The organism is Escherichia sp. WS1265 (genome assembly GCF_046487585.1).
In the GTDB taxonomy this organism is placed as follows: domain Bacteria; phylum Pseudomonadota; class Gammaproteobacteria; order Enterobacterales; family Enterobacteriaceae; genus Escherichia; species Escherichia coli.
Genome location: NZ_JBJQJE010000007.1, coordinates 57,672 through 115,342, shown reverse-complemented (window position 1 = coordinate 115,342; position 57,671 = coordinate 57,672). Strand labels below are relative to the sequence as shown.

Genomic DNA, 57,671 nt, shown 5'->3' with positions numbered 1-57,671 from the left:
CCGTGGCGCTCGGTTTGCTGCAACAGAAGATTCACGCTGTGGATTATCGCGATCCCACCGGGGTGACCATGCAACCGCTATGGCCGCAGATCCCGCCATCACAGCGTATCGCCATTGAGCGAGAAGCGAGGCGGCTGGCGGGCTATCGTCAGGGGCGAGAAATTTGCGATCGGCTCCTGCGCCATTTAAGCGACGATCCTACAGGAAATCGGGTTAACACCTGGTTGCGCGAAGCCGACGATCCGCGTCTCAATAGTATCGTTCAGCAACTCTTTCGCGTTCTCCGGGGGTTACATGGCTGAGGAGTGCGGGGAAATTGTTTTCTGGACGCTGCGAAAAAAATTTGTCGCCAGTAGCGACGAGATGCCGGAACACAGCTCCCAGGTAATGTATTACTCGTTGGCTATCGGTCATCACGTTGGCGTGATTGATTGTCTGAATGTCGCCTTCCGCTGCCCACAGACGGAATACGAAGATTGGCTTGCACAGGTCGAAGAGGAGCAAGCCCGACGTAAGATGCTGGGGGTGATGACCTTTGGTGAGATTGTTATTGACGCCAGCCACACCGCCCTGTTGACCCGGGCATTCGCGCCACTGGCAGATGACGCGACGTCGGCGTGGCAGGCGCGTAGCATTCAATTCATTCATCTGTTGGATGAAATTGTGCAGGAACCGGCCATCTATCTGATGGCCAGAAAAATTGCGTGAGAAGGATTTCTCATTAATAAGGACTGTTGATGGCTATGTCAGACGAGGCGATGTTTGCCCCGCCACAAGGAATAACAATTGAAGCGGTAAACGGAATGCTCGCGGAGCGGTTAGCACAGAAACACGGCAAGGCGTCTTTATTACGCGCCTTCATCCCGCTGCCGCCGCCGTTCAGCCCGGTACAACTTATTGAACTGCATGTTCTCAAAAGCAACTTCTATTACCGCTACCATGATGATGGCAGCGATGTGACGGCAACAACAGAGTATCAGGGCGAGATGGTCGATTATTCGCGTCACGCCGTCCTTCTCGGCAGTAGTGGAATGGCGGAGCTACGCTTTATTCGTACCCACGGCAGGCGTTTTACTCCCCAGGATTGCACACTGTTTAACTGGCTGGCACGCATTATCACCCCGGTTCTGCAATCATGGCTCAATGATGAAGAACAACAGGTGGCGCTGCGTTTGCTGGAGAAAGATCGCGATCATCATCGGGTACTGGTGGATATCACTAATGCAGTGCTGTCACATCTTGATCTCGACGATCTGATCGCTGACGTCGCTCGTGAGATCCATCATTTTTTCGGTCTGGCTTCAGTCAGTATGGTACTGGGCGATCATCGAAAGAACGAGAAGTTCAGCCTGTGGTGCAGCGATCTTTCTGCCTCACATTGTGCGTGTCTGCCACGCTGTATGCCTGGCGAAAGTGTATTGCTGACACAAACGCTACAAACCCGACAACCGACCTTGACGCACCGTGCAGACGATCTGTTTCTCTGGCAACGCGACCCGTTATTACACTTACTTGCATCTAACGGCTGCGAATCTGCGCTCCTTATACCGCTCACCTTTGGCAACCATACACCGGGCGCATTGTTGCTGGCGCATACCTCTTCCACTCTCTTTAGTGAGGAAAACTGCCAGCTACTACAACATATTGCCGATCGCATCGCTATTGCCGTTGGCAATGCCGATGCCTGGCGCAGCATGACCGATTTGCAGGAAAGCTTGCAGCAAGAAAACCACCAGCTTAGCGAGCAGCTCCTTTCGAATCTGGGCGTCGGTGACATTATCTATCAAAGCCAGGCAATGGAAGATTTGCTCCAGCAGGTAGATATTGTGGCGAAGAGCGACAGTACGGTGTTGATTTGTGGTGAAACCGGAACCGGCAAAGAGGTGATCGCCAGAGCGATCCATCAACTTAGCCCACGACGCGACAAGCCACTGGTCAAAATCAACTGCGCTGCCATCCCCGCCAGTCTTCTGGAAAGTGAGTTATTCGGTCATGACAAAGGGGCATTTACTGGTGCGATTAATACCCATCGTGGTCGTTTTGAAATTGCCGATGGCGGCACGTTGTTTCTCGATGAAATTGGCGATCTGCCGTTAGAACTTCAGCCTAAACTGCTGCGCGTATTGCAGGAACGGGAGATTGAGCGTCTCGGCGGGAGTAGAACGATCCCGGTAAATGTCAGAGTCATTGCCGCCACCAACCGTGATTTGTGGCAAATGGTTGAAGATCGCCAGTTTCGCAGCGATCTCTTTTATCGCCTGAATGTCTTCCCACTGGAACTGCCGCCACTGCGCGACCGTCCGGAAGATATCCCTCTTTTAGCAAAGCATTTCACGCAAAAAATGGCGCGCCATATGAATCGCGCAATTGACGCCATCCCGACCGAGGCGCTACGCCAGTTGATGTCGTGGGACTGGCCGGGCAACGTGCGCGAGCTGGAAAACGTGATTGAGCGAGCGGTACTACTGACTCGCGGTAACAGTCTGAATTTACATCTTAATGTCCGACAAAGCCGTTTACTGCCGACGCTAAATGAAGATTCAGCGCTTCGCAGTTCAATGGCGCAGTTGCTGCACCCGACGACGCCAGAGAATGACGAAGAAGAACGTCAGCGCATTGTTCAGGTATTGCGAGAAACCAATGGCATTGTTGCCGGGCCCCGTGGCGCGGCGACGCGATTAGGGATGAAGCGCACCACGCTGCTGTCACGAATGCAGCGGCTGGGGATCTCGGTTCGCGAGGTGTTGTAATCTGTTTTTGCAGGAGTATGCATGAGAAACAAACTCTCTTTCGACTTGCAGTTGAGCGCCAGAAAAGCGGCAATCGCTGAACGGATTGCCGCCCATAAAATTGCCCGCAGTAAAGTGTCGGTCTTTTTAATGGCGATGTCCGCTGGCGTGTTTATGGCGATCGGATTTACTTTTTACCTTACCGTTATCGCCGATGCCCCGTCTTCACAGGCATTAACCCATCTGGTGGGCGGCCTTTGCTTTACACTTGGCTTTATTTTGCTGGCGGTTTGCGGCACCAGCCTGTTCACCTCGTCGGTAATGACGGTAATGGCAAAAAGTCGGGGCGTTATTAGTTGGCGAACATGGCTGATTAATGCACTTCTGGTGGCCTGCGGTAATCTGGCAGGTATTGCCTGTTTCAGTTTGTTAATCTGGTTTTCCGGGCTGGTGATGAGTGAAAACGCGATGTGGGGAGTCGCGGTTTTACACTGCGCCGAGGGCAAAATGCATCATACATTTACTGAATCAGTCAGCCTCGGCATTATGTGCAATCTGATGGTTTGCCTGGCGCTGTGGATGAGTTATTGCGGACGTTCGTTATGCGACAAAATCGTCGCCATGATTTTGCCCATCATCCTGTTTGTCGCCAGTGGCTTTGAGCACTGTATCGCCAATTTGTTTGTGATTCCGTTTGCCATTGCCATTCGCCATTTCGCCCCTACCTCCTTCTGGCAACTGGCGCACAGTAGCGCAGACAATTTTCCGGCACTGACGGTCAGCCATTTTATTACCGCCAATCTGCTCCCGGTGATGCTGGGTAATATTATCGGCGGTGCAGTGCTGGTGAGTATTTGTTATCGGGCTATTTATTTACGTCAGGAACCCTAAAAATCAGCCCGGCGAAACAGTTCGTCGGGCTGAAGATTATTCTTGCGCGATTTGCCCATCGGGCCAGGCGTGAATCACGGCTTTGATCAGCGTCGCCAATGGAATGGCGAAGAATACGCCCCAGAATCCCCACAAACCACCGAAGATCACCACCGATAAAATAATGACCAGCGGATGCAGGTTAACTGCTTCGGAGAACAACACAGGTACTAACAGGTTGCCGTCCAGCGCCTGAATGATCAGATACACCGCGAAGCAGCTCCAGAATTCCGTGCCAGCACCAAACTGGAATAGCGCCACGCCAACCACCGGAATGGTCACCACAAATGCACCAATGTACGGAATAAGTACCGAGAAGCCGACCAGCACCGCCAGCAGCAGCGAATAGTTCAGCCCGAAGAGTAAGAATCCCAGCCAGGTGGCAATCCCCACCACGATCATCTCCAGCACTTTGCCGCGGATATAGTTGGTGATTTGTTGATTCATCTCCTTCCACACCTGTCCTGCCAGTCCACGGTTACGTGGCAGCACCCGGCGAACGGCGTTCAGCATCTGCTCTTTGTCTTTCAGCAGGAAGAAGACCATCAATGGCACCAGCACCAGATAGACAGCTATGGTCAGCAAACCGACCAGCGAGGCGAGGGAAATTTTCACCACCGAATCGCCCATGGTCAGCATCCGACTACGCATATTTTCTGCCATTGCATCAATAATGCCCGCATCCATTAACGCCGGATAGCGGCGCGGCAACGTGGCGGCAAAGTCAGAAAGCTTATTGAGCATCCCCGGCATATCGCGGATTAAGTAGATGCCCTGCTGCCAGGCGATAGGCAGTACCACAAACGCCATCAGTAGCAATATACCGACGAAAACCACCAATACAATCGACGTCGCCCAGCGGCGGGAGCAGCCAATAGATTGCAGGCGCACGGTTGGCCATTCCAGCAAATAGGCCAGCACAATAGCCACCAGCAACGGAGCAAGCAGGCCACTAAAGAAAAAGATAATGCCAAATCCGGCAACTAAAATAACCAGCAAGGCAATCGCTTCCGGGTCGCTAAAACGGCGGCGATACCATTGCATCAACATTTCGAGCATAAAGACCTTCCCTGAACCTCAAGAGCGGGATTGCGATCCGCAATTGTATCGAAATGTCACAAAAAAGACTTCGCTTTTTATGACGGATTCAGGAAACTGAAAAGTCATTTGAGTGGGCTAATCTTCGCCGTTACACTCAAAGGCGGCGCGGTGGGAACGATATTTCACAGTATCGGTCAAATGACTATCTCCAGAAATACAGGATAGAGGTTATGTTCAGGCAGTTGAAAAAAAACCTGGTTGCAACCCTCATTGCTGCTATGACCATTGGTCAGGTAGCCCCGGCGTTTGCCGACAGCGCAGACACCTTACCGGATATGGGAACCTCCGCAGGAAGCACGCTTTCCATTGGTCAGGAAATGCAGATGGGCGACTATTATGTCCGCCAGCTACGCGGCAGCGCGCCGTTAATTAATGACCCGCTGTTAACGCAATATATTAATTCGCTGGGGATGCGTCTGGTTTCGCATGCCAATTCGGTTAAGACACCGTTTCATTTCTTTCTGATCAACAACGACGAAATTAACGCCTTTGCTTTCTTTGGCGGCAACGTGGTGCTGCACTCTGCCCTGTTCCGTTATTCCGATAACGAAAGCCAACTGGCTTCAGTTATGGCGCACGAAATCTCCCACGTCACCCAACGTCACCTGGCGCGAGCGATGGAAGATCAACAGCGCAGCGCGCCGCTGACCTGGGTCGGCGCGTTAGGTTCTATTTTACTGGCGATGGCCAGTCCGCAGGCGGGGATGGCGGCGCTGACCGGTACACTGGCGGGAACGCGCCAGGGGATGATCAGTTTCACCCAGCAAAATGAACAGGAAGCGGATCGCATTGGTATTCAGGTGCTGCAACGCTCAGGATTCGATCCGCAGGCGATGCCGACCTTCCTCGAAAAATTGCTCGATCAGGCGCGTTACTCCTCGCGTCCGCCGGAAATTTTATTGACTCACCCATTGCCGGAAAGTCGTCTGGCAGATGCCCGCAACCGTGCTAATCAGATGCGCCCGATGGTGGTGCAGTCGTCGGAAGATTTCTATCTGGCGAAAGCGCGCACACTGGGGATGTATAATTCCGGACGTAACCAGCTCACCAGTGATTTGCTGGATGAATGGGCGAAAGGAAACGTTCGTCAGCAACGAGCGGCGCAATATGGTCGTGCTTTACAGGCGATGGAAGCCAATAAATACGACGAAGCGCGTAAAACGCTGCAACCGTTACTGGCGGCAGAACCTGGCAACGCATGGTATCTCGATCTGGCTACCGATATCGATCTTGGGCAAAACAAAGCCAATGACGCTATCAATCGCCTGAAAAATGCCCGCGATTTGCGCACCAATCCAGTGTTGCAGCTCAACCTGGCGAACGCTTATCTGCAAGGCGGTCAACCACAAGAAGCGGCCAATATTCTGAATCGCTACACTTTTAACAATAAAGATGACAGCAACGGCTGGGATTTACTGGCACAGGCGGAAGCCGCGCTAAATAACCGCGATCAGGAACTGGCTGCGCGAGCAGAAGGTTATGCGCTCGCCGGGCGACTCGATCAGGCCATTTCCTTGTTGAGTAGCGCCAGTTCTCAGGTGAAATTAGGCAGCCTGCAACAAGCGCGTTACGATGCGCGCATCGACCAGTTGCGCCAGCTGCAGGAACGCTTTAAGCCTTATACCAAGATGTAATTCGCATTAAAGGAAGAACAATGACCAAACAGGTAAAAATCTACCATAACCCACGCTGTTCAAAGAGCCGGGAAACGCTAAACCTGCTGAAAGAAAACGGCGTGGAGCCAGAAGTGGTGCTCTACCTTGAGACACCCGCCGATGCGGCAACGCTGCGTGATTTGCTGAAAATGCTGGGGATGAATAGCGCTCGTGAATTGATGCGCCAGAAAGAGGATCTTTATAAAGAACTGAACCTGGCTGACAGTTCGCTTAGCGAAGAGGCGCTGATTCAGGCAATGGTGGATAATCCGAAGCTAATGGAGCGCCCGATTGTGGTCGCGAATGGCAAAGCGCGAATTGGTCGTCCACCGGAGCAGGTGCTGGAAATCGTGGGTTAAGAAGTGCTCCATCGCTAGTTGAAGCACATTGCCGGATGCGACGCTTGCCGCGTCTTATCCGGCCGACGAATACTATGGGTGCGCATCCGACAATAAACGTCTTGTCTACAGTTTCAGAATCTCTTTCACAAACGGAATGGTCAGCTTACGTTGCGCGGTAATCGACGCACGATCCAACTGATCCAGCGTCATAAATAACGTGCGCATTTCTCTGTCGAGCCGCTTCAGCAAGAAACGCCCCACATCTTCCGGCAGTTCAAAACCACGCAAACGCGCGCGTAACTGTAGCGCCTGCAACTTATCTTCATCAGAAAGTGGCTGCAATTTGTAGATCTGCCCCCAGTCGAGACGCGACGCGAGATCCGGTAATCCAAGATTCAACTGCCGCGGTGGACGATCGCCGGTGATTAACAACCGTGTTTTGCCCGATTCCAGAATTCGATTGTAGAGATCGAAAATCGCCATCTCCCACAACTCATCGCCTGCAATACACTCAATGTTGTCGATACAGACCAGCGACAAATGCTCCATACCGTCGAGCACTTCCGGAACAAACCAGGTGCGTTTATCCAGCGGGACATAGCCCACCGCATCGCCACGCTGCGACAATTCCGCGCAAGCCGCGTGCAGCAGATGGCTGCGCCCCGCGCCTTCGCGTGCCCAGAGATAGATGTAACCGCTATGTTCCTGACGCAGCACGTTTTGCAGCGCGGCCAGTAAAGAGGAGTTATCCCCCGGCCAGAAACTTGCAAAGGTTTCGTCGTCAGGAAGATAAAGTGGCAAAGAGAGCTGTGCCGGTGTGTTCAGAGATACCTCAACCAGGATTTCACAAAATCGCGAGAAGTTTACCACAGAATCCCATGATGTTTGAACCGGGCAGCAACACTGCCCGGTCGGTACATTATTTGTCTGTTATATCCGCGTCTTCTGCGTCCAGCACCACTTCTTCAGGGCGCAGCACACTAATCAGTTTGAAGATCAAACTTAAGCCGATACCGACGATGGTCGCCAGCGCCATACCTTTCAGCTCCGCCGCGCCGATGTTTACCTTCGCGCCACTGACACCGATGATCAAAATCACGGAAGTCAGGATCAGGTTCTGTGCTTTGTTGTAATCCACTTTCGATTCGATCAAAACACGAATACCGGAAGCCCCGATGACACCATAAAGCAGCAGCGAAACGCCGCCCATCACCGGCAATGGGATCATCTGGATAGCAGCAGCCAGTTTACCGACGCAGGAAAGCAGGATAGCGAAAATCGCTGCCCCGCCGATAACCCAGGTACTGTAAACACGGGTGATCGCCATCACGCCAATGTTTTCCCCGTAGGTGGTATTTGGCGTGGAACCAAAGAAGCCGGAGATCACGGTCGACAAGCCGTTAGCAAACATCGAACGGTGCAGACCTGGATCGCGCAGCAGATCTTTTTTGACGATATTAGCCGTTACCACCAGGTGCCCTACGTGTTCGGCAATAACCACTAACGCCGCTGGCAGAATAGTCAGAATGGCAAACCACTCGAAGCGCGGCGTATAGAGAGTTGGCAGCGCAAACCAGTGAGCATTAATAATCGGCGTGGTATCGACAATTCCCATTGCGAAAGAGAGCGCGTAGCCCACCAGCACGCCAATTAAAATCGGGATAATTGCCAGGAAACCACGAAACAGCACGGAACCTAAAACCGTAACCGCCAGCGTGGTAATGGAGATGATGATGGTTTTGGAGTCTGGAGTTTGCCCTTCAGCCGGGAGTAAACCTGCCATACCGGCAGCTACGCCCGCCAGCTCCAGACCGATGACGGCAACGATTGCGCCCATTGCCGCAGGTGGAAACAGCACGTCCAGCCAGCCGGTCCCCGCTTTCTTCACGATAAAAGAAACCAGGCAGAACAGCACGCCGCACATAATAAAGCCGCCCAGCGCGACTTCATACCCCAACGGCAACAGTAACAATACCGGTGAAATAAAGGCAAAGCTGGAACCAAGATAAGCCGGAATTTTCCCTTTACAGATGAAGAGATACAGCAGTGTTCCTATACCGTTAAATAACAGTACAGTCGCCGGGTTAATATGAAATAAGACGGGCACCAGGACGGTTGCACCAAACATGGCGAACAAATGTTGCAAACTAAGCGGGATTGTCTGTAAAAGTGGCGGTCTTTCACTCACCCCGATAGCACGGCGCGTCATAGTATTATCCTCTGTATTATGTGTTATAGGCGCTTTACTCAAAAAAAAGCCGACTCTTAAAGTCGGCTTTAATTATTTTTATTCTTTATTTCGTACCAAAGATTTTGTCACCGGCATCGCCGAGGCCCGGAATAATGTATCCGTGCTCGTTCAGTCCCTGGTCAATCGATGCAGTATACAGTTCGACGTCCGGGTGCGCTTTTTCCAGCGCTGCGATACCTTCTGGCGCAGCTACCAGCACCAGAACTTTGATGCTGCTGCAGCCCGCTTTTTTCAGCAGGTCGATGGTCGCGATAACGGAACCACCGGTTGCCAGCATTGGGTCAACGATCAGCGCCATACGCTCATCGATGTTAGAAACCAGTTTCTGGAAGTACGGTACCGGCTCCAGCGTTTCTTCATTACGGTACATACCGACGACGCTGATGCGCGCGCTCGGAACGTTTTCCAGCACACCGTCCATCATCCCCAGACCCGCACGCAGAATTGGCACAACGGTAATTTTCTTACCTTTGATCTGGTCGATTTCTACCGGGCCGTTCCAGCCTTCGATAGTTACTTTTTCCGTTTCTAGGTCGGCGGTCGCTTCGTAAGTCAGCAGGCTACCCACTTCGGAAGCGAGTTCGCGAAAGCGCTTGGTGCTGATATCTTGCTCACGCATCAGTCCCAGCTTGTGTTTGACGAGTGGGTGTTTGACTTCCACGATCTTCATACTCTTTCTCCTTTGAGGGGCAGCCACAAAAAAAATCGACGGATTATACCTCCTTTCTTCAAGGCGGCAATATTATTTTCGTTGACTTTAGTCAAAATGATAACGGTTTGAGATAAAGTTATTTTATATTCAAATGGTTATGAAAGAAGATTATTCCATACGAAAACGATCCTTTGCCCTGGTACAAGTATTCTTTTGCCGCGCGCCTGGGGAAAAGACGTACAAAAAGGTTGTGTAAAGCAGTCTCGCAAACGTTTGCTTTCCCTGTTAGAATTGCGCCGAATTTTATTTTTCTACCGCAAGTAACGCGTGGGGACCCAAGCAGTGACCGATAAAACCTCTCTTAGCTACAAAGATGCCGGTGTTGATATTGACGCGGGTAATGCTCTGGTTGGAAGAATCAAAGGCGTAGTGAAGAAAACGCGTCGTCCGGAAGTGATGGGCGGTCTGGGCGGCTTCGGTGCGCTGTGTGCATTGCCGCAAAAATATCGTGAACCCGTGCTGGTTTCCGGCACTGACGGCGTAGGTACCAAGCTGCGTCTGGCAATGGACTTAAAACGTCACGACACCATTGGTATTGATCTGGTCGCCATGTGCGTTAATGACCTGGTGGTGCAAGGTGCGGAACCGCTGTTTTTCCTCGACTATTACGCAACCGGAAAACTGGATGTTGATACCGCTTCAGCGGTGATCAGCGGCATTGCGGAAGGTTGTCTGCAATCGGGCTGTTCACTGGTGGGTGGCGAAACGGCAGAAATGCCGGGGATGTATCACGGTGAAGATTACGATGTCGCTGGTTTCTGCGTTGGCGTGGTAGAAAAATCAGAAATCATCGACGGCTCTAAAGTCAGCGATGGCGATGTGCTGATTGCACTCGGCTCCAGCGGTCCGCACTCGAACGGCTATTCGCTGGTGCGCAAAATTCTTGAAGTCAGCGGTTGTGATCCGCAAACCACCGAACTTGATGGTAAGCCATTAGCCGATCATCTGCTGGCACCGACCCGCATTTACGTGAAGTCCGTGCTGGAGTTGATTGAAAAGGTCGATGTGCATGCTATTGCGCACCTGACCGGCGGCGGCTTCTGGGAAAACATTCCGCGCGTATTGCCAGATAATACCCAGGCAGTGATTGATGAATCATCCTGGCAGTGGCCGGAAGTGTTCAACTGGCTGCAAACGGCAGGTAACGTTGAGCGCCATGAAATGTATCGCACCTTCAACTGCGGCGTCGGGATGATTATTGCCCTGCCTGCTCCGGAAGTAGACAAAGCCCTCGCCCTGCTCAATGCCAACGGTGAAAACGCGTGGAAAATCGGTATCATCAAAGCCTCTGATTCCGAACAACGCGTGGTTATCGAATAATGAATATTGTGGTGCTTATTTCCGGCAACGGAAGTAATTTGCAGGCAATTATTGACGCCTGCAAAACCAATAAAATTAAAGGCACCGTACGGGCAGTTTTCAGCAATAAGGCCGACGCGTTCGGCCTTGAACGCGCCCGCCAGGCGGGTATTGCAACGCATACGCTCATCGCCAGCGCGTTTGACAGTCGTGAAGCCTATGACCGGGAGTTGATTCATGAAATCGACATGTACGCACCCGATGTGGTCGTGCTGGCTGGTTTTATGCGCATTCTCAGCCCGGCGATTGTCTCCCACTATGCCGGGCGTTTGCTGAACATTCACCCTTCTCTGCTGCCGAAATATCCCGGATTACACACCCATCGTCAGGCGCTGGAAAATGGCGATGAAGAGCACGGTACATCGGTGCATTTCGTCACCGATGAACTGGACGGTGGCCCGGTTATTTTACAGGCGAAAGTCCCGGTATTTGCTGGTGATACGGAAGATGACATCACCGCCCGCGTGCAAACCCAGGAACACGCTATTTATCCACTGGTGATTAGCTGGTTTTCCGATGGTCGTCTGAAAATGCACGAAAACGCCGCGTGGCTGGATGGTCAACGTCTGCCGCCGCAGGGCTACGCTGCCGACGAGTAATGCCCCCGTAGTTAAAGCGCCAGCTCTGCCGCTGGCGTTTTTCAATTCACCTGTAAATCGCAAGCTCCAGCAGTTTTTTTCCCCCTTTTCTGGCATAGTTGGACATCTGCCAATATTGCTCGCCATAATATCCAGGCAGTGTCCCGTGAATAAAACGGAGTAAAAGTGGTAATGGGTCAGGAAAAGCTATACATCGAAAAAGAGCTCAGTTGGTTATCGTTCAATGAACGCGTGCTTCAGGAAGCGGCGGACAAATCTAACCCGCTGATTGAAAGGATGCGTTTCCTGGGGATCTATTCCAATAACCTTGATGAGTTCTATAAAGTCCGCTTCGCTGAACTGAAGCGACGCATCATTATTAGCGAAGAACAAGGCTCCAACTCTCATTCCCGCCATTTACTGGGCAAAATTCAGTCCCGGGTGCTGAAAGCCGATCAGGAATTCGACGGCCTCTACAACGAGTTGTTGCTGGAGATGGCGCGCAACCAGATCTTCCTGATTAATGAACGCCAGCTCTCCGTCAATCAACAAAACTGGCTGCGTCATTATTTTAAGCAGTATCTGCGTCAGCACATTACGCCGATTTTAATCAATCCTGACACTGACTTAGTGCAGTTCCTGAAAGATGATTACACCTATCTGGCGGTGGAAATTATCCGTGGCGATACCATCCGTTACGCGCTGCTGGAGATCCCATCAGATAAAGTGCCGCGCTTTGTGAATTTACCGCCAGAAGCGCCGCGTCGACGCAAGCCGATGATTCTTCTGGATAACATTCTGCGTTACTGCCTTGATGATATTTTCAAAGGCTTCTTTGATTATGACGCGCTGAATGCCTATTCAATGAAGATGACCCGCGATGCCGAATACGATTTAGTGCATGAGATGGAAGCCAGTCTGATGGAGTTGATGTCTTCCAGTCTCAAGCAGCGTTTAACTGCTGAGCCGGTGCGTTTTGTTTATCAGCGCGATATGCCCAATGCGCTGGTTGAAGTGTTACGCGAAAAACTGACTATTTCCCGCTACGACTCCATCGTCCCCGGCGGTCGTTATCATAATTTTAAAGACTTTATTAATTTCCCCAATGTCGGCAAAGCCAATCTGGTGAACAAACCACTGCCGCGTTTACGCCACATTTGGTTTGATAAAGCCCAGTTCCGCAATGGTTTTGATGCCATTCGCGAACGCGATGTGTTGCTCTATTATCCTTATCATACCTTTGAGCATGTGCTGGAACTGCTGCGTCAGGCTTCGTTCGACCCGAGCGTACTGGCGATTAAAATTAACATTTACCGCGTGGCGAAAGATTCACGCATCATCGACTCGATGATCCACGCCGCACACAACGGTAAGAAAGTCACCGTGGTGGTTGAGTTACAGGCGCGTTTTGACGAAGAAGCCAACATTCACTGGGCGAAGCGCCTGACCGAAGCAGGCGTGCACGTTATCTTCTCTGCGCCGGGGCTAAAAATTCACGCCAAACTGTTCCTGATTTCACGTAAAGAAAACGGTGAAGTGGTGCGTTACGCACACATCGGGACCGGAAATTTTAACGAAAAAACCGCGCGTCTTTATACTGACTATTCGTTGCTGACCGCCGATGCGCGCATCACCAACGAAGTACGGCGGGTGTTCAACTTTATTGAAAACCCATACCGTCCGGTGACATTTGATTATTTAATGGTGTCGCCGCAAAACTCCCGCCGCCTGTTGTATGAAATGGTTGACCGCGAGATCGCCAACGCGCAGCAGGGGCTGCCCAGCGGTATCACCCTGAAGCTAAATAACCTTGTCGATAAAGGCCTGGTTGATCGTCTGTATGCGGCCTCCAGCTCCGGCGTACCGGTTAATCTGCTGGTTCGCGGCATGTGTTCGCTGATCCCCAATCTGGAAGGCATTAGCGACAACATTCGTGCCATCAGTATTGTTGACCGTTACCTTGAACATGACCGGGTTTATATTTTTGAAAATGGCGGCGATAAAAAGGTCTACCTTTCTTCCGCCGACTGGATGACGCGCAATATTGATTATCGTATTGAAGTGGCGACGCCGCTGCTCGATCCGCGCCTGAAGCAGCGGGTGCTGGACATCATCGACATATTGTTCAGCGATACAGTCAAAGCACGTTATATCGATAAAGAACTCAGTAATCGCTACGTTCCCCGCGGCAATCGCCGCAAAGTACGGGCGCAGTTGGCGATTTACGACTACATCAAATCACTCGAACAACCTGAATAACCCTATGCCAATACACGATAAATCCCCTCGTCCGCAGGAGTTTGCTGCGGTCGATCTTGGTTCAAACAGTTTTCACATGGTCATAGCCCGTGTGGTAGATGGTGCCATGCAGATTATTGGCCGCCTGAAACAGCGGGTGCATCTGGCGGACGGCCTGGGGCCAGATAATATGTTGAGTGAAGAGGCAATGACGCGCGGTTTGAACTGTCTGTCGCTGTTTGCCGAACGGCTACAAGGTTTTTCTCCTGCCAGCGTCTGTATAGTCGGCACCCATACGCTGCGTCAGGCGCTGAACGCCACTGACTTTCTGAAACGCGCGGAAAAGGTCATTCCCTACCCGATTGAAATTATTTCCGGTAATGAAGAAGCCCGTCTGATTTTTATGGGCGTGGAACATACCCAACCGGAGAAAGGTCGCAAACTGGTTATTGATATTGGCGGCGGATCTACGGAACTGGTGATTGGTGAAAATTTCGAACCGATTCTCGTTGAAAGCCGCCGGATGGGTTGTGTCAGCTTTGCCCAGCTTTATTTCCCTGGCGGGGTCATCAATAAAGAGAATTTTCAGCGCGCTCGCATGGCGGCAGCACAAAAACTGGAAACTTTAACCTGGCAATTTCGAATTCAGGGCTGGAACGTGGCAATGGGCGCTTCCGGTACCATAAAAGCCGCCCATGAAGTGTTAATGGAAATGGGCGAGAAAGACGGGATAATTACCCCGGAACGTCTGGAAAAACTGGTAAAAGAAGTTTTACGGCACCGTAATTTCGCATCGCTGAGTTTACCAGGTCTTTCCGAAGAGCGGAAAACAGTCTTCGTTCCTGGACTGGCGATTTTATGCGGTGTGTTTGATGCTTTAGCCATCCGTGAACTGCGCCTTTCTGACGGGGCGTTACGCGAAGGCGTACTGTATGAAATGGAAGGACGTTTCCGTCATCAGGATGTGCGTAGTCGCACCGCCAGCAGCCTCGCCAACCAGTATCACATCGACAGTGAACAGGCCCGACGGGTGCTGGATACCACTATGCAAATGTACGAACAGTGGCGGGAACAGCAACCGAAGCTGGCGCATCCGCAACTGGAGGCGCTACTGCGATGGGCCGCCATGCTGCATGAGGTCGGGTTGAATATCAACCACAGCGGTTTGCATCGCCACTCCGCTTATATTCTGCAAAACAGCGACTTGCCGGGTTTTAATCAGGAACAGCAGTTGATGATGGCGACGCTGGTGCGCTATCACCGTAAAGCGATTAAGCTCGACGATCTGCCGCGCTTTACCTTGTTTAAGAAGAAACAGTTCCTGCCACTGATTCAGCTATTGCGCCTTGGCGTATTACTCAATAATCAACGTCAGGCAACCACCACACCGCCAACATTGACGCTGATTACCGATGACAGTCACTGGACACTGCGTTTTCCGCATGACTGGTTTAGTCAGAATGCGCTGGTACTGCTTGATCTGGAAAAGGAGCAAGAATACTGGGAAGGCGTGGCTGGCTGGCGGTTGAAAATTGAAGAAGAAAGTACCCCAGAAATCGCCGCTTAATGCTTTGCGGGCCGACGAGAAATGTCGGCCCGCATTATTCAGGCACTTTCGCGAATGGGTTCGATTTCATTCAGCGTATCAATTAACGGTTGCGGCTTACCAATAAGATAACCCTGCATATAATCGATCCCCAAAGAGAGCACCGCCTCGCGGATCTCTTCGTTTTCAACGTACTCTGCCACTACCCGCATTTTCTTCATTCGCGCCAGGTGGCAAATCGACGCCACTATCTGATAATCCAGACTATTTGACACAATATTGCGGATAAAACTGCCGTCAATTTTAAGCAGATCGGCATTCACATTTTTAAGCCGCGCATAGCTGGCGTAGCCGGTACCGAAATCATCAATCGCAATCTGGCAGCCTAATTCCTGAAGATGCTGCAAGGTGATTTGCGCCTGCTTAACATTTGTCAGAGCATTACTTTCGGTGACTTCAAAAATAAGTTGCCACGCTTCAATTTGATATTTAGCCAGCAGCTGACTGACTTCAACGGGAAAACGAGCCTGGCATACCGAGGTTGGCGACAGATTAATCGCAAAACGGTGAGCGGGCATCTTCGCTCTGTTTTCAGCCATAAATTGCAGCGTATGCTCAATGACCCACATGTCGATACTCGACGATAAACCAAATTCGTGCGCGACCGGCAAGAAGCTGTCGGGGCTGATCAGTTCATCATTCTCACCTTTCATGCGCAGAAGAATTTCATGGTAGACATCACCACGCATACCGGTAATCGGCTGGGCCATCAGGAAAAAATGGTTGTGTTCCAGCGCCTGCTGTAGCCGATTCATCATCGCGACTTTATCTTTCAATTCGCGTTGCAAATACATTGCTCCGCGACGCTGCATATTTTCCGGGGTGTTGGTCACGATGGAAAGCTCGGCGACCGTATTTAGCTCTCCCAGCAGCAGGTAGATATGATTCACTGGCGAGCGCACATAGCAGTAACTGACGCCAATCTGCGGTTGCATCGGCATTCCATCCCAAAAGAAACGAAATTGCTTGAGATGGCTATCCAGTTCGGTAATGCGCTCCTGGTGCGATTCTGTATTCAGTCGCAGCGCGAGATCGTTACCCGAAAGCTGATAAACATCCTCACCCGGTTCCAGCAAGGGTGACAGCCAGTGAGAAAGTTTTTGCTTGTATTGAATCCGCAGCATGATGCCATAGTTCTTAACCAGCATTTCCATGCCAGGGATGCGTAAATAACAAAGCGCAGACCAGGGGGCATCACGCAACGCGCGATTCAGGGCGCGAACGTTTGGCAGATGAACCACCGGGTCCACATACGCAAGCCGCTGAATGCGTCTGACTACCGCTCGCTGACGGGTTGCCAGTACAGCCATATAATTGACAATAAAAGAGAATACCAGATAACTGGAGGAGGTTATGGTCAGCTGCGTGGTATAGCCAGGATAAATGGGAATGTAATTTTGATAGCTGTGGATGCTGATCATCAACACGACCGCCCAGAGCAGCGAAATCAGCTTATAACCATAGCGCATCGCTCCCCACATCATCAGGGGCAGCAATAATGACAAGGTATAGTTGGTGCTAAAAATTGTGCTTTTTTCATTTAACGGCATGCATAACAGCAGCAGTAAAGCACCTAATGCCAGTAGCCAGAGTGCGAACTCTTTTTTGGTGACTTTGACATCAACCTGCTGTTTTAATTGCGAATAATAACTACGTAAATAAAACGGATTTCGCACTACACGAATGATGAAGTAGCACAGCGGGACACCAATCAGATTGCCCACCAGTAAGGCCTGATAATTGATTAAGGTCCCGAGGTTAAAAGGCATGACGCCGACCTGATTTTCTCTGCTCGCCAGTAATCCTACAAACGCAGCAAACTGGAAAAGTATCAGAAACAGCGTTGCAGGAAACACAATCTGCCAGAATATACGCTGGGAAATTAAACGGGTATCACCATGTGAAACGTTGTTACGCCGGGGAGTAAAGACCCTGTAACCGCCCCAACAGAGAATGATAATGATAATAAAATTAGCCGTTAATGAGAGCGTTTCGTAAAAACCCAGCTCTGCATATTTGCGGACAAAAATCCCTAAGGCGATCCCTGGCAATGCCGCCCAGCTGAAAAACATCATCATGCTGATCATCAGAGCCAGAGGCAGATAAAAGAGAAAAACCTCACCGGAAGAAATATGCGCGAAAGTATTAATGTGGGCGAAAATGGGCAAGATTAAAGAAGGCAGGAACAGCGGAAGCCCCCACCATTTATCACGTATTTTTATATAAGTTGCATTCAGTTTCATAGATGCTCAGCAGAATCCCCCACATCCTGAAGGAGGTGTATTCAGACAGGCATCCCACCTGACTTCGAATGATGATTATTCATCACTATAGAGAGCATTGATTCTAAGTGTCATATGAAAGTTCCAATTGATATATATCAAACAAAATAACCCTGATTAATGAATTATTACGTTTATCATGTTAATTCATCATTATTACATCATCATTGTAAATAATTAAATTAACTTCCATAACATTAAAATATGTATCCACTGACGCTTTTTTACATAACGAAGAATTGACCATTTTGTCCTGTTGTGCCTTAATGTAAGTACCGTCCACGGCGTGGGACATACTTCAAGGAACCTTTTGTGAGTCAGGCAACCAGTATGCGAAAACGACACCGATTTAACAGTCGCATGACCCGTATCGTACTGCTCATCAGCTTTATCTTCTTCTTTGGCCGTTTTATCTACTCGTCCGTCGGTGCATGGCAGCACCATCAGAGCAAAAAAGAAGCTCAGCAATCCACACTCTCCGTCGAATCACCGGTACAACGTTAGCGGTTACCTTCTCCACTTTTACAGAACATAACGGCACCTCGCTGTCGGATGCTTTTGCTCTTTGGGATTATCAAAGCGGCAGATATTCTTTCATCTTAAATTTTACGTCTTTGTCCTGACTGATGTTTATCCTGTTTGGCTGCGAAATAAATATAAAATTAATACATATGTTTTAATGATGTATTTTTATAAATTATTTTCCACATGAATTTTAATAAATTTAATCTATTCCTTTATACGCAATACATTTACCTTCCTCTTTTGATGATCTTAAATGTCTTATTTTTCGTAATGTGTATAACAAGGAATAGTGATGAAATTTAAAAAATGTCTTCTGCCTGTGGCAATGTTAGCGTCATTCACTCTGGCAGGATGCCAGTCAAATGCTGATGATCATGCCGCCGATGTTTATCAAACCGATCAACTGAATACCAAACAAGAAACTAAAACCGTTAATATTATTTCCATTCTTCCCGCAAAAGTTGCCGTAGACAACTCCCAAAATAAACGAAACGCACAAGCCTTCGGCGCGCTTATTGGTGCAGTCGCTGGCGGTGTTATTGGCCACAACGTCGGGTCTGGCAGCAATTCCGGAACGACGGCAGGTGCAGTTGGCGGCGGAGCTGTTGGCGCGGCAGCGGGTTCTATGGTGAATGATAAAACCTTAGTGGAAGGTGTTTCTCTAACGTATAAGGAAGGCACCAAAGTGTATACCTCCACCCAGGTGGGTAAAGAGTGCCAGTTTACGACAGGTTTAGCCGTTGTTATTACCACGACGTATAACGAAACGCGTATTCAGCCAAATACCAAATGTCCTGAAAAGAGCTAATGATCAGGAGGAGTCATGAAGAAAGTTTTTCTTTGCGCCATCTTAGCCTCCTTAAGCTATCCGGCTATCGCCTCATCATTGCAGGATCAACTCTCTGCTGTCGCAGAAGCGGAACAGCAAGGTAAAAATGAAGAGCAAAGGCAGCATGACGAATGGGTCGCGGAGCGCAACAGGGAAATCCAGCAAGAGAAGCAACGTCGCGCAAACGCCCAGGCCGCCGCTAACAAAAGAGCGGCAACGGCAGCGGCAAATAAGAAAGCTCGTCAGGATAAACTGGACGCCGAAGCCTCTGCGGACAAAAAACGCGATCAAAGTTATGAAGATGAGCTACGCAGCTTAGAGATTCAGAAACAAAAACTGGCGCTGGCGAAAGCAGAAGCCCGCGTTAAGCGAGAAAACGAATTTATCGATCAGGAACTGAAGCACAAAGCTGCGCAAACCGATGTGGTGCAATCTGAAGCTGACGCAAACAGAAATATGACTGAAGGCGGTCGCGATCTGATGAAAAGCGTGGGCAAAGCAGAAGAGAACAAATCGGACAGCTGGTTTAATTAATCGATGTAAGTAACTTCAAGCCTATAATTCTTGAAGATAAAAAACCCTCTGTAGTAACAGAGGGTTTTGTTCATTCATAGTGCAGGGATCAAAATCACTCCCACTCAATGGTAGCTGGCGGCTTGCCGCTGATGTCATACACCACGCGGGAAATACCGTTCACTTCATTGATAATGCGGTTGGATACGCGACCGAGGAAATCGTACGGCAGATGCGCCCAGTGTGCGGTCATAAAGTCGATGGTTTCGACAGCACGCAGAGAGACAACCCAGTCATACTTACGACCATCGCCCATTACGCCAACGGAACGTACCGGCAGGAAGACGGTGAATGCCTGGCTGACTTTGTCGTACAGGTCCGCTTTACGCAGTTCTTCAATGAAGATGGCGTCAGCACGGCGCAGCAGGTCGCAGTACTCTTTCTTCACTTCGCCCAGTACACGAACGCCGAGGCCTGGTCCCGGGAACGGGTGACGGTACAGCATGTCGTACGGCAGGCCCAGCTCCAGACCAATCTTACGCACTTCGTCTTTGAACAGCTCTTTCAGCGGTTCAACCAGCCCCATCTTCATCTCTTTCGGCAGGCCGCCCACGTTGTGGTGAGATTTGATGACGTGTGCTTTACCGGTTGCAGATGCGGCAGATTCAATAACGTCAGGGTAGATAGTGCCCTGCGCCAGCCACTTCACGTCTTCCAGTTTCAGTGCTTCTTCATCGAATACTTCAACGAAAACGCGCCCGATGATTTTACGTTTTGCTTCCGGATCGTTTTCGCCGGCCAACGCTGACAGGAAGCGAGCTTCTGCCGGAACGTGAACAATGTTCAGACCAAAGTGATCGCCAAACATATCCAGAACCTGCTCTGCTTCGTTGAGACGCAGCAGGCCGTTGTCGACGAATACGCAAGTCAGGTTTTTACCGATAGCGCGGTGCAGCAGCATTGCAGTTACGGAGGAATCCACGCCACCAGAAAGGCCGAGGATGACTTTATCGTCGCCCACCTGCTCGCGGATGCGAGCTACGGCGTCGTCGATAATTTTCGCCGGCGTCCACAGGGCTTCACACTGGCAGATATCACGCACAAAACGCTCCAGCATGCGCATACCCTGGCGGGTGTGAGTCACTTCCGGGTGGAACTGTACGCCATAGAAGCGTTTTTCTTCGTTAGCCATAATGGCAAACGGGCAGCTTTCGGTGCTGGCTACGGTGACGAAGTCGGACGGGATAGCGGTAACTTTATCGCCGTGGCTCATCCAGACATCGAGCAGCGGTTTACCGTCTGCGGTCAGCGCATCTTCGATACCGCGAACCAGTGCGCTGTCGTTTACGACTTCAACCTGCGCGTAGCCAAATTCACGTTCGTTAGAGGCTTCAACGTGACCGCCCAACTGCATTGCCATGGTCTGCATGCCATAGCAAACGCCGAATACCGGTACGCCTGCTTCAAAAACATACTGCGGCGCACGCGGGCTGTTTTCTTCGGTGGTGCTTTCCGGGCCGCCGGAAAGAATAATGCCGCTTGGGTTGAAGTCACGAATTTGTGCTTCTGTCACATCCCACGCCCACAGTTCGCAGTAAACACCCAGTTCACGCACGCGGCGCGCAACCAGTTGAGTGTACTGAGAACCGAAGTCCAGAATGAGGATGCGATGCTTATGAATGTTTTCCGTCATTGACGCTTATTCCGAGGCAAGTGAAACAGATAATATAAATCGCCCGACATGAAGTCGGGCGAAGAGAATCAGGAGCCCAGACGGTAGTTCGGGGACTCTTTAGTAATGGTCACGTCGTGAACGTGGCTTTCCTGAATGCCCGCACCGCTGATACGTACAAACTCCGCTTTAGTACGCAGTTCGTCGATAGTACCACAGCCGGTCAGGCCCATACAGGAGCGCAGGCCGCCCATCTGCTGGTGAATGATCTCTTTCAGGCGACCTTTATAGGCCACGCGACCTTCGATACCTTCCGGCACCAGTTTGTCGGCAGCGTTGTCGCTCTGGAAGTAACGGTCAGAAGAACCTTTGGACATCGCGCCCAGGGAACCCATACCACGGTAAGATTTGTAAGAACGGCCCTGGTAGAGTTCAATTTCACCCGGAGATTCTTCAGTACCCGCCAGCATGGAACCCACCATTACCGCGCTTGCACCTGCGGCGATAGCTTTGGCGATATCGCCTGAGAAACGGATACCGCCGTCAGCGATAACCGGAATACCGGTGCCTTCCAGGGCTTCTACTGCATCAGCAACGGCGGTGATCTGCGGAACACCTACGCCAGTCACGATACGAGTCGTACAGATAGAGCCAGGGCCGATACCGACTTTAACCGCGCTGCAACCAGCTTCTGCCAGAGCGCGTGCCCCCGCAGCTGTTGCCACGTTGCCGCCGATGATTTGCAGATCCGGATATTTAGCACGAGTTTCACGGATACGCTGCAGAACGCCTTCAGAGTGACCGTGAGAGGAGTCGATCAGCAGAACGTCAACGCCTGCGGCAACCAGCGCGTCGACACGCTCTTCGTTACCAGCGCCAGCGCCAACCGCTGCACCAACACGCAGACGGCCTTGCTCGTCTTTACAGGCGTTCGGTTTACGTTCCGCTTTCTGGAAGTCTTTCACAGTGATCATGCCGATCAGGTGGAATTCGTCATCAACCACCAGCGCCTTTTCAACGCGTTTTTCGTGCATTTTTGCCAGCACCACTTCACGGGCTTCGCCTTCACGCACAGTTACCAGACGCTCTTTCGGCGTCATGTAAACGCTAACCGGTTGATTCAGATCGGTCACAAAACGCACGTCACGACCGGTGATGATGCCGACCAGTTCGTTTTCTTCGGTAACGACCGGGTAACCCGCAAAGCCGTTACGTTCAGTCAGTTCTTTCACTTCGCGCAGCGTCGTGGTTGGCAAAACAGTCTGCGGGTCAGTTACCACCCCAGATTCGTGTTTTTTCACACGGCGAACTTCTTCTGCCTGGCGTTCAATGGACATGTTTTTGTGGATAAAGCCGATACCGCCTTCCTGAGCCAGAGCAATAGCCAGGCGCGCTTCCGTTACGGTATCCATTGCTGCGGAAAGCATAGGGATATTCAGACGAATAGTTTTCGTCAGCTGGGTGCTGAGGTCAGCAGTATTCGGCAGAACGGTAGAATGAGCAGGAACGAGGAGAACGTCGTCAAACGTCAGAGCTTCTTTAGCGATACGTAGCATGGGCAATATCTCGACCAGAGTGGTTAATAAATATTGCCGCGGCATTATACAGAGCGTAACCGATTGCATCTACCCCTTTTTGCAAAAAATGCTTGCTATCCCCGGAGGGCGGGTTACTATCGACTGAATAACCTGCTGATTTAGAATTTGATCTCGCTCACATGTTACCTTCTCAATCCTCTGCAATTTTTACCGTTAGTCGCCTGAATCAAACGGTTCGTCTGCTGCTTGAGCATGAGATGGGACAGGTGTGGATCAGCGGCGAAATTTCTAATTTCACACAACCGGCTTCCGGTCACTGGTACTTTACGCTTAAAGACGATACCGCGCAGGTGCGCTGTGCGATGTTCCGTAACAGCAATCGACGGGTGACCTTTCGCCCACAGCATGGGCAACAGGTTTTAGTTCGCGCCAATATTACGCTCTACGAGCCGCGCGGTGACTACCAAATAATCGTCGAAAGTATGCAGCCTGCCGGTGAAGGGTTGCTGCAACAAAAGTACGAACAGCTTAAAGCGAAATTACAGGCTGAAGGTCTGTTCGATCAGCAATACAAAAAACCACTTCCTTCCCCTGCGCATTGCGTCGGTGTGATCACTTCAAAAACCGGTGCTGCGCTACATGATATTTTGCATGTGTTAAAACGTCGCGATCCTTCTCTGCCGGTGATCATCTACCCCACCGCCGTTCAGGGCGATGACGCGCCGGGGCAAATTGTTCGCGCCATTGAGCTGGCGAATCAGCGAAACGAGTGCGACGTGTTAATCGTCGGGCGCGGCGGCGGTTCGCTGGAAGATTTATGGAGTTTTAACGACGAACGCGTAGCGCGGGCGATTTTTGCCAGCCGCATTCCGGTAGTGAGTGCCGTCGGGCATGAAACCGATGTGACGATTGCCGATTTTGTCGCTGATTTGCGTGCGCCAACGCCCTCGGCCGCCGCTGAAGTAGTGAGCCGCAATCAGCAAGAGTTACTGCGCCAGGTGCAATCGGCCCGTCAACGGCTGGAGATGGCGATGGATTATTATCTCGCCAACCGCACGCGTCGTTTTACGCAGATCCATCATCGCTTGCAGCAACAGCATCCACAGCTCCGGCTGGCACGCCAGCAAACCATGCTTGAACGCCTGCAAAAACGGATGAGCTTTGCGCTGGAAAATCAGCTTAAGCGTGCCGGGCAACAGCAGCAGCGATTAACACAGAGGCTAAACCAGCAAAATCCGCAGCCGCGTATTCACCGCGCACAGACGCGAATTCAACAACTGGAATATCGCCTGGCAGAAACGTTGCGCGCGCAACTGAGCGCAACGCGAGAACGGTTTGGTAATGCAGTAACGCACCTGGAAGCAGTTAGCCCGCTTTCGACGCTGGCGCGTGGTTATAGCGTTACTACTGCTACTGACGGCAATGTACTGAAAAAAGTGAAGCAAGTTAAAGCGGGTGAAATGCTAACCACACGTCTGGAAGACGGCTGGATAGAAAGTGAAGTAAAAAACATCCAGCCGGTAAAAAAATCGCGTAAAAAGGTTCATTAAGCCAGCACGAATTCAACGCGTTTTTTCGATATCAAGCCATGCCCGTGCTGACAGAAGTAATCTACTGCACCGCAGGCTTTTAACACCTGCAACGGTTGATGGCAGTCTGGACAAAGGGCTTTCATTTCAATAAATTCCCCGCAGGATGGGCAACGCGCATGGCCGTTATCCTGATCAAGCACATGCTGACATTGTGGACAATGCAGTTCCATATGAATTCCTCCGGTAGCCATTCCCTCTACATTTATAGAGGGAATGGCAGATAAAATACTTACGGATAATTATTTATTTTTCTTGATATGCTTCATCAGGCGCTTACGCTTGCGCATCTGGGTTGGCGTCAGGGTATTACGCTTGTTCGCATACGGGTTTTCCCCTTCTTTGAACTGAATACGAATCGGCGATCCCATTACGTCCAGCGATTTGCGGAAGTAGTTCATCAGGTAACGCTTGTAGGAATCAGGCAGGTCTTTCACCTGGTTACCGTGAATCACCACAATCGGCGGGTTATAACCACCGGCGTGGGCATATTTCAGCTTCACACGACGACCGCGTACCAGCGGCGGTTGGTGATCTTCAACAGCCATCGTCATGATGCGCGTCAGCATAGAGGTCCCCACACGACGGGTGGAGCTGTCATACGCTTCACGTACTGATTCAAACAGGTTACCAACACCACTGCCGTGCAAGGCTGAGATAAAATGCACACGAGCAAAATCGATAAAGCCCAGACGGAAGTCCAGCGTTTCTTTCACCTGCTCTTTCACTTCCTGGCTCAGGCCATCCCACTTATTCACCACAATGACAAGTGAGCGCCCACTATTGAGAATAAAGCCCAGCAGGGAGAGATCCTGATCGGAAATACCTTCGCGCGCATCAATCACCAACATCACCACGTTGGCATCTTCAATGGCCTGCAACGTTTTGATTACCGAGAATTTCTCTACAGCATCGGTGATTTTGCCGCGTTTACGTACGCCTGCGGTGTCAATGAGCACATACTCACGTCCATCGCGCTCCATTGGAATGTAGATACTGTCACGCGTCGTGCCAGGCATGTCGTAAACAACAACGCGCTCTTCACCAAGAATACGGTTAGTGAGTGTAGACTTACCTACGTTCGGACGACCCACAATCGCCAGTTTGATCGGCAGACTTTGCGGGTCGAAGTCATCTTCCTCTTCTTCTTCGCCGTTTTCTTCTGCTTCAAATTGCGCCCAGTATTCAGCATCTTCGTCGACTTCTTCTTGCGGTGCGAGATCTTCCATCCACGGCAGCAGCACGTGCTCCAGCAGACTTAATACGCCACGACCGTGAGACGCGGCGATCGGGTAGATTTCCCCTAAACCAAGCGAGTAGAAATCAACCACTGCCTGATCGGGATCCAGACCGTCAGTTTTGTTTGCCACCAGGAAGGTCGGTTTTTCACGGGAGCGCAGATGTTTAGCAATCGCTTCATCCGCCGGCATCAGGCCCGCGCGCGCATCCACCATAAACAGTACGACGTCCGCTTCTTCAATCGCCAGCAGCGACTGTTCCGCCATGCGGGTTTCTACACCGTCTTCTGTGCCATCAATCCCGCCGGTATCAATGCAGATAAACTCACGGCCTTCAATTTCTGCACGACCGTACTTACGGTCACGAGTCAGACCCGGGAAATCCGCAACCAGCGCATCTCGGGTGCGAGTTAGACGGTTAAATAACGTGGATTTTCCTACGTTAGGGCGCCCGACAAGCGCGACCACAGGTACCATGTTTAAAGCCTCATTTTTATAAATCATCAGACAACGCACGCTATATTCGTGTCGTTGTTAAAAACAGGAAAACGGCCCCTGTCCAGGAGCCGTTTTCAAAGTGAACGACAGAGACGATTAACGTGTAATAGAGTACACGGTTCCGTCTTTTGCCTGGATCAGCAGTTTGCCGTCAGCGGCAACCGGTTCAGTCTGGAAACCGGAACTATCAACTTTTTGCTGGGCAACGAAACGACCATCTTCGACGTTAATCCAGTGCAGATAACCTTCACTGTCACCTACCACCAGGTTGCCATTATACAGCACCGGAGAAGTCAGCAGGCGATGCAACAGATCGCTTTGTGTCCACAGCGTAACGCCGCCATCAATGGTCAACGCCATCACCCGGTCATTTTGATCGACCAGATAGATGCGATTGCCGTCGACGATGAAATCATTCACCGAACCCAGTTCGCGTTTCCACATAATCTGACCACTGCGCAGATCAAGCGCCGTCAGGTTACCATTATAGGCCAGCGCGAAAACAACGCCGTTAACAACGACGGGAGTCGTGTCAACATCGCTCAGACGGTCAATTTCGGTAGAACCGGTCGCCTGGGAAATACGCTGCTGCCAAATCATCTGGCCCTGTTCCATCAGCACTGCGCTGACGCGACCATTATCGCCACCCACGACAGCCGCACCAAAAGCCGTTGCCGGCGCAGACTCGCCACGCAAAGAGAGCGAAGGCATATCGAGGTTAACTGTCCATTTGACAGCGCCGTCAGCTTCGTTCAGCGCTTGTAACTGACCGTTACTGGTGTGGATTAACACCAGACCGTCGCTGACCACCGGGCGAGAAAGAGCTTCACCCGCGACTTTAGTTTGCCATGCCACAGTACCATCGCTGGTATTCAGCGCGTAAACCTGCGCCTTTTCACTGCCAATGTAGACATGCCCGCCAGACACGGTCACGCCGCCAGAAAGTAATGCAGGCTCTTTAGAGAACCAGCCATCTTTCTCGGCCAGGCTGACAGACCAGATTTCTTTGCCATCATCCGCATTCAGCGCTTTTACTAAACCAGCGCGGTCCGCTGCATAGACAACGTTGTCCGCCAGTGCCGGATGAAGATTGGAATAGAAGTTGCCAATGCCGCTACCAACGGAAGTACTCCACGCCGTGGTCGGCGTAAACTGGTTTTCAACGGTCGGCAATGGGGACATCTTTACCACATCTTCTTCGCTGTTAAACAGCGAACAGCCGCTTAAAAGGGTAACGGAAAGCAGTCCTGGCAGCAGTAATTTACGCAATTGCATCGGGTCCCTCTCAGATGGACAAATTATTAATTTTCATCTGCATCATTTCGCTCAGTGCCGAGGTAACATCGCTTTTCACGCCTGCTTCCCATGCACTACGCGCACCTTGCTTATCACCTTTGCTCAGCAATGCTTCACCACGCAGGTCGGCAACAATGGCAGCCCACCCTTCACCTTTGATGGTATCAAGGGTTTTCAGCGCGGCATCAGCCTGCTTGAGCTGAACCTGAACGCGAGCAAGACGCAGATTTATCACGGCTTTGAGATTTTCATCGCTCGTGTCTGCCAGCCCCTGTTGTAACTGGGCGGCAGCTTTCTCTAGTTCATTTTTGTCAACAAATTGCTGCGCAAGTTCCAAAGAAGCCAGCGCACCATAAGTATTTTTATTTTCAGCAGCAAATTTTTCCGCCGCCGGGATGCTATCCGGTTTGCCTTCGCTCACTGCGGTAACCGCATTTTGATAGGCAAGAGAAGCGGAGCGTGCAGAATCAACCTGATGGCTGTTCCAGTAGCGCCAGCCAATTAGTGCGCCAACGCCCAAAATCACCCCAACAGCCAGTGCTTTGCCATTTTCAGCAAAAAAGCGTTTAACCGCTTCTACCTGGTCGTTTTCGTTCTCGTAAATTTCCACGCTGTCCTTCTCCTTCCTTAACCCAGTAACGTGCGCAAATGCGCGGCTACGCTATCCTGCGCAACTGCTGTTTGCTCACCAGAGCGCAAATCCTTCACTACTGCTGTGCCGTTAGCCACTTCAGACTCACCCAGCACCACAGCAACGCGGGCACCCCATTTATCAGCACGGGCAAACTGTTTCTTAAAGTTGCCGCCGCCGTGGTTGGTCATCAATTTCACGCCCGGTAATTCATCACGCAGACGCTCAGCTAATGCCATAGCCGCAGATTGTGTATCAGCACCTGAAGCCACCAGGTATATATCGACAACAGGATCGGCTTTAAATTCCGGATTAACAGCCTGTACTAACAATACAAGACGTTCGAGGCCCATCGCAAAACCGACAGCCGGTGTTGCACGACCGCCCAGTTGTTCCACCAGACCGTCATAACGACCGCCTGCACACACGGTGCCCTGGGAGCCGAGACTGTTAGTCACCCACTCGAAAACGGTACGGTTATAGTAATCCAGACCACGCACCAGACGCTGGTTTACGGTGTAAGCGATCCCCGCGCTCTCCAGCAGTTTGCACAGACCGGCAAAATGCTCACGAGATTCCTCGTCCAGATAATCGCCTAATGCCGGAGCGTCGTTGAGAAGCGCCTGCACTTCCGGATTTTTTGAATCCAGCACGCGCAGCGGGTTAGTGTACATGCGGCGTTTGCAGTCTTCGTCCAGCTTTTCTTTATGCTGCTCAAGGAATGCCACCAGCGCATCGCGGTAATTGGCTCGTGCTTCCAGCGAACCGATAGAGTTCAGCTCAAGAGTTACGTGCTCGGAGATACCCAGCGCGCGCCACCAGCGGGCGGTGAGCATAATCAGTTCAGCGTCGATATCCGGACCTTGCAGACCGAAAACTTCGCAGCCCAACTGATGGAACTGACGATAACGCCCTTTCTGCGGACGCTCGTGACGGAACATCGGCCCGATATACCACAGACGCTGTTCCTGATTGTACAGAAGACCATGCTCGATGCCGGCGCGTACACAGCCCGCCGTCCCTTCAGGGCGCAGAGTCAGGCTGTCGCCATTGCGATCCTCAAAGGTGTACATCTCTTTTTCAACCACGTCGGTGACTTCACCAATCGCACGTTTGAATAGCGGGGTCTGCTCTACAATCGGCAAGCGGATTTCACTGTAACCGTAGCTGCCGAGCACGTTTTTCAGTGTGCCTTCAATGCGCTGCCAGATGGCCGTTTCGCCAGGCAGGTAATCGTTCATGCCGCGAATGGCTTGAATGTTTTTTGCCACGTTTATTCTCTTTCTGAATATAAAAATGAACCCTCAACGCTTCCCTCAATGTTTCGGGAGCCATGCGGGTTCAATCATACACGGGAAGCGAGGCGCTTCCCATCACGTTATTATTTTTCAACCTGCTGAACGTCAATTCGACGCGCTTCGTCCAGCTGACTGGCTTTCGCACGAATGCGCGCTTCCAGCTGGTCGATCATATCGTTGTTGTCCAGACGGTCTTTGCGCACGCCATCTTCATAGAGGCCGCTTTTCTTGTTACCGCCGGTGACGCCGAGTGTAGAAACCAGCGCCTCACCTGGGCCATTCACCACACAGCCGATAATCGAAACGTCCATCGGAGTGATGATATCTTCCAGGCGTTGCTCCAGCGCGTTAACCGTACCGATAACATCAAACTCCTGACGCGAACAGGTTGGACAGGCGATGAAGTTGATCCCGCGCGAACGGATACGCAGCGATTTCAAAATATCGAAACCGACTTTGATCTCTTCGACCGGATCAGCCGCCAGCGATACGCGCAGCGTGTCGCCGATGCCTTCAGACAGCAGCAGACCTAAACCAATGGAGGATTTAACCGCCCCGCTGCGCGCACCACCCGCTTCGGTGATCCCCAGATGCAGCGGCTGATCGATCTGTTTTGCCAGCAAACGATAAGACTCAACAGCGAGGAATACGTCTGACGCTTTCACGCTGACTTTGAACTGATCGAAGTTCAGGCGATCGAGATGATCAACATGACGCATGGCGGATTCCAGCAACGCCTGCGGCGTCGGTTCGCCATACTTTTCTTGCAGATCTTTTTCCAGCGATCCGGCGTTAACGCCAATACGGATCGGAATGTTTTTATCGCGCGCACAGTCAACCACCATGCGAATACGCTCTTCATTACCGATATTGCCAGGGTTAATACGCAGACAATCGACGCCGTATTCCGCTACTTTCAGCGCAATGCGATAGTCGAAATGGATGTCAGCCACCAGCGGCACGTTAACCTGCTGTTTGATGAGTTTGAACGCTTCTGCCGCGTCCATCGTCGGTACTGAGACACGAACGATATCAGCGCCAACGCGTTCCAGCGCCTTGATTTGATTGACCGTTGCTTCGACATCTGTCGTGCGCGTATTGGTCATGGACTGTACGGCGATGGGAGCACCATCGCCAATCGGCACATTCCCAACGTAAATACGTGTTGATTTTCTACGTTGAATTGGAGCCTGGTTATGCATGAAAAATCTCCCGCGTTACCCGTCTGTTACTGCGCCGGTGATTGTTCGGCATTGAGGGTCAGACGCGCAACCTGGTTAGTTCTGATAAAACGACTCAGATCGACAGGTTTCCCTTGATACTGGATCTGTACTGCGGCTGGCGCACCAATTTTCAGTTTGTACGGTGCCTGGCCGGTTAAGTTCAAATTACCGTCTTTACGTTGCATACCGCTAAACAATTTTTTACCGGTAGCATCAGTGACCTCCAGCCAGCAATCGGCAGTAAAGTTCATCACCAGCGCATTCGGATCAGCCGCCGGCGTAGTCACGCCTGCCTGATCGGTTGGCAACGGCGCAGCGCCATCTGGCGTTGTTGTTGCCGTTGGTGCCGGGGTCGCGGCGGTATCCACATTTGCCTGCGAAGGCGAAACAACCGCATTCTGTTGCGGATCAACAGCTGGTGCTGGCGCAGTTACGGCAGGTGTTTGCGTGTTGGTTGCGGTAGTATCCACAGACGCTGGCGGCGTGGACGTTGTAGCCGGGTCTGTAGTTGTCGACGTATTTAACGGAACACTCTGCCCCTGCTCGCTATTACTGCTTAGTTCCGCCGAAGATTGATCGGCCATAGTGGTGATCTCTTCCTGCTGAGCCTTGTGGTCTTGCCACCACCAGGCACCGCTCAAGCCAATGACAACAAACAACACCAGCCAGGTGAAGGTCATCAGCCAGCCGTCGCGTTTTTTGCGGCGTTTACCGAGGGAAAAACTCTGCATCGGCGCAACTTTTGCAGCCCGTAGTGGAGCCTGCTTTTCCAGCCCTGGCAGCAGTTCTTCTTCTGGAATATGTACCAGACGCGCATAAGAGCGGATATATCCGCGCAGGAATGTTGAAGCAAGATCGGCGGGTGCCTTATCTTCTTCAATGTCGCGTACCGTGGAAACCTTCAGGCAAAGTCGCTCGGCAACGGCCTGCTGACTAAGTCCTAGTTGTTCGCGAGCATTACGCAGGCGAGCGCCGGTAGTAAGTGCTTCATTTTGGTCGTGCGTGGCTTCAGTATTCATTCGCTGCAGGTACGTTTAAATGAGAATTGAGATGCCGGTGAACCATCATGCTCACCCACACCGCGAAACATCCGTTAAGTTAACCGTTATCATACAGTATAAGACCGTCTGTGTGCTCGTGACAAAGCCCACATTCACTAAGGCTAACTTACTGTTGCATCGTTACATACTGCCTTAAAGTCAGCAAAAACGCACCGTTAATATTGACCAGACAATTGCAACTTAATACTTCATTCATAAAAGATTACGCCACGGTACATAAAGTAACCGTGGCGTAATGGCTATCAGACCGCTTTAATGTCGATGGCTTCACCCTGCATCCGTTTACGCAGAGTACGTTTCGTACGGTCGATAACATCGCCCGCCAACTGTCCACAGGCAGCATCGATATCATCACCACGAGTTTTACGCACAATAGTGGTGAAACCGTAGCTCATCAGCACTTTTGAGAAACGGTCGATACGGCTGTTCGAACTGCGTCCATACGGCGCGCCAGGGAACGGGTTCCACGGGATCAGGTTGATCTTACACGGCGTATCTTTCAGTAGCTCCGCCAGTTGGTGCGCGTGTTCAGTGCCGTCGTTAACGTGGTCAAGCATCACGTATTCAATAGTGACTCGGCCCTGATTGGCGTTGGATTTCTCCAGATAACGGCGCACCGCAGCAAGGAACGTTTCGATATTGTACTTTTTGTTGATCGGCACAATTTCGTCACGAATTTCATCGTTCGGCGCGTGCAGGGAAATTGCCAGTGCAACGTCGATCATATCGCCCAGTTTATCCAGCGCCGGAACTACACCGGAAGTGGAAAGCGTCACGCGACGTTTAGACAGACCAAAGCCAAAGTCATCCAACATGATTTCCATCGCCGGAACGACGTTGTTCAGGTTGAGCAGCGGCTCGCCCATGCCCATCATCACTACGTTAGTGATTGGGCGCTGACCGGTGACTTTTGCTGCGCCGACAATTTTCGCCGCACGCCACACCTGGCCGATAATTTCCGATACCCGCAGGTTGCGGTTAAAGCCCTGCTGGGCGGTGGAACAGAATTTACACTCCAGCGCACACCCTACCTGCGAAGAGACGCAGAGCGTGGCACGGTCGTCTTCCGGGATATACACCGTTTCAACGCGCTGATCGCCAACGGCGATCGCCCATTTAATGGTGCCGTCAGATGAACGCTGTTCTTCAACCACTTCCGGTGCACGGATTTCCGCCACCTCTTTCAGTTTGCCGCGCAACACTTTATTGATGTCGGTCATCTCATCAAAGTTGTCGCAGCAATAGTGATACATCCACTTCATCACCTGATCGGCGCGGAAGGGTTTTTCACCTAAATCTTTAAAAAACTCCCGCATCTGCTGACGGTTGAGATCCAGCAGGTTGATTTTTCCATCTTTCGTGGTGACGTTTTCAGGTGTGACTAATTGTTCAGACATATGCTATTCCGGCCTCGTTATTACACGTTATGGCCCCTGGAGGGTTGAAAAAAGAAACGCCCCGGTGAGCGGCTGCTCGTCCGGGGGCGCTGCATTGTACAAATTCTGGCGCATGGATGCCACGTTTGCACGCGGCATTTACGAAATTATTAACGGGTGCGCGGGCACACTTCGCCTTCGCCGAAGAAATAAGCGATTTCGCGAGCGGCAGATTCGACGGAATCAGAACCGTGGGTACCGTTTTCGGTCAGGCTGTCAGCGTAATCAGCGCGCAGAGTACCGGCCAGTGCATTTGCCGGATTGGTCGCGCCCAGCAGATCGCGGTGACGCTGAACGGCGTTTTCACCTTCCAGCACGGAAACCACGATCGGGCCAGAGGTCATGAATTCAACCAGACCATCAAAGAACGGTTTTCCATCGTGTTCAGCATAAAAGCCACGAGCCTGTTCAACGGTCAGGTGCAGCATTTTGGTGCCGACAATTTTGAACCCTGCAGCTTCAAAGCGCGCAAAGATATTACCAATGACGTTTTTTGCTACCGCGTTCGGTTTGATGATGGAAAAAGTACGTTCAATAGCCATTTTTACCTCTGTAAATTGTTCTGTTGTTGTCTGTACCAGCGTACGAGATGGCGCGGATTATAATGAGCAACAGGGCCGTTGACTATTGATGAAGGTAACATTTTTTTAAAATAAACCTAGTTTAAGCAACAATCAGGGACAAAACAGACTATTGCATGACAAATTTCACTGTCGCGATTTGCCCCACCTCATCCATCACCAGCAATTGATAATCGCCTTTATCCATCAAATGCAGGGTCACGTTGCGCCCGCGTTCAGTTAACGGTTCGCCATTCAGAAACCACCAGCGTTCACCTGCCCCTCCACTTGATTGCAACGGCAAAGTCGCTTCCGCTGCGCCCGGTAAACGTTTAATAATCGCGCCATCGCGAACACCTGTCAGCTGCAGTGGGAGTTGTGCATCGTGACCGTATGGCGGGCAAATTGTCGAGGCCGGTGGTAAGCGCACAGCGCGGCGTTCTGATGCGGGCAACCAGGGTTCCAGCGGTAGCGGCCAGACATTTATCATTTCTTGTCGCGCTTGCGGGCAATCAGCGGCAACACGTTTGCCATTTTCATCCAGCCAGATGGGGAAACGAATGCCATTAATGCCTTCCTGCTCCGGCAGTAATAGAGTTGGCGGCTGGCTCCCGTCCAGCAGCCAGGTTGCCAGGCGGCGGCGACAGTTACCGTCACCTTCCGGCAAAGACTGTCCGCCCGGCCAGCAGATAACACCACGACTTACAGAGTCAGGACGTGGGTCTTCCGGCAGATTCGCACTGCGCGACAGTAAGATATTATTAACCTGATTCAACAATGGTACGGCGCTGGCAAAGCCAAACTGACCAACAACGGGCGTGCCGTCCGGTCTGCCAGTCCAGATCCCAATAACATAGCGAGCGTTAACCCCAATCGCCCAGGCGTCACGATAGCCATAGCTGGTGCCCGTTTTCCATGCCAGTGGGGCGACGCGCGGCAAGGCACTATCCGGCAAGGGTTGCGCTTCATCAGCCATAATCCGGCGGATGATCCACGCAGCCCCCGACGACATTAAAGGCCGTTCAAGCAGCGGATCGTCAGGCTGTAAGCGCAATTTACCTGCCTTGCCGTGGCGAGCAAACGCGGTATACGCTGCCGCCATATCTTCCAGTTTTGCACCAGCGCCGCCGAGAATGAGCGAAAGATTCGGTGCAGCACCGTTGGGCAAATATAGCGGCAATCCAACATTGCGTAACTTTGCCGCAAACCGTTTCGGTCCATAGGCTTCCAGCACCTGCACAGCAGGTAAGTTCAGCGAGCGCACCAGCGCCTCACTCATGCTGATCGGGCCATGAAAACCGCTGTCAAAGTTGCCAGGTCGGTAATCACCGGTGCGCCGGGGTACGTCTTGCAACAGCGATGCCGGGTGGATCAAGCCTTCATCCAGCGCCAGACCATAAACAAACGGTTTGAGCACCGATCCTGGCGATCGGATCGCATTGACCATATCAACATGACCAAAGCGTGAATCATCGTTGAGATCAACCGATCCCACCCAGCCGCGAACACGCATATCGGTATGATCAACAACGATCATCGCCAGTGAGCTGCGCGGTGGTAATCGTCCTTTCCAGTTTTGCGCCAGTTCTTCCAGACGTCGTTGAAGACCGGCATCCAGCGTCGTAACGATTTTGTCGCTTTTGCTTTTACCGAGCATCATGCGCGAAAACAGCGGTGCCAGTTGCGGCATTTGTCGGGGTGCCAGCCAGATGGGTTCTTCCCTTGACTCTTTTACCTGCTCACGGGACCACACACCTTGCACGGCCATCCGTTCGAGCACTTTATTACGCGCGGCTTCGGCACGCTCCGGCCAACGATCCGGGCGTAGTCGGCTGGGTGCTTGCGGCAAAACCGCCAGCATTGCCGCCTCGGAATAGCTTAAATTCGCAGGCGACTTTCCGAGATAAGCCCAACTTGCCGCACCGATCCCCTGCAACGTACCGCCAAACGGAGCGCGGTTAAGATACAAGGTCAGAATTTCACGCTTAGGCAGATGCCATTCCAGTTGCAACGCGCGCCAGAGCTGGCGAATTTTGCCGCCAAATGTTTTGGGGTGAGGATCAAGCAGACGAGCAACCTGCATAGTGAGCGTGCTGCCACCGGAAATAACCCGTCCCGAAGTGAGATCTTGCCATGCTGCGCGCGCCACCGAGAATGGATTCACCCCCGGATGCTTCCAGAACCAGCGATCTTCATAATTGATCAGCGCTTCAAGGTAACGTGGAGAAACATCTTCGATTGTTACCGGATAACGCCAGATGCCGTCAGCATCGGCGAAGCGCCAGAGCGGCGTCCCATCCTGAGCCACAACCACTCGTGCGGGATTGACTTCATGCAGCGGTAGAGGCCAGAGTTTATCTGCTCCCCACGCTGCAAGAAAAAGGAGAAAGGGCGCGGCTGCCAGCGTTATCCAGCAGCCGCGTTTGGTTAACAGGCGAGGCATTTACGGTCTGACAATCAGCAAATCTTCAGCCGCGCCGGTCGCCCGCCATTGGGGAACATACATTGATTCCACCATCGGTTGCGGTACCTGATACGTTCCCGGCGTCACCGCCCGCGCCAGATACACCAGCGTTACCGGTTGGTATTCATCAACGGCAACCGCCGCCACAAAGCGATCGTCACGGAACTCAATGTGCTTAATGCTCGCCTGCTGCATCTGGTTCAGTAAGTTTTGCACTTCGCCACCACTTTGCTCCAGGCTGGCGCTACCGTTCGCCAGATTCTGGTTTTCCAGTTCCAGACCCGCAGGCAGCAGATCCACGACTAACGCATCCGGCACGCTGTTACTGGCTTTAACCTGCAACCAGACCAGCACCAGATCGCCGCTACGTAACGAGTCCAGCGATTTGCTCTTACCATCAGTACCAAGAATATGACGCTCGATTTGCAGCACATTGTTCGCCGGTAAAGGTGCGGATTGCGGATAACCGTTGGCATCCACACGCAGCCATAACGGCTGATCGCCACTGTTGGTCACCTGCAAGGTGGCAAGTTGATCGCTATTCAGATTGCTGTTTTGCGCTTTCTCGCCTGTCAGCGGCTCAGCTGAGAAAGAGGTTTGCGCCTGCCATTTACCCGGTAAATCCTGGATCGTACGGGCAGCCATGAACAACGCGTTGCTTTCCTGCGTCGATAGCCAGCGTTCACCAAACGCCTGCTGCGAAAGCGTGTTCAGCAAAGTGTTTTGCTCATCGGGTAGCAGTTTATTTTCTTCCAGCAAGGAGAGCATTAACGCGTTGTCGCGCAGTGGGCTACCGTAATCACCCAGCCATTTCCGCTCATCATTACGCGGCGTTTTCAGCGCCAGCGCAATCGCTTCTTCACTACGCGTCGCATCCCCCATGGTTTTCAGCGCAACGCCAAGTTGCAGCAGCGGTAATCCAGACGCAGCATCTGCACGATGCTCCCAGATTTCACGCAGCGCACCCAGTGGTGCTTTTTGCTGACGGGCCAGCACCAGCGCAGCGTAAGACTGTACGGCGAATTTACTGGCTTTGAGATTATCCGCGTACGGGATCGACATCATGCCCGGATCTTGTAAATAGCGCAGCAGACGCTCATTTCCCCGGTTAATGACGTCTGTCGGCACGCTGTAACCCTGCTCACCTGCGCGGACCAGGAAATCCATCACGTAAGCCGTCAGCCAGTACTCTTCGTCACCGTTTTTATCCCACAGCGCAAAGCCGCCGTTATCACGTTGCATTTGCAGCAAACGGGAAATGCCGATATCGACCGATGCACGGCGCTTCTCATCACTGTCGCCTTTGATGCCCAACGCCTGGAGTTGGGCTGCGTTGGTATAAAGTGACGGGAACAGGCCGCTGGCGGTTTGCTCAAGACAGCCGTACGGATACGCTTTTAACTCTTTGATATAACGTGCGATGTTCAGCGGTGGTTTGCCGCTCAACAACAATTGCCCTTCCAGTGTAACAGGCGAGAAGTTTTGCAATCCATCCGCCGGAATCGCCCATGTCTCACCAGGCTGCAACGCCGTACCGTAATTAACCGTTTGTGCCGGGAACGCCGGACGGACGCCGATTTTCCACTGCTTATGCTGATCGGCAACGGTTTCACCCGGTAACGCTAACCCGCTAATGGTGGCCTGAATTTCTCCATCGCCATAACCCGGCAATGCTCGCACCGGGATAAACAGCGTAGTACGCACACCTGGCGCTAATTCAACGGCTGCGGGTGAAACGCTGACCAGTTCAAGCAAACCACTGGCGGTCAGGGCAACGTTCAGTTTTTGCGGTTTATCGGTAAGATTAGTGATATCCAGCGTCAGACGCGAGGTATCGCCACTCGCCATAAAGCGCGGCATGTTCAGTTCAGCAATCACCGGTGCGGCAACTATCACTTTGCTTTCGTTGCTACCGAAGTCATCTGCCGTCCAGGCTTGCGCCATGACGCGTAGTTCACCGTTAAAATCGCCAATCGGCAGTGTAACCGAGCCTTCGCCCTGTTCGTTGAGCGTTACCGGCAGCGCCTGCTGCGCGACAATATTGACGTGATTGACCGGCGGTTTACCACCACGTTTCAGCTCATCACCATCGCCACCAAAACGCAGAGCTGCCAGACGCCCCTGACCTTCAATGACCTGACCGTAAATATCGTAAATGTCTGCACCATAGCGTTTCTGACCAAAGAACGCCTGCCACGGATCGGGGGTAACGTAATCAGTAATATTCAGCACACCGCTATCAACGGCAGACACCAGCACATTCACCTGTTTTGGCATCTCACCATTTTTATTGCTGGCTTTAATTTTCACGGTTAATGGCTGATTGGGGCGCATTTTGGTGGGGGTTTCCAGCGCCAGATCGAGACGACGGTTTTCATCGCCAAGCGGCAGATGCAACACCCCAACTGCGCGTTTTGGCGTCGCAGAGCGAGATTTATCGCCAGGACGTACCACCAGCGTACTTAAATACAAATCATGACGATTCCAGGTTTTATCGACCGGAATCGTCAGATCCAGCCCTTGAGCCGGAACATCAATCTCTTGCCACCACAGCGGCCCTTCACTGGACTCGACCATCGCATAACCTTTACCCGCCGTTGGCGCGGCGATATGCAACTTAATGGTGTCGCCAGGGCGATAACTGGCTTTATCCAGTTTCAGCGTGACACGGTCCGGACGCACTGCGCCGCTCCCGTCGCTGTTGTCCTGCCAGCTATAGCCAGCCCAGAAACGCACACTACTGACCGCTTCATTCGGCGCTTTGACTTCCAGACGATAAGCGCCCCACTCTACCGGGAAACTGACCTTGCCGGTTTCGTCCGCTTTCAGATCCAGAGTTTGTTCATTTTCAATCAGATCTTTTTGATCAAACTGTGATTGCCAGCCTTCATCTTCTGACCAGTTCCAGTAGTAATCGCGGCGTTCGCGAATCAGGCGCACCTGCAAGCCCGACACGGCTTTTTTCACGCCTTGCGCATCGCTATAAACGATGTCAAAAGCGGCGTTACTGCCTTCATCAACAATGGGCTGTTTCACCGTGCTGTCAGTGCGATAATCGTAAACCGATTTCGAGGCGAACTGCGGACGGATCCCCGGCAATGCATCGGCAGGCCAGATAGCCTGCTCAGCGCGGCGCGTCACCGGGCGACCGCCCGATTCCAACAAACTACCCTGGAAAATAACCTGTAATGGGGAATGCGTTTCCTTCCACTGGCTTTCTGTAGAAACTTCGCCACGCCCTTTATCATCCAGCGTCAACTGAACTTCATCCAGCGTGCGGGAAAGATTTTCGGCAGCTATATCGCCGAATTCGAAACCAGGTAAGGCTGACACAGCTTCACGCAGTGGGCGCAGGAAAAGTTGCCCTTGCAAAGTATTACCATTAGCAGGCGCACCATACAGGTAGTACCCCACCACGGAAAATCTCACTTCATCTTTCGGCGTTAGCGGGGTTTTCTCACCAGTCAGATTCAGCGCCATGCGCTCTGGCATAAAATCTTCGACGTGGAAATCCCACATCCGGTACTGGTTATCGCCCGTGTTAGCGCGAATATGCCACATACCGGTTGCCGCATTGCTATCGAGTGGCCAGGTAAAGTGGTAGAGGCCATTCTCCGGCTGACTAACGACGCTCCTGAGTACCTGCCCGTCGGGTTTAATCACGTCTAACTTGATGGGTTGATCGGGCAATGCTTTACCATCTGCATCACGCAATAAACCATTGAGGATGACTGTTTCACCAAGGCGATAAAGATCGCGCGGGCCAAACATGAAAAACTGTTTGCTATAGCCTGGCGCGCCAGCAATGATAAATTCTGCTAAGTCCAGCGCCGGAAGTTTTAAATCGAGTAGCGTTGTCTGACCGTCTTTACGCGCCAGCAGTAATGCCGCGTTTTTATCATTTTCCAGCTGCACATGCCCCTGAGCATCACTGGTTGCCTGAGTCAGAGTCTGCCCTTTCTCATTTAATAAAGAGACTTCTATTCCTTGCTGGGCCGCGCCGTTTTCCAGACTTTGGGTAAAGATATCCAGACGATTGTGATAACGGTGAGCTGAAACGCCGATATCACTTAACGTAAACAGCGTCGCGGGATTACTGTAATCGTAACGTCCAGCCTGATTCATCACAGCCAGGTACACGCCTGCCTGCTGAAGCGGTTTGATATCGCCCAACGGCAGCAATAATTTTTCACGGGTGTTACGCGCAGGATTGAGATCAAACCGTCCGGTGTAGACAAGATCCGCCATCTGCAGCAGTTTGTCAGACTGCCAGTTCGCCAGCGAATTGTGGTATTCCCATTGGCTAATGAATGCTGGCAGAGATTCTGGCTTAACACGGAAGAAGTTAACATCGACATTATTAACATTGAGCGCCATTACCGGCAGCCCTTCAATAACTTTACCAGGTAACAACGAGCCACGGCTGGCAAAACCGACGCTGGGTTGGATATCGCGGGTAGTTATAGTTTTTTCGTAATCTTTACTGAAGGTTGCGTTGTTGAGTGCTTTGACCTCCTTGCCAATAGTGACGATCAAATCACGTTTCGGTTCGAGGTGGCGTAAACGCAACTCTTTAAGATTATCTGACAGCTCCCAGGCACCATCCACTTTGCCGCTTTTCTTATCGACGACATGGATAACGCGTGAGAAATCCTGATCCGGGTCGAGAGGGATGGAGAACGTCAGCACCAGCGTGGCTGCGCCATCAAGTTGAACTTCAGAGAGATCCAGCAATGTCAGCGCCTTACCGGCACTCTGTTGTGCCAGTTTTTGTCGCTCCGGCACGGAGAGTTTTGCTGAACTCGCGTTTTCTGAAGAGACCGCTTTAGTAACTTCAGAAGGCGCATCTTTTTTCACCGCTGTTGGCGCGTTATCGTTGTTGTCGCACCCTGCCAGCGCCAGCATTAGCATGCAGGCGGCTACGCGTAACTTTTTCATTTTTCATCCCTGCCACAATGGCCCGTTAGCAACGTCGAATAATTATTATGCGTGAGAATTTACGTTATGTAATTCAGTATCACGCCCATACAATCCGAATTTTAGTGAGAATTGTGGCTCAGACAGCCAAATCAGCCTCTTTTGCTTGTCGCTTTTCACTAAACATCCGACAATTTAGCCTAACCCCGGCAAAAATGGAGATGCCTATGTCCACGACATGGTTTGTAGGAGCCGACTGGCTCGCCGAACATATTGATGACCCGGAAATTCAGATTATCGATGCCCGCATGGCGTCGCCTGGACAGGAAGATCGTAACGTTGCTCAGGAGTATCTGAATGGACATATTCCCGGCGCAGTGTTTTTTGATATAGAAGCGCTTTCTGATCACACTTCCCCGCTTCCGCACATGCTGCCGCGCCCGGAAACGTTCGCCGTGGCGATGCGTGAATTAGGCGTTAACCAGGACAAGCACCTGATTGTCTATGACGAAGGTAATCTTTTCTCAGCCCCACGAGCATGGTGGATGCTGCGCACCTTTGGTGTAGAGAAAGTGTCGATTCTGGGTGGTGGACTTGCAGGCTGGCAGCGCGATGATCTGCTGTTAGAAGAAGGTGCAGTAGAGCTGCCGGAAGGAGAGTTTAACGCCACGTTTAATCCTGAAGCCGTGGTGAAAGTCACCGATGTGTTATTGGCAAGCCATGAAAATACGGCGCAAATTATTGATGCCCGCCCGGCTGCACGTTTTAACGCAGAAGTTGATGAACCTCGCCCAGGTTTACGTCGCGGACATATTCCCGGTGCATTGAACGTTCCGTGGACGGAACTGGTGCGCGAAGGCGAACTAAAAACGACCGATGAACTGGATGCTATATTTTTTGGTCGCGGCGTCAGCTATGACAAACCGATTATCGTCAGCTGCGGCTCTGGTGTAACGGCAGCCGTGGTTTTGTTGGCACTCGCGACGCTGGATGTGCCAAACGTGAAAATGTACGACGGCGCATGGAGTGAATGGGGCGCACGGGCAGATTTACCGGTTGAGCCAGTGAAATAAGCTTTTTACAGGCAATAAAAAACCGCCGAATTTGGCGGTTTTTTATTGTGCACAGAAAACCCCCAGCTAGGCTGGGGGTTCCGGAAAGCTTTCAGCTTTGAGCCAGTTATTAAAACCCCTTTTGATTTGTTAAAACACCTTGCGGTCTGGCAACTGCAAGTGTCAAACAAGAAATCAAAAGGGGGTCCCAATGGGGGACGAAAAGAGCTTAGCGTACACCCGCTGGAACTGTAAATATCACATAGTTTTTGCGCCGAAATACCGAAGACTGGCGTTTTACGGAGAGAAGCGTAGGGCGATAGGCAGTATTTTGAGAAAGCTGTGTGAGTGGAAAAGCGTACGGATTCTGGAAGCAGAGTGCTGCGCAGATCATATCCATATGCTTGTGGAACTCCCACCCAAAATGAGCGTATCCGGCGTTATGGGATATCTGAAAGGGAAAAGCAGTCTGATGCTTTACGAGCAGTTTGGGGATTTGAAATTCAAATACAGAAACAGGGAGTTCTGGTGCCGAGGGTACTATGTCGATACGGTGGGTAAGAACACGGCGAAGATACAGGACTACATAAAGCACCAGCTTGAAGAGGATAAAATGGGGGAGCAGTTATCGATTCCATATCCGGGCAGCCCGTTTACGGGCCGTAAGTAACGAAGTTGAATGCAAATGTCAGATCGTATGCGCCTGTTAGGGCGCGGCTGGTAACAGAGCCTTACAGGCGCATTTGAAAAACCTCCGGCTATGCCGGAGGATATTTATTTGCTGGTCTGGTTCGCGGCCTTTCCAGCAGGTTGTATTACTGCAAGTGTATCTCGTCTACTCAATACTCGCTTTATGCATCAACGATGTCAAGTAGATAAAAAAGGATAGATTTTGAATTCATTTGGCTTATCAGTCCGAATTCAGACAAATATAAACAAATCCCGCTTAATATTAAAATATACTAACTGGTAAAAGATATTACTTAAACGTGTAATTTCACTTTCTTTAAACAACAAAAAACCGCCAAAATCAGGCGGTTTTTTGTTGCTGGTTTGGTTCGCGGCCTTTCCAGCAGGTTCACTTGTGTTGCATGAACAACGCAGGTGCCTCACAGCAAAAGAATACTCGCTGTTAAGAAATTTTGTGTCAAGTAAAAAACGAGTAATTATTTTTCGGTTAGCGTATTATCGACACCGGCCCTTTCCGCCGTCTCGCAAACGGGCGCTGGCTTTAGGAAAGGATGTTCCTTGGCCGTAAATGCAAGTGTATCTCGTCGCTTGCTATCGCGGCAATATCGCCAGTGGTGATGTCGTGATGCGGTCTTCGCATGGACCGCACAATGAAGATACGGTGCTTTTGTATCGTACTTATTGTTTCTGGTGCGCTGTTAACCGAGGTAAATAATAACCGGAGTCTCTCCGGCAACAATTTATTGGTGGTTAACAACCTTCAGAACAGCAGGTAAACCCGAATGCCGCCCTTTGGGGCGGCATATTTTAGATTATCCGGTTCTGTTTAAAGTCACGCAAAAAACCACCCCAGCGACGTTCATAGAATGGCACAATATGTTCGGTAATAAAGTGGCTAATTCCTTTTTCCCCTTTTTTCACCTGACAAATATCGATGGGTTCATCGCCAGGTAATGTATCGGTCGCTACACTTCCCGCCGCCTGAATAATTTCTTCGATATCACCATCGGCTTCAATGCCAATAAGTAAATTAGGCTGTGCCTCTTCGTTCTCTTTAATTGAACAAATAAAAGCACGCTTCACCGGCTTAATAGTTTTAAATAAGGTGGTGAGTGAATCAATCATTTGTGCTGGTGGCTCTGCGACTTCCGATAATATCAGCGATTCACCGCCCTCCAGTACTTCCTGGCTGCTCAGCGGATTTCCTTCTTCACCAATCAACAAACTGATTTCACGCGGCATAAATTCTTTACCGGTTGGCAGTTTGGCATTAAGGAAGAGCGTTTCGCCAAGGGTCATCTCAAACAATGTGCGAACGGGCATTACGACAAATGCCTGTTCGTCTTCAACCGCCTGTTGAAGTGCTTCTAACGAGGTGAAAAAAGGAATGACGCTGGTGCCGTCTTCTTTTTCCCAGTGCTGTAAATCAAGCGCGCTATCTTCAACCACAGCCTCGCCCTGCGCCGCCGTACCAGGCACCCAGACGATGGATTCCAGTAGAGTACGGAAAAAGGCCGGGCGGTGCGCCGGTTCGGTTGCTGCTTTTTCCAGCAGGTCTTCAAGTTCATTTTTTGTTTCGGACATAAGAACCACAATTCATTCAACGTTCGGGGCACAAGTGCCTGATGCGCCATACTTATCAGGCCTACAAGGGATTCACAATTTGTTGAATTTGCAATACTTTGTAGGCCGGATATGGCGTTTACGCCGCATCCGGCATATTAGTTTACGCCGTTAACAGATTAGCAATCGTGCGCACACCAAGTCCCGTAGCACCCGCAGACCACTGTTCAACCGGCGCTTTACGGTAAGTCGCCGAGCAGTCGATATGCAGCCAGCCTTGCTGATAGTTCTCAACAAAGTGCGACAGGAAGCCCGCCGCCGTGCTCGCGCCTGCCGGGTACGCCGCGCTTCCGGTATTGTTCAGTTCGGCAAAGTTAGACGGCAGCTGGCTGCGGTGGAACTCCGCCAGCGGCAGACGCCAGAACGGTTCATTCTCCTGCGCGGCACTCGCCAGCAAGCGACCGGCAAGCGCATCGTCAAAACTGAACAGCGCGTGATAATCATTACCCAGCGCAGTTTTCGCCGCCCCGGTGAGGGTCGCCGCATCAATGATCAGTTCCGGTTTCTGCGCACTGGCATCAATCAGGCCATCGGCCAGCACCAGACGCCCTTCCGCATCAGTGTTCATCACTTCAACTTTTTTACCGTTGCGATAGGTAATAATATCGCCCAGTTTGAACGCGTTGCCGCTGATCAGGTTATCCGCACAGCAGAGGAACAGCTTCACGCGCTTGTTCAGTCCGCGCGTAATGGCAAACGCCAGCGCCCCGGTAACCGTTGCCGCGCCGCCCATGTCCGACTTCATCGAGTCCATAAATGCGGTCTGTTTGATACTGTAGCCGCCGGAATCAAAGGTGATGCCTTTACCAACCAGGCACGCGTACACTGGCGCTTCTTTATCGCCAGTCGGGTTGTAATCCAGCGCCAGCAATACCGGAGAACGTTCTGAACCGCGCCCGACCGTGTGCAGCCCCATATAACCTTGCTCACGCAGATCTTCGCCTTTGGTGATCCGATAAGTCACACGATCGCCCGCGACGTTGCTGATCAGATCAACAGCACGCTGTGCCAGTTGCGATGGCCCCAGCTCTTCCGCCGGTGCGTTAATGGTGTCACGCACCCAGTCGATGATCATCAGGCGGTTATCCAGTTCCTGGCGCTGGGCATCGTCCAGATCCGGCCACTCCACTTTACGTGTGCCTTTCGGGGCTTTGTAACCTTGCCAGAATGCCCAGCAGCGATCCGCATCCCAGTCTTCACCGCTTAACTGAACATGCTTGATGCCCAGACCGTCAATCTTGCGCGCCGCACGCTGGATCAGCCCCAGATCGTCTGTCCCGTTCAAATGCAGGGTAATGCCATCATTATTAATGCTGTAAGTCGCTTTTTCTCCCCAGCGCGCGTCGGCAGGTTGGGTAGAGAGGGTAATCTTCATCGCTTCTGTCATTTTAGTTATCCTTCTTTGTAAAAGGGCCGCCAGTTGGCAGCCCCAGGATTTTTCCGCTAAATGATTCGCGTTGCAGGACAAAACGCATTGCGTTTTGAACAGCGCTTGCGCTGGCCCCGGAGGGGTGAGGCCAAAAGGCCGAATCACGCGGCAAGTGAGTGAAGCCCCAGGAGCATAGATAACTATGTGACTGGGGTGAACGAGCGCAGCCAACGCATCTGCGGCGTGAAGCATGACGCGGAAATTATTCGGCTTCGTCCAGCCAGACTAACAAAATCGCTTCGAGGATTTTCTCGTTGGATGCCTGCGGGTCGTCGTCGAAATCTTCCAGATCGCAAATCCACTGATGCATATCGGTGAATCGAACCGTTTTCGGATCAAGATCGGGATACGCATCGTACAGTGCTTCGCCAATTTCGCGGCTATCGGTCCACTTAAGTCCCATACTAACCTCTGTTAATGCTCACGCGCATGGTTGATAGTGTAACGCGGGATTTCGACCACTAAATCTTCGTCGGTAACGCGCGCCTGGCAGCTTAAACGGCTTTCCGGCTCCAGTCCCCAGGCTTTGTCCAGCATGTCGTCTTCCTGCTCTGAGCTTTCCGGCAGCGAGTCAAAACCTTCGCGAACGATGCAGTGGCAGGTGGTGCAAGCACAGGATTTTTCACAGGCGTGTTCAATCTCGATACCGTTACGCAGCGCAACGTCGAGAATGGTTTCACCACTATTCGCTTCCAGAACAGCGCCATCAGGGCAGAGATCCTGATGAGGCAAAATAACAATCTTTGGCATATTAAACCTCGTCCACGGAATGGCCTTTCAGCGCACGACGAACCGACTGGTCCATGCGGCGAGCGGCGAAATCCTGGGTTTGTTTGTCTACGTTTTTAATCGCTTGTTCGATAGCGTCAACATCATCGCCCTGCGCCACTTCACTCAGGTGAGCGGCAGCATCGTCAATGACCTGACGCTCTGCGGTGCTTAACAGCGCGGCATCAGCAGCCAGCGCGCCGTGCAGACTTTCCAGCACACGCGCCGCTTCTACTTTTTGTTCTGCCAACATACGGGCTTTTACGTCCTGCTCGGCATAGCTCATTGAGTCTTTGATCATCGAAGCGATTTCGCTATCGGTCAGACCGTAAGACGGTTTGACCTGAATAGACGCCTCAACGCCGGTGGATTTCTCCATCGCCGTCACGCTCAAAAGACCGTCGGCATCGACCTGGAACGTTACGCGAATATGCGCGCCGCCAGCCGGTAGCGCCGGGATACCACGCAGTGCAAAACGCGCCAGCGAGCGGCAGTCCTGCACCAGTTCACGTTCACCCTGCATCACATGGATAGACATTGCCGTCTGACCATCTTTAAAGGTGGTGAAATCCTGGGCGCGGGCCACCGGAATCGTGGTATTACGCGGGATCACTTTCTCCACCAGGCCGCCCATGGTCTCGAGGCCCAGCGACAGCGGGATCACATCCAGCAACAGCATTTCGCTGTCCGGCTTGTTACCCACCAGAATATCCGCCTGAATCGCCGCGCCAATAGCGACGACTTTATCCGGGTCGATAGAAGTCAGCGGTGGACGACCGAAAAATTCGCCTACTCGTTCACGCACCAGCGGCACGCGAGTAGAACCGCCAACCATCACCACTTCCAGCACATCATCAGCTTCTACGCCAGCGTCTTTCAGCGCACGACGACAAGCCAGTAAGGTTCGTTTTACCAGTGGCGCGATCAGTTCGTTGAATTGTTCACGGCTGATTTCGCCCTGCCAGCCCGCAACGTTAACGGTCACGGAGTCCGCATCGCTCAGCGCGATTTTGGCCGCAATGGCGGCATCCAGCAGTTCACGCTGAACGCGGTTATCGCTACGATCAGGAATGCCCGCCTGCTCGCGAATGTAATCCGCCAGCAGATGGTCGAAATCATCGCCGCCGAGCGCGGAATCACCGCCGGTCGCCAGCACTTCAAACACGCCGCGACTTAAGCGCAGAATGGAAATATCAAACGTCCCGCCGCCGAGGTCATAAACAGCGATCACGCCTTCCTGACCGGAATCCAGCCCGTAGGCGATAGCCGCAGCGGTCGGTTCGTTAAGTAAGCGCAGAACATGCAACCCCGCCAGACGCGCCGCGTCTTTGGTGCCCTGACGCTGGGCATCGTCAAAGTACGCCGGAACGGTGATAACGACACCATCCAGCTCGCCTGCCAGGGCTTCAGTTGCCCGCGCCGCCAGTGCTTTGAGGATGTCCGCAGAAACGCGCACCGGGTTCAGCAGCCCCGCCGCCGTTTCAATCATCGGCAGGCCGTTTTCGCTGGCCTGGAATTGATAAGGCAGATGCGGATAGCGTTGCTGGATATCAGCCAGCGAGCGCCCCATCAGGCGTTTAACAGAACTAATGGTGTTGGTGGTGTCAAGCGCTGCGTTAGTACGCGCGTCATAACCCACCGAATGCCCTTGCTGTTGATAGTGAACAACAGACGGCAGCAGGTGACGGCCTTCATGGTCGGCTAACGTTTCGGCCTGACCGCTGCGCACTGTCGCCACCAGCGAGTTGGTTGTGCCCAGGTCAATACCGGCCGCCAGACGACGCTGATGCGGCGCAGCACTCAAACCAGGTTCACTAATTTGTAATAAGGCCATGTTTAGCTTCCAGAAATTAAAAATCGAGCAGTTTTTCTTCGAGTTGTTCGGCACTGCTTCGCAGTTTATCGAGAAAACGCAGCTTACGCACGGTATCCGCCGCCGCGTCCCACGTCTCGTTGTCTAACTGTTCAACCATCAACTGATGGCGGGTATCAAACATCTTTTTCACACGTTTGATAAAGCTTTCCAGCCGCGCTTCATCTTTCGCCTGTTCGATCTCGTCCAGTTCTTCGCGCAGCTCCAGCTGTTCCATCAGGAACGCGGTGTCGCGCACAGTATGCTGCTCGCTGGCGAGATCAAAACCGTGCAAAGAAAGCAAATATTCCGCGCGCATTAACGGATGACGCAGCGTTTGCCAGGCCTGGTTAATGGTTGCAGATTGCTGTACGGCGGCGAGTTGTTCCGCCTTGCTTCCGCTGGCGAATTTATCAGGATGATACTGACGTTGTAGATCCTGAAAACGCAGGCTCAGCGCCTGGGTATCGAGTTGATAACGGGCAGGCAAGCCAAAGAGGGTGAAGTAATCCATAACATTCTCAGGGCTGTGATCCGCCGCGATAACGGCGAATCAGGTAAAACAAACCCCACGCGCAGGCGACCACGGTGGGGTTATCGGTATGCGCATCAAACGTGGAAGCTTTCGCCGCAACCACACTCATCTTTAACGTTCGGGTTGGTGAATTTAAACCCTTCGTTCAGGCCTTCTTTTACGAAGTCCAGCTGCGTACCGTCCAGAAATTGCAGGCTTTTGCCATCGACCACGACTTTCACGCCTTTGTCTTCAAACACGATGTCTTCCGGCGTCGGTTCGTCAACAAATTCCAGTACATAAGCCATACCTGAACATCCGGAGGTTCTCACGCCCAGACGCAGGCCAAACCCTTTGCCACGGTTAGCCAGAAAGGTATTTACTCGCGCTGCTGCACTGTCGCTCAGTGTAATCGACATAACCAAACCTCAACTCTTATTTTGCTTCACGTTTGCTTTTATAGTCCGCAATGGCGGCTTTGATCGCGTCTTCTGCCAGAATAGAACAGTGAATTTTCACCGGAGGCAGTTCAAGTTCTTCAGCAATATCGGTGTTTTTGATCGCCTGCGCTTCGTCGAGAGACTTCCCTTTCACCCATTCGGTGACCAGGGAGCTGGAAGCGATAGCAGAACCGCAGCCGTAAGTTTTAAAACGCGCGTCTTCAATGATACCTTCATCGTTGACTTTAATCTGCAACTTCATCACGTCGCCACAGGCCGGTGCACCCACCATGCCGCTGCCGACGTTCTCGTCGTTGTTGTCAAAGGAACCCACGTTACGCGGATTCTCGTAATGGTCGATAACTTTTTCGCTGTAAGCCATTATAAATTCTCCTGATTCCGATACCGATTAATGATGAGCCCATTCGATGCTGTTCAGATCCACGCCCTGCTTGTACATTTCCCACAGCGGAGAAAGGTCACGCAGACGACCGATGGATTTACGAACTAACTCGATGGTGTAGTCGATCTCTTCTTCAGTAGTAAAACGACCTAAAGAGAAACGGATAGAGCTATGTGCCAGCTCGTCGTTCAGCCCCAGCGCGCGCAGCACGTAGGACGGTTCGAGGCTTGCTGACGTACAGGCGGAACCGGAAGAAACCGCGAGGTCTTTCAGCGCCATAATCAGCGACTCACCTTCAACGTAGTTGAAGCTGACGTTAAGAATGTTCGGCGCACCGTGTTCGAGGTCACCGTTCAGGTAAACTTCTTCGATATCTTTGATGCCGTTCCACAGACGGTTACGCAGGCCGCGCAGACGTTCCATCTCGGTCGCCATCTCTTCTTTTGCGATGCGATAGGCTTCGCCCATACCGACGATCTGGTGGACAGGCAGGGTGCCGGAACGCATACCGCGCTCGTGACCGCCGCCGTGCATTTGCGCTTCGATGCGTACGCGCGGTTTACGACGTACATATAGCGCACCGATACCTTTCGGGCCATAGATTTTGTGACCGGAGAAAGACATCAGGTCAACTTTCAACTGGCTCAGGTCGATAGGCAGTTTGCCCACGCTCTGGGTTGCATCAACGTGATAGATAATGCCTCGAGCACGGCACATTTCGCCGATAGCCGCGATATCCTGCACCACGCCGATTTCGTTATTTACGTGCATTATGGAAACGAGGATGGTGTCGTCACGCATCGCTGCTTCCAGTTCTTTCAGGTCGATAATGCCATTACGCTGCGGTGCCAGATAGGTGACTTCGAAACCTTCGCGCTCCAGCTGACGGCAGGTATCCAGTACCGCTTTGTGTTCGGTTTTGCTGGTGATGATGTGCTTGCCTTTTTTCTGATAAAAGTTGGCTGCACCTTTGATCGCCAGGTTGTCAGATTCGGTTGCACCAGAGGTAAAGACGATTTCACGCGGGTCAGCGCCGACCAGATCTGCAATCTGATTACGGGCGATATCAACCGCTTCTTCAGCCTGCCAGCCGAAACGGTGAGAACGGGAGGCCGGGTTACCAAAGGTTCCGTCCATCGTCATAAACTGCATCATTTTCTCGGCAACACGCGGGTCCACCGGCGTGGTTGCGGAGTAGTCGAGATAAATCGGTAATTTCATTGCTCTATAAACTCCGTACATCACTCAATGCAAGGAACCAGGCTACCGGCTGGATGTACGACCGTGTTTACGGAGTGTTAAACACTCCGGCCTGATTCTGAATACTTTTTATTAAGCGCGTAACTTAACGTCGATCGCGTCTTGTGTGCGGGTGCGTGGCGCGTCGTGAGTATGCTGACGACCAGACACATCCAGCACTTCCTGGTTATTAACCAGTTCGCCTAAAGTAATGTTGTTGAGAAAACCGGTGAGACGGTCGCTCAAATCACGCCACAGCGCGTGGGTCAGGCATTTATCGCCGCCCTGGCAGCCGCCTTTACCCTGACAACGGGTGGCATCTACAGATTCGTCAACGGCGCTAATCACTTCGCCAACGGCGATGCTGCTGGCATCTTTGCCTAACAGATAACCACCGCCTGGTCCACGTACGCTGGAAACCAGACCATTTTTACGCAGACGGGAAAACAGTTGTTCCAGATAAGAAAGGGAAATTCCCTGACGTTCGGAAATATCAGCCAACGGTACCGGGCCCGCTTCAGAGTTGAGCGCAACGTCAAGCATTGCGGTCACGGCATAGCGCCCTTTAGATGTCAGTCTCATGTCTTACTTCACCTCAAACTCGCCCCTGCCCGGGGTTTTTTATTGTAAAAGTGGGGTATTGCATAGCAGGGTCAAGTCTGACATTCCCGAGTAAATTGGTCAACTATTTACTTGACTGATTTAGTCGGGTATTTAACCTTCAGTGCCATTTTTTTATCGTGGCGTTTGTACCTGTTGTCGGATGCGGTGTGAACACCTTATCCGACCTACGGTTCTGTACATTGTAGGCCTGATAAGACGCATTAAGCGTCGCATCAGGCAACCACTGTTATTCGGCCTTATTACCTTTATTCTGCTGCTCTATAGAAGCCAGAATCCCGCGCAGGATATTCAATTCCTGGCTTTCCGGGCGCGCACGGGTAAACAGACGGCGCAATTTATTCATCACCTGCCCCGGATGGTTTTCACGAATAAAACCGGTTGCCAGCAGCGTTTGTTCCAGATGACCATAAAAACGCTCCAGATCATCGACCAGCGGATACGGCGTCTCTTCATGCTCGACTTGTTCGCCATTTTCCTGAGTTGCCAGCCAGGCCATGCGCACTTCATAGGCAATAACCTGAACCGCCATCGCCAGGTTCAGCGAACTGTATTCCGGGTTCGCAGCAATCGCGACATGATAATGGCATTTCTGCAACTCTTCATTGGTCAAGCCAACACGCTCACGACCAAAAACCAGCGCCACCGGGGTATTTGCCGCTTCAGCGACGCTTTTCAGACCGCATTCGCGCGGGTCGAGCATCGGCCACGGCAGCGTGCGGGAGCGTGCGCTGGTGCCCACCACCAGGCTACAACCGGCTAACGCTTCGTCGAGCGTATCGACGATGTGAGCATTACCAATCACATCGCTGGCCCCTGCTGCCAGGGCAATCGCCTGGGAGTCAGGTTTCACCAGTGGATTAACCAGCCACAGATTGGTTAATCCCATTGTTTTCATGGCACGGGCAACAGAACCCATATTGCCGGTGTGTGACGTCTCCACCAGCACAATTCGAATATTTTGCAGCATTGTCTTTCTTCGTCTAAAGATTATTCGCGCATCTTATCATAAAACGAAGACAGATGCCGATCTCGCTGCTATACTCTGCGCCGTTTTCCCGTTCTTTAACATCCAGTGAGAGAGACCGATGCATCCGATGCTGAACATCGCCGTGCGCGCAGCGCGCAAGGCGGGTAATTTAATTGCCAAAAACTATGAAACCCCGGACGCTGTAGAAGCGAGCCAGAAAGGCAGTAACGACTTCGTGACCAACGTAGATAAAGCTGCCGAAGCGGTGATTATCGACACGATTCGTAAATCTTACCCACAGCACACCATCATCACCGAAGAAAGCGGTGAACTTGAAGGTACTGATCAGGATGTTCAATGGGTTATCGATCCACTGGATGGCACTACCAACTTTATCAAACGTCTGCCGCACTTCGCGGTATCTATCGCCGTTCGTATCAAAGGCCGCACTGAAGTTGCTGTGGTTTACGATCCTATGCGTAACGAACTGTTCACCGCCACTCGCGGTCAGGGCGCACAGCTGAACGGCTACCGTCTGCGCGGCAGCACCGCTCGCGATCTCGACGGTACTATTCTGGCGACCGGCTTCCCGTTCAAAGCAAAACAGTACGCCACCACCTACATCAACATCGTCGGCAAACTGTTCAACGAATGCGCTGACTTCCGTCGTACCGGTTCTGCGGCGCTGGATCTGGCTTACGTTGCTGCGGGTCGCGTTGACGGTTTCTTTGAAATCGGTCTGCGTCCGTGGGATTTCGCCGCAGGCGAGCTGCTGGTTCGTGAAGCGGGCGGCATCGTCAGCGACTTCACCGGTGGTCATAACTACATGCTGACCGGTAACATCGTTGCTGGTAACCCGCGCGTTGTTAAAGCCATGCTGGCGAATATGCGTGACGAGTTAAGCGACGCCCTGAAGCGTTAATGACTCTGGCGGGTGATGTCACTCACCCGCCCTCGCCTTTCAGGCGCTATTCCGAAATACTTCCTCACCGCTTTACTTTCTTTCGCCACTCTCCCACCATCTTTCCCCGATTAATGGATGATAAAGAAGTCGCAAGGAAAGGTTATGGCGCTGCCAGTGAACAAACGCGTTCTCAAAATTCTGTTTATTCTCTTTGTTGTTGCCTTCTGCATTTATTTAATACCGCGCATCGCCATCAATTTCTTCTATTATCCTGACGACAAAATTTACGGTCCCGAACCCTGGTCGGCGGAATCCGTCGAATTTACGGCTAAGGACGGTACTCATCTGCAAGGCTGGTTTATCCCTTCTTCGACGGGCCCTGCTGATAACGCCATTGCTACCATTATTCATGCTCACGGCAATGCCGGAAATATGTCCGCCCACTGGCCGCTGGTCAGTTGGTTACCCGAACGTAATTTCAATGTTTTTATGTTTGATTATCGTGGATTCGGTAAATCAAAAGGAAAACCTTCTCAGGCAGGGTTATTAGACGATACGCAAAGCGCCATCAATGTGGTGCGCCATCGCAGTGATGTAAACCCACAACGGCTGGTGCTGTTCGGGCAGAGTATTGGCGGGGCGAATATTCTTGATGTTATTGGTCAGGGTGATCGTGAAGGCATACGTGCGGTGATCCTCGACTCCACATTTGCCTCTTATGCGACCATCGCCAACCAGATGATTCCCGGCAGTGGCTACTTACTTGATGAGAGTTACAGCGGCGAAAATTACATCGCCAGCGTCAGCCCGATCCCGCTTTTACTCATTCACGGTAAAGCTGATCACGTTATCCCATGGCAGCACAGCGAAAAGTTGTATAGCCTGGCAAAAGAGCCAAAACGGTTGATCCTAATCCCGGATGGCGAACACATTGATGCTTTTTCTGATCGTCACGGCGATGTTTATCGCGAACAGATGGTGGATTTTATCCTTAGCGCGTTGAATCCGCAGAACTAACCCATGATCGCTAGCACGATAATCATTCACAAAACCACCTTAAGACATGCTAATCCACTGGTCAGAACAGTTTAAGATGAGAAAAATTCTGTGACGCTTGCCAACATTTCTGATGATTAGCATTCCCTTCGCCATTTCCCTGAGCAAACTTTAGCTATTCTTATCAATTATGCTTATGGGAGATCTACAGATGATGCCTACGCTTGCTCCACCATCTGTCCTTTCGGCTCCCCAGCGCCGCTGCCAGATCTTGCTGACACTCTTTCAGCCGGGGTTGACCGCCACCACGGCAACTTTCAGCGAGCTTAATGGTGTGGATGATGATATTGCCAGTCTTGATATCAGCGAAACAGGACGTGAGATCCTGCGCTATCATCAACTCACACTGACTACTGGTTATGACGGTAGCTACCGGGTTGAAGGTACAGTGCTTAACCAACGTTTGTGTTTATTTCACTGGCTACGACGTGGTTTCCGTCTGTGTCCGTCATTTATTACCAGCCATTTCACCCCCGCCCTGAAGAGTGAACTGAAGCGGCGCGGAATTGCGCGTAACTTTTACGACGATACCAATCTACAAGCGTTAGTGAATCTCTGCTCCCGACGGCTGCAAAAACGCTTTGAAACGCGCGATATTCATTTCCTGTGTCTGTATCTGCAATATTGTTTGCTGCAACACCACGCTGGAATTACGCCTCAGTTTAATCCGCTCCAACGTCGCTGGGCGGAATCCTGCCTTGAATTTCAGGTAGCGCAGGAAATTGGACGCCACTGGCAGCGTCGGGCGCTCCAGCCTGTACCGCCTGATGAGCCACTGTTTATGGCATTACTTTTTTCCATGTTGCGGGTTCCCGATCCACTGCGGGATGCGCATCAGCGGGACAGACAACTGCGTAAGTCTATCAAACGTCTGGTAAACCACTTTCGTGAGCTGGGAAATGTTCGTTTTTATGATGAACAGGGGTTATGCGATCAGCTTTATACCCACCTCGCCCAGGCGTTAAATCGCTGTTTGTTTGCCATCGGTATTGATAACACCCTGCCGGAAGAGTTCGCCCGCCTGTATCCACGCCTGGTGCGCACCACCCGCGCGGCGCTGGCCGGATTTGAAAGTGAATACGGCGTCCATCTTTCTGATGAGGAAAGCGGTCTGGTCGCGGTGATTTTCGGTGCCTGGCTAATGCAGGAAAACGACCTGCATGAGAAACAGATTATTCTACTGACCGGGAATGATAGCGAGCGAGAAGCGCAGATTGAGCAGCAGCTACGCGAACTAACGTTACTGCCGCTCAATATTAAACATATGTCGGTAAAGGTATTTTTGCAGACAGGCGCTCCGCGCAGCGCGGCACTGATTATTGCGCCTTATACCATGCCGTTACCGCTCTTTTCACCACCGCTGATCTATACGGACCTGACGTTGACAACACATCAACAGGAGCAGATCCGCAAAATGCTCGAATCAGCATGAGGGAACAACTTTCGGGCGCAAAAACATTGCCGGAAGCGCCACCAGCGCCATAACCCAGAACACGCCGTGGCCCAGATATTGATACAGGAAACCGGCGAAAACGGTCATGATCGCAATACTGCCGCCCATCGCGACGGCAGAGTAAACCGCCTGTAAACGGATGACTTCGCTACCCTGGCGAGCGGCAATATAGCGCATGGCGGCCAGGTGGCAGACCGTGAAGGTGCCACAATGCAGAATTTGCACCACTATCAACCACGGCAACGCCGTAGTTGCTCCCATAATGCCCCAGCGCACTACGCCGCAAATCGCTGAGATCAACAGCATATCGCGTGCACTACAACGGCGGAAAAGTTTATTACTCAGCGCAAAGATAATGACTTCCGCCACCACGCCCAGCGACCACAAATAGCCCACCGCCGAGGCCGAGTAGCCAGCAGCCTGCCAGTAAATGGCGCTAAAACCGTAATAGGCCGCATGCGCCCCCTGCAATAAACAAACGCAGGCCAGAAAGCGCCAGTTCTGGCGAACCAGCGCCAACCACGCTGACCAACCGGTGCTCTCCTGCTGGCGGCTTGCCCCTTGTGGCTGAATCGTCGGACGGATGAGAAAGCCGAGCAGCATGGATGCCACGCCCAACGTCAACAGCGCGAGGATCACCCGATAATCAAACATAGTGACCAGTTTGCCCGTCAGCGCCGAGCCAATGACAAACGCCACCGAGCCCCACAGTCGCACTTTGCCGTAATCAAGCGGGAACTGCTTTTGCCACGTATTCGCCAGTGCATCGGTCAACGGTACCAGCGGTGAGAAAAAGAGGTTAAAGCCAATCATCACCAGCATCAGCCACACTACGTGCGCCCCCGCCCAGAATGCGACAGCAAAGAGAAGTGTCAGCAGTGCCAGCACGCGCAAGGCGGAAATCAGGCGAGAAGGATCGCTGACGCGGGGCGCGATGAGCAAACTCCCGAGAAAACGGGCAATCAGACCTGCCCCCAATAACAGGCCGATGGTTTCTGGCGTTAAACCAATCCCTTTAAGCCAGACGCTCCAGAAAGGTAGAAAAATGCCGTAACTAAAAAAGTATGTGAAATAGCCGAGCGCCAACCAGCGCGTGGATTGCAAAACCATGAGTCCCTCCCGTCAGGAGGCGTTAGTCTGGGGTTAATCGAATGTTGGTGCAAGTTGAAAAATAAGAATATTCGAGCCTGCTTCCCGATGTCTGTAACACCAGTTCACAAGCACTAAAAAACTGCGATCCGCGACGCATGTTGCAAAAATAATGCGTAATTATGCCGTTACGCTTGCCAAACGTTCCTGCACAATGGCGATGAAATCGCGTAATGCCGGCTTTATCTCCCCTTTCTTCCACGCCATCAGTAAAGCAATGGAAGGCACATTTCCGGCAATGGGTCGAAATACCACCTGGCCGGTATTAAAATTATTCATATAACCGGGTATCAAAGTGACGCCCAGCCCCATCCCCACCAGATTCATGGTCACCAGAATATTCGTTGCCACCTGGACGATATTTGGCTGGCTGTTTTCTTGCGCAAACCACGCTTTAACGATCGGCGCAAGCGAACCGGAATACGCTGGATCAGTACT

General features: G+C 51.8%; 52 protein-coding genes (2 of these 52 cut by a window edge). 20 read left to right on the top strand and 32 right to left on the bottom strand.

What is annotated here, in order from left to right:
- The 4 genes in view from hyfI to focB are tightly spaced (at most 29 nt apart) and all read left to right on the top strand, a layout consistent with a single transcriptional unit that may run on beyond the window.
- Nucleotides 1-302: the 3' portion of a hydrogenase 4 catalytic subunit HyfI gene (hyfI, locus tag ACJHX3_RS09260; protein WP_000075547.1), read on the top strand. Its footprint begins 457 nt before the window's first position; only the last 302 of its 759 coding nucleotides appear in the window; the start codon falls outside the window, past its left edge; its stop codon occupies nucleotides 300-302.
- Nucleotides 295-708 carry a hydrogenase 4 assembly chaperone HyfJ gene (hyfJ, locus tag ACJHX3_RS09255; protein ID WP_000796790.1) on the top strand — a complete coding sequence of 138 codons (414 nt, stop codon included), beginning with the start codon at nucleotides 295-297 and terminating at the stop codon, nucleotides 706-708. The genes hyfI and hyfJ overlap by 8 nt, the downstream gene beginning before the upstream one ends.
- 29 nt (nucleotides 709-737) lie before the next feature.
- A complete protein-coding gene (gene hyfR / locus ACJHX3_RS09250; protein WP_042028722.1) occupies nucleotides 738-2,750 on the top strand; it encodes a DNA-binding transcriptional regulator HyfR in 2,013 nt (670 codons plus the stop codon).
- A 21-nt stretch (nucleotides 2,751-2,771) separates the two neighbouring features.
- Complete coding sequence (focB, locus tag ACJHX3_RS09245; protein ID WP_024044374.1) at nucleotides 2,772-3,620, top strand: formate transporter FocB; 849 nt, start codon at nucleotides 2,772-2,774, stop codon at nucleotides 3,618-3,620.
- 36 nt (nucleotides 3,621-3,656) lie between these two features.
- On the opposite strand, the gene ACJHX3_RS09240 is transcribed toward focB, so the two are convergent.
- Entirely contained in the window at nucleotides 3,657-4,718 is a 1,062-nt protein-coding gene (locus ACJHX3_RS09240; protein ID WP_000892044.1) for an AI-2E family transporter, read from the bottom strand.
- Nucleotides 4,719-4,930: 212 nt separating this feature from the next.
- Here ACJHX3_RS09240 and bepA point away from each other — a divergent pair, with 212 nt between their 5' ends.
- Nucleotides 4,931-6,394, top strand: coding sequence for a beta-barrel assembly-enhancing protease (gene bepA / locus ACJHX3_RS09235; protein WP_000489665.1), 1,464 nt, complete (start codon nucleotides 4,931-4,933; stop codon nucleotides 6,392-6,394).
- 20 nt (nucleotides 6,395-6,414) lie between these two features.
- Nucleotides 6,415-6,774 (top strand): arsenate reductase (glutaredoxin), encoded by a 360-nt coding sequence (gene arsC, locus ACJHX3_RS09230; RefSeq protein ID WP_000166449.1) that lies wholly within the window; start codon nucleotides 6,415-6,417, stop codon nucleotides 6,772-6,774.
- Between the two features lie 105 nt (nucleotides 6,775-6,879).
- On the opposite strand, the gene ACJHX3_RS09225 is transcribed toward arsC, so the two are convergent.
- From ACJHX3_RS09225 to upp, 3 genes are all read right to left on the bottom strand, one after another.
- Nucleotides 6,880-7,581, bottom strand: a complete 702-nt coding sequence (locus ACJHX3_RS09225) for a DnaA inactivator Hda (RefSeq protein WP_001307333.1) — start codon at nucleotides 7,579-7,581, stop codon at nucleotides 6,880-6,882.
- Nucleotides 7,582-7,675: 94 nt separating this feature from the next.
- Nucleotides 7,676-8,965, bottom strand: a complete 1,290-nt coding sequence (uraA, locus tag ACJHX3_RS09220) for a uracil permease (RefSeq protein ID WP_000198328.1) — start codon at nucleotides 8,963-8,965, stop codon at nucleotides 7,676-7,678.
- 85 nt (nucleotides 8,966-9,050) lie between these two features.
- Nucleotides 9,051-9,677: a uracil phosphoribosyltransferase gene (gene upp / locus ACJHX3_RS09215; RefSeq protein WP_001295473.1), complete on the bottom strand. Its 627-nt coding sequence runs from the start codon at nucleotides 9,675-9,677 to the stop codon at nucleotides 9,051-9,053.
- 324 nt (nucleotides 9,678-10,001) lie between these two features.
- Between upp and purM the strand changes: the two genes are divergently transcribed.
- From purM to ppx, 4 genes are all read left to right on the top strand, one after another.
- Complete coding sequence (gene purM / locus ACJHX3_RS09210; protein WP_001295474.1) at nucleotides 10,002-11,039, top strand: phosphoribosylformylglycinamidine cyclo-ligase; 1,038 nt, start codon at nucleotides 10,002-10,004, stop codon at nucleotides 11,037-11,039.
- Nucleotides 11,039-11,677, top strand: coding sequence for a phosphoribosylglycinamide formyltransferase (gene purN, locus ACJHX3_RS09205; RefSeq protein ID WP_094308051.1), 639 nt, complete (start codon nucleotides 11,039-11,041; stop codon nucleotides 11,675-11,677). Before purM ends, purN begins: the two co-directional genes overlap by 1 nt.
- Before the next feature lie 171 nt (nucleotides 11,678-11,848).
- Nucleotides 11,849-13,915 carry a polyphosphate kinase 1 gene (ppk1, locus tag ACJHX3_RS09200; protein ID WP_000529576.1) on the top strand — a complete coding sequence of 689 codons (2,067 nt, stop codon included), beginning with the start codon at nucleotides 11,849-11,851 and terminating at the stop codon, nucleotides 13,913-13,915.
- Between the two features lie 4 nt (nucleotides 13,916-13,919).
- On the top strand, nucleotides 13,920-15,461 hold the full coding sequence (gene ppx, locus ACJHX3_RS09195; RefSeq protein WP_001121363.1) for an exopolyphosphatase: 1,542 nt from the start codon (nucleotides 13,920-13,922) through the stop codon (nucleotides 15,459-15,461).
- A 38-nt stretch (nucleotides 15,462-15,499) separates the two neighbouring features.
- Here ppx and pdeF read toward each other — a convergent pair whose 3' ends face one another.
- Nucleotides 15,500-17,743 (bottom strand): cyclic-guanylate-specific phosphodiesterase PdeF, encoded by a 2,244-nt coding sequence (pdeF, locus tag ACJHX3_RS09190; protein ID WP_094321837.1) that lies wholly within the window; start codon nucleotides 17,741-17,743, stop codon nucleotides 15,500-15,502.
- A gap of 181 nt (nucleotides 17,744-17,924) precedes the next feature.
- Nucleotides 17,925-18,077: a hypothetical protein gene (locus tag ACJHX3_RS09185; protein WP_000017552.1), complete on the bottom strand. Its 153-nt coding sequence runs from the start codon at nucleotides 18,075-18,077 to the stop codon at nucleotides 17,925-17,927.
- 17 nt (nucleotides 18,078-18,094) lie between these two features.
- Here ACJHX3_RS09185 and ACJHX3_RS09180 point away from each other — a divergent pair, with 17 nt between their 5' ends.
- The 3 genes from ACJHX3_RS09180 (at nucleotide 18,095) to ACJHX3_RS09170 (ending at nucleotide 19,670) form a co-directional block, all read left to right on the top strand.
- Nucleotides 18,095-18,286: a YfgG family protein gene (locus ACJHX3_RS09180; RefSeq protein WP_000076001.1), complete on the top strand. Its 192-nt coding sequence runs from the start codon at nucleotides 18,095-18,097 to the stop codon at nucleotides 18,284-18,286.
- A 310-nt stretch (nucleotides 18,287-18,596) separates the two neighbouring features.
- Nucleotides 18,597-19,115 carry a glycine zipper 2TM domain-containing protein gene (locus ACJHX3_RS09175; RefSeq protein ID WP_001295476.1) on the top strand — a complete coding sequence of 173 codons (519 nt, stop codon included), beginning with the start codon at nucleotides 18,597-18,599 and terminating at the stop codon, nucleotides 19,113-19,115.
- Nucleotides 19,116-19,130: 15 nt separating this feature from the next.
- Nucleotides 19,131-19,670, top strand: coding sequence for a DUF5384 family protein (locus ACJHX3_RS09170; RefSeq protein WP_094308053.1), 540 nt, complete (start codon nucleotides 19,131-19,133; stop codon nucleotides 19,668-19,670).
- A gap of 94 nt (nucleotides 19,671-19,764) precedes the next feature.
- Here the strand turns inward: ACJHX3_RS09170 and guaA are convergent, their stop codons facing one another.
- On the bottom strand, nucleotides 19,765-21,342 hold the full coding sequence (gene guaA / locus ACJHX3_RS09165) for a glutamine-hydrolyzing GMP synthase (protein WP_000138279.1): 1,578 nt from the start codon (nucleotides 21,340-21,342) through the stop codon (nucleotides 19,765-19,767).
- A gap of 68 nt (nucleotides 21,343-21,410) precedes the next feature.
- A complete protein-coding gene (gene guaB / locus ACJHX3_RS09160) occupies nucleotides 21,411-22,877 on the bottom strand; it encodes an IMP dehydrogenase (protein WP_001299507.1) in 1,467 nt (488 codons plus the stop codon).
- Nucleotides 22,878-23,038: 161 nt separating this feature from the next.
- Here guaB and xseA point away from each other — a divergent pair, with 161 nt between their 5' ends.
- Nucleotides 23,039-24,409 (top strand): exodeoxyribonuclease VII large subunit, encoded by a 1,371-nt coding sequence (xseA, locus tag ACJHX3_RS09155; RefSeq protein WP_024216651.1) that lies wholly within the window; start codon nucleotides 23,039-23,041, stop codon nucleotides 24,407-24,409.
- On the opposite strand, the gene ACJHX3_RS09150 is transcribed toward xseA, so the two are convergent.
- The 11 genes from ACJHX3_RS09150 to yfhM form a co-directional block, all read right to left on the bottom strand.
- Nucleotides 24,406-24,621 carry a zinc ribbon domain-containing protein gene (locus ACJHX3_RS09150; protein WP_001295478.1) on the bottom strand — a complete coding sequence of 72 codons (216 nt, stop codon included), beginning with the start codon at nucleotides 24,619-24,621 and terminating at the stop codon, nucleotides 24,406-24,408. The genes xseA and ACJHX3_RS09150 overlap by 4 nt on opposite strands.
- A 69-nt stretch (nucleotides 24,622-24,690) precedes the next feature.
- Nucleotides 24,691-26,163, bottom strand: a complete 1,473-nt coding sequence (gene der / locus ACJHX3_RS09145) for a ribosome biogenesis GTPase Der (RefSeq protein WP_000249410.1) — start codon at nucleotides 26,161-26,163, stop codon at nucleotides 24,691-24,693.
- Nucleotides 26,164-26,280: 117 nt separating this feature from the next.
- Complete coding sequence (gene bamB, locus ACJHX3_RS09140) at nucleotides 26,281-27,459, bottom strand: outer membrane protein assembly factor BamB (protein WP_001177048.1); 1,179 nt, start codon at nucleotides 27,457-27,459, stop codon at nucleotides 26,281-26,283.
- 10 nt (nucleotides 27,460-27,469) lie between these two features.
- The gene (gene yfgM / locus ACJHX3_RS09135) at nucleotides 27,470-28,090 is read right to left on the bottom strand and encodes an ancillary SecYEG translocon subunit YfgM (protein WP_094321836.1); all 621 of its coding nucleotides are present in this window, start codon (nucleotides 28,088-28,090) and stop codon (nucleotides 27,470-27,472) included.
- A 17-nt stretch (nucleotides 28,091-28,107) separates the two neighbouring features.
- Entirely contained in the window at nucleotides 28,108-29,382 is a 1,275-nt protein-coding gene (gene hisS, locus ACJHX3_RS09130) for a histidine--tRNA ligase (protein ID WP_001107167.1), read from the bottom strand.
- 110 nt (nucleotides 29,383-29,492) lie between these two features.
- Nucleotides 29,493-30,611: a flavodoxin-dependent (E)-4-hydroxy-3-methylbut-2-enyl-diphosphate synthase gene (ispG, locus tag ACJHX3_RS09125; RefSeq protein ID WP_000551810.1), complete on the bottom strand. Its 1,119-nt coding sequence runs from the start codon at nucleotides 30,609-30,611 to the stop codon at nucleotides 29,493-29,495.
- Between the two features lie 26 nt (nucleotides 30,612-30,637).
- Nucleotides 30,638-31,651, bottom strand: coding sequence for a cytoskeleton protein RodZ (gene rodZ / locus ACJHX3_RS09120; protein WP_001090850.1), 1,014 nt, complete (start codon nucleotides 31,649-31,651; stop codon nucleotides 30,638-30,640).
- Nucleotides 31,652-31,935: 284 nt separating this feature from the next.
- The gene (locus ACJHX3_RS09115) at nucleotides 31,936-33,090 is read right to left on the bottom strand and encodes a bifunctional tRNA (adenosine(37)-C2)-methyltransferase TrmG/ribosomal RNA large subunit methyltransferase RlmN (protein WP_000003317.1); all 1,155 of its coding nucleotides are present in this window, start codon (nucleotides 33,088-33,090) and stop codon (nucleotides 31,936-31,938) included.
- Between the two features lie 149 nt (nucleotides 33,091-33,239).
- Complete coding sequence (gene ndk / locus ACJHX3_RS09110; RefSeq protein ID WP_000963837.1) at nucleotides 33,240-33,671, bottom strand: nucleoside-diphosphate kinase; 432 nt, start codon at nucleotides 33,669-33,671, stop codon at nucleotides 33,240-33,242.
- A 148-nt stretch (nucleotides 33,672-33,819) separates the two neighbouring features.
- Nucleotides 33,820-36,132 carry a peptidoglycan glycosyltransferase PbpC gene (gene pbpC, locus ACJHX3_RS09105; RefSeq protein WP_001137662.1) on the bottom strand — a complete coding sequence of 771 codons (2,313 nt, stop codon included), beginning with the start codon at nucleotides 36,130-36,132 and terminating at the stop codon, nucleotides 33,820-33,822.
- Nucleotides 36,133-41,091, bottom strand: a complete 4,959-nt coding sequence (yfhM, locus tag ACJHX3_RS09100) for an alpha2-macroglobulin (protein ID WP_094321835.1) — start codon at nucleotides 41,089-41,091, stop codon at nucleotides 36,133-36,135.
- 206 nt (nucleotides 41,092-41,297) lie between these two features.
- Between yfhM and sseA the strand changes: the two genes are divergently transcribed.
- The 3 genes from sseA to timP all read left to right on the top strand — a co-directional run bounded on the left by sseA (nucleotide 41,298) and on the right by timP (nucleotide 43,588).
- Entirely contained in the window at nucleotides 41,298-42,143 is an 846-nt protein-coding gene (gene sseA, locus ACJHX3_RS09095; RefSeq protein WP_000108641.1) for a 3-mercaptopyruvate sulfurtransferase, read from the top strand.
- 190 nt (nucleotides 42,144-42,333) lie between these two features.
- Nucleotides 42,334-42,792 (top strand): IS200/IS605 family transposase, encoded by a 459-nt coding sequence (gene tnpA, locus ACJHX3_RS09090; RefSeq protein WP_140427139.1) that lies wholly within the window; start codon nucleotides 42,334-42,336, stop codon nucleotides 42,790-42,792.
- Between the two features lie 670 nt (nucleotides 42,793-43,462).
- Entirely contained in the window at nucleotides 43,463-43,588 is a 126-nt protein-coding gene (timP, locus tag ACJHX3_RS09085) for a small toxic inner membrane protein TimP (RefSeq protein ID WP_004974226.1), read from the top strand.
- A gap of 31 nt (nucleotides 43,589-43,619) precedes the next feature.
- On the opposite strand, the gene sseB is transcribed toward timP, so the two are convergent.
- The 11 genes from sseB to trmJ all read right to left on the bottom strand — a co-directional run bounded on the left by sseB (nucleotide 43,620) and on the right by trmJ (nucleotide 52,671).
- Nucleotides 43,620-44,396, bottom strand: a complete 777-nt coding sequence (sseB, locus tag ACJHX3_RS09080) for an enhanced serine sensitivity protein SseB (RefSeq protein ID WP_001469409.1) — start codon at nucleotides 44,394-44,396, stop codon at nucleotides 43,620-43,622.
- Nucleotides 44,397-44,538: 142 nt separating this feature from the next.
- The gene (gene pepB, locus ACJHX3_RS09075) at nucleotides 44,539-45,822 is read right to left on the bottom strand and encodes an aminopeptidase PepB (protein WP_000133606.1); all 1,284 of its coding nucleotides are present in this window, start codon (nucleotides 45,820-45,822) and stop codon (nucleotides 44,539-44,541) included.
- Nucleotides 45,823-46,066: 244 nt separating this feature from the next.
- Nucleotides 46,067-46,267: a Fe-S cluster assembly protein IscX gene (gene iscX, locus ACJHX3_RS09070; protein WP_000523616.1), complete on the bottom strand. Its 201-nt coding sequence runs from the start codon at nucleotides 46,265-46,267 to the stop codon at nucleotides 46,067-46,069.
- 11 nt (nucleotides 46,268-46,278) lie between these two features.
- Complete coding sequence (gene fdx / locus ACJHX3_RS09065; RefSeq protein WP_001124471.1) at nucleotides 46,279-46,614, bottom strand: ISC system 2Fe-2S type ferredoxin; 336 nt, start codon at nucleotides 46,612-46,614, stop codon at nucleotides 46,279-46,281.
- 1 nt (nucleotide 46,615) lies between these two features.
- Nucleotides 46,616-48,466, bottom strand: coding sequence for a Fe-S protein assembly chaperone HscA (gene hscA / locus ACJHX3_RS09060; protein ID WP_001196639.1), 1,851 nt, complete (start codon nucleotides 48,464-48,466; stop codon nucleotides 46,616-46,618).
- 16 nt (nucleotides 48,467-48,482) lie between these two features.
- Nucleotides 48,483-48,998, bottom strand: coding sequence for a co-chaperone HscB (gene hscB, locus ACJHX3_RS09055; protein ID WP_094321834.1), 516 nt, complete (start codon nucleotides 48,996-48,998; stop codon nucleotides 48,483-48,485).
- 95 nt (nucleotides 48,999-49,093) lie between these two features.
- The gene (iscA, locus tag ACJHX3_RS09050) at nucleotides 49,094-49,417 is read right to left on the bottom strand and encodes an iron-sulfur cluster assembly protein IscA (RefSeq protein WP_000028953.1); all 324 of its coding nucleotides are present in this window, start codon (nucleotides 49,415-49,417) and stop codon (nucleotides 49,094-49,096) included.
- A 16-nt stretch (nucleotides 49,418-49,433) separates the two neighbouring features.
- Nucleotides 49,434-49,820 (bottom strand): Fe-S cluster assembly scaffold IscU, encoded by a 387-nt coding sequence (gene iscU / locus ACJHX3_RS09045; RefSeq protein WP_000331707.1) that lies wholly within the window; start codon nucleotides 49,818-49,820, stop codon nucleotides 49,434-49,436.
- Nucleotides 49,821-49,847: 27 nt separating this feature from the next.
- Nucleotides 49,848-51,062 carry a cysteine desulfurase gene (iscS, locus tag ACJHX3_RS09040; RefSeq protein ID WP_001295373.1) on the bottom strand — a complete coding sequence of 405 codons (1,215 nt, stop codon included), beginning with the start codon at nucleotides 51,060-51,062 and terminating at the stop codon, nucleotides 49,848-49,850.
- Between the two features lie 111 nt (nucleotides 51,063-51,173).
- Complete coding sequence (iscR, locus tag ACJHX3_RS09035; RefSeq protein ID WP_001241357.1) at nucleotides 51,174-51,662, bottom strand: Fe-S cluster assembly transcriptional regulator IscR; 489 nt, start codon at nucleotides 51,660-51,662, stop codon at nucleotides 51,174-51,176.
- A gap of 268 nt (nucleotides 51,663-51,930) precedes the next feature.
- Nucleotides 51,931-52,671 (bottom strand): tRNA (cytosine(32)/uridine(32)-2'-O)-methyltransferase TrmJ, encoded by a 741-nt coding sequence (gene trmJ / locus ACJHX3_RS09030; RefSeq protein WP_000940019.1) that lies wholly within the window; start codon nucleotides 52,669-52,671, stop codon nucleotides 51,931-51,933.
- A 118-nt stretch (nucleotides 52,672-52,789) separates the two neighbouring features.
- Here trmJ and suhB point away from each other — a divergent pair, with 118 nt between their 5' ends.
- The 3 genes from suhB (at nucleotide 52,790) to csiE (ending at nucleotide 56,063) form a co-directional block, all read left to right on the top strand.
- Nucleotides 52,790-53,593 (top strand): inositol-1-monophosphatase, encoded by an 804-nt coding sequence (gene suhB / locus ACJHX3_RS09025; protein WP_000553451.1) that lies wholly within the window; start codon nucleotides 52,790-52,792, stop codon nucleotides 53,591-53,593.
- A gap of 144 nt (nucleotides 53,594-53,737) precedes the next feature.
- Nucleotides 53,738-54,592 (top strand): alpha/beta hydrolase, encoded by an 855-nt coding sequence (locus tag ACJHX3_RS09020; RefSeq protein ID WP_001469408.1) that lies wholly within the window; start codon nucleotides 53,738-53,740, stop codon nucleotides 54,590-54,592.
- A gap of 190 nt (nucleotides 54,593-54,782) precedes the next feature.
- Complete coding sequence (csiE, locus tag ACJHX3_RS09015) at nucleotides 54,783-56,063, top strand: stationary phase inducible protein CsiE (protein WP_024216647.1); 1,281 nt, start codon at nucleotides 54,783-54,785, stop codon at nucleotides 56,061-56,063.
- Here csiE and ACJHX3_RS09010 read toward each other — a convergent pair.
- Nucleotides 56,055-57,194 carry a 3-phenylpropionate MFS transporter gene (locus ACJHX3_RS09010; RefSeq protein ID WP_024046160.1) on the bottom strand — a complete coding sequence of 380 codons (1,140 nt, stop codon included), beginning with the start codon at nucleotides 57,192-57,194 and terminating at the stop codon, nucleotides 56,055-56,057. The genes csiE and ACJHX3_RS09010 overlap by 9 nt on opposite strands.
- Before the next feature lie 159 nt (nucleotides 57,195-57,353).
- Nucleotides 57,354-57,671, bottom strand: partial view of a DNA-binding transcriptional regulator HcaR gene (gene hcaR, locus ACJHX3_RS09005; protein WP_001578814.1) — the 3' end only. It continues 573 nt past the right edge of the window; the window shows 318 of its 891 coding nt (coding positions 574-891); its start codon lies beyond the right edge, outside the window — the gene reads right to left on this strand; it ends in the stop codon at nucleotides 57,354-57,356.

Bases quoted from the DNA above. Each gene is read 5' to 3' on its own strand.
- guaA (WP_000138279.1), bottom strand. From the start codon at position 21,342: ATGACGGAAAACATTCATAAGCATCGCATCCTCATTCTGGACTTCGGT.
- trmJ (WP_000940019.1), bottom strand. From the start codon at position 52,671: ATGCTGCAAAATATTCGAATTGTGCTGGTGGAGACGTCACACACCGGC.
- ppk1 (WP_000529576.1), top strand. From the start codon at position 11,849: ATGGGTCAGGAAAAGCTATACATCGAAAAAGAGCTCAGTTGGTTATCG.
- sseB (WP_001469409.1), bottom strand. From the start codon at position 44,396: ATGTCCGAAACAAAAAATGAACTTGAAGACCTGCTGGAAAAAGCAGCA.
- timP (WP_004974226.1), top strand. From the start codon at position 43,463: ATGAAGATACGGTGCTTTTGTATCGTACTTATTGTTTCTGGTGCGCTG.
- ppx (WP_001121363.1), top strand. From the start codon at position 13,920: ATGCCAATACACGATAAATCCCCTCGTCCGCAGGAGTTTGCTGCGGTC.
- pepB (WP_000133606.1), bottom strand. From the start codon at position 45,822: ATGACAGAAGCGATGAAGATTACCCTCTCTACCCAACCTGCCGACGCG.
- ACJHX3_RS09115 (WP_000003317.1), bottom strand. From the start codon at position 33,090: ATGTCTGAACAATTAGTCACACCTGAAAACGTCACCACGAAAGATGGA.
- uraA (WP_000198328.1), bottom strand. From the start codon at position 8,965: ATGACGCGCCGTGCTATCGGGGTGAGTGAAAGACCGCCACTTTTACAG.
- csiE (WP_024216647.1), top strand. From the start codon at position 54,783: ATGATGCCTACGCTTGCTCCACCATCTGTCCTTTCGGCTCCCCAGCGC.
- guaB (WP_001299507.1), bottom strand. From the start codon at position 22,877: ATGCTACGTATCGCTAAAGAAGCTCTGACGTTTGACGACGTTCTCCTC.
- rodZ (WP_001090850.1), bottom strand. From the start codon at position 31,651: ATGAATACTGAAGCCACGCACGACCAAAATGAAGCACTTACTACCGGC.
- iscU (WP_000331707.1), bottom strand. From the start codon at position 49,820: ATGGCTTACAGCGAAAAAGTTATCGACCATTACGAGAATCCGCGTAAC.
- tnpA (WP_140427139.1), top strand. From the start codon at position 42,334: ATGGGGGACGAAAAGAGCTTAGCGTACACCCGCTGGAACTGTAAATAT.
- ACJHX3_RS09240 (WP_000892044.1), bottom strand. From the start codon at position 4,718: ATGCTCGAAATGTTGATGCAATGGTATCGCCGCCGTTTTAGCGACCCG.
- ispG (WP_000551810.1), bottom strand. From the start codon at position 30,611: ATGCATAACCAGGCTCCAATTCAACGTAGAAAATCAACACGTATTTAC.
- hyfJ (WP_000796790.1), top strand. From the start codon at position 295: ATGGCTGAGGAGTGCGGGGAAATTGTTTTCTGGACGCTGCGAAAAAAA.
- iscA (WP_000028953.1), bottom strand. From the start codon at position 49,417: ATGTCGATTACACTGAGCGACAGTGCAGCAGCGCGAGTAAATACCTTT.
- der (WP_000249410.1), bottom strand. From the start codon at position 26,163: ATGGTACCTGTGGTCGCGCTTGTCGGGCGCCCTAACGTAGGAAAATCC.
- sseA (WP_000108641.1), top strand. From the start codon at position 41,298: ATGTCCACGACATGGTTTGTAGGAGCCGACTGGCTCGCCGAACATATT.
- ACJHX3_RS09020 (WP_001469408.1), top strand. From the start codon at position 53,738: ATGGCGCTGCCAGTGAACAAACGCGTTCTCAAAATTCTGTTTATTCTC.
- hscB (WP_094321834.1), bottom strand. From the start codon at position 48,998: ATGGATTACTTCACCCTCTTTGGCTTGCCTGCCCGTTATCAACTCGAT.
- ACJHX3_RS09170 (WP_094308053.1), top strand. From the start codon at position 19,131: ATGAAGAAAGTTTTTCTTTGCGCCATCTTAGCCTCCTTAAGCTATCCG.
- focB (WP_024044374.1), top strand. From the start codon at position 2,772: ATGAGAAACAAACTCTCTTTCGACTTGCAGTTGAGCGCCAGAAAAGCG.
- pbpC (WP_001137662.1), bottom strand. From the start codon at position 36,132: ATGCCTCGCCTGTTAACCAAACGCGGCTGCTGGATAACGCTGGCAGCC.
- iscR (WP_001241357.1), bottom strand. From the start codon at position 51,662: ATGAGACTGACATCTAAAGGGCGCTATGCCGTGACCGCAATGCTTGAC.
- bamB (WP_001177048.1), bottom strand. From the start codon at position 27,459: ATGCAATTGCGTAAATTACTGCTGCCAGGACTGCTTTCCGTTACCCTT.
- hscA (WP_001196639.1), bottom strand. From the start codon at position 48,466: ATGGCCTTATTACAAATTAGTGAACCTGGTTTGAGTGCTGCGCCGCAT.
- fdx (WP_001124471.1), bottom strand. From the start codon at position 46,614: ATGCCAAAGATTGTTATTTTGCCTCATCAGGATCTCTGCCCTGATGGC.
- iscX (WP_000523616.1), bottom strand. From the start codon at position 46,267: ATGGGACTTAAGTGGACCGATAGCCGCGAAATTGGCGAAGCACTGTAC.
- suhB (WP_000553451.1), top strand. From the start codon at position 52,790: ATGCATCCGATGCTGAACATCGCCGTGCGCGCAGCGCGCAAGGCGGGT.
- arsC (WP_000166449.1), top strand. From the start codon at position 6,415: ATGACCAAACAGGTAAAAATCTACCATAACCCACGCTGTTCAAAGAGC.
- upp (WP_001295473.1), bottom strand. From the start codon at position 9,677: ATGAAGATCGTGGAAGTCAAACACCCACTCGTCAAACACAAGCTGGGA.
- ACJHX3_RS09010 (WP_024046160.1), bottom strand. From the start codon at position 57,194: ATGGTTTTGCAATCCACGCGCTGGTTGGCGCTCGGCTATTTCACATAC.
- xseA (WP_024216651.1), top strand. From the start codon at position 23,039: ATGTTACCTTCTCAATCCTCTGCAATTTTTACCGTTAGTCGCCTGAAT.
- hyfR (WP_042028722.1), top strand. From the start codon at position 738: ATGGCTATGTCAGACGAGGCGATGTTTGCCCCGCCACAAGGAATAACA.
- pdeF (WP_094321837.1), bottom strand. From the start codon at position 17,743: ATGAAACTGAATGCAACTTATATAAAAATACGTGATAAATGGTGGGGG.
- ndk (WP_000963837.1), bottom strand. From the start codon at position 33,671: ATGGCTATTGAACGTACTTTTTCCATCATCAAACCGAACGCGGTAGCA.
- ACJHX3_RS09150 (WP_001295478.1), bottom strand. From the start codon at position 24,621: ATGGAACTGCATTGTCCACAATGTCAGCATGTGCTTGATCAGGATAAC.
- ACJHX3_RS09185 (WP_000017552.1), bottom strand. From the start codon at position 18,077: ATGTCCCACGCCGTGGACGGTACTTACATTAAGGCACAACAGGACAAA.
- bepA (WP_000489665.1), top strand. From the start codon at position 4,931: ATGTTCAGGCAGTTGAAAAAAAACCTGGTTGCAACCCTCATTGCTGCT.
- iscS (WP_001295373.1), bottom strand. From the start codon at position 51,062: ATGAAATTACCGATTTATCTCGACTACTCCGCAACCACGCCGGTGGAC.
- yfhM (WP_094321835.1), bottom strand. From the start codon at position 41,091: ATGAAAAAGTTACGCGTAGCCGCCTGCATGCTAATGCTGGCGCTGGCA.
- purN (WP_094308051.1), top strand. From the start codon at position 11,039: ATGAATATTGTGGTGCTTATTTCCGGCAACGGAAGTAATTTGCAGGCA.